We start from the raw sequence: 57,671 nt of genomic DNA, 5'->3' as shown, positions 1-57,671 counted from the left end.
GTGATCAACACAGGCACTCCTTCCGAAGTGATGACTTCTTCTCTATTGCGCAGTGTATTCGGTATTGAAGCAGATATTATAGTAGACCCTCGTAGTGGAAAGCCGCTTTGTCTTCCTTATGCATTATGCGATGCAAATGAAGTGCAACAAAATCATTTGCAAGTGGTCTAATGCAACGGTTAGATGGTATAGGCTAAATGAATTTTATATTTAAATATGGCGTGTCCTCGGCCGAAGTGACACGCTTTTTATGATATTAAGGAGAATAGTGGATGAGTAACGTTTGGATTCTTAGTTTAGTAAGTTTTTTTACAGATATGGGTAGTTATATGGTTGTACCATTAATTCCACTTTTTTTAGCTTCATCTGGTCCCGTCATTATCGGTGTCATTGAAGGTATTGCTGAGAGTATGACAAGCATATTGAAACTGTGGTCAGGTTATATGGGGGATCGCAGAAAAAATCATAAGAAAATGGCAGTAGTAGGGTATGGATTATCTGGAATAGGGAGAGTCATCCTCATCATTGCCTCTTCTTGGATTGGGGTATTCATATGGAAACTAGTAGATCGAATTGGTAAAGGTATACGATCAGCTCCACGTGATGCACTCATCGCTGAAGCAGGTGGGAAAAAACAAGGAAAGTCTTTTGGTATACATAAAATGATGGATATGTTGGGGGCTGCACTAGGTATCGGTATCGCTTATTTCATTCTAGTCTCCACAGATGAAGGTGCGTTTCAAACCGTATTTATCGCCTCCATGATTCCGATTGTGATTGGTTGGCTCATCTTATTGAAGGTGAAGAGACCAAATGGACAAGGAAATAAGGAAAAACAACAACAGAAGAAAAATAAAATGCATACACAACATCCACCAATAAGCATATGGAAAAGTTGGCGTCTATTCGATAGAAAATTAAAGCAACTATTATTAGTACTTATGTTCTTTACACTTGCGAATTCTTCGAATGCATTTCTATTATTACGCGCGAATGAATTGGAAGTACCACTGGAGAATACACTGCTTATGTTTCTAGTATTTCATATCATCGCATCGTTATTTTCGTACATTACCGGTTCCATCTCTGACGTTATTGGCAGTAGATTTATTTTAACTATCGGTTATATTACTTATGCGCTTATTTATCTGCTATTTGGATTTTCCGATAGCATAACCACTCTTTGGTTAGGCTTTGCCTTGCTAGGTGTGTACGTTGCATTAACAAAAGGAGTAGAGAAGGCCGTTGTAGCTAGGTTTGCTCCTGCAAACATGAAAGGAACAGCCTTAGGGTCATATGCCATGTTTACCGGGGTGGGCTTACTACCTGCATCATTAATGATGGGATTGGTGTGGCAGTGGTTTGGCGCTACGATTGCATTTAGTGTCTGTGCAGCAATTGCCTTCATTACGGCAATACTCATTTTTATTATTATTCCAACAAGATCTAGTGAGTTGCTGTAAAAATAATAATTGTCACACAATAGAAAATATGATACATTAAATTAAATCTTAGTTTTAAATTTAATTTTAAAAAGAAAGAATATTAGATGGAGAGAGGAGATACTTTTTTATGTCATCATATCAACAAGGTACGTACACTGAACAAATGGATCAAGTGGATCATGCACCGTTTCATCGCCTGATGCGCATGTTTACCATCTCGTTACTTATTTCTTTTATCGGCACGTTTGTAGGTTATGCTTTCTTGCCACCAGAGCTCATTGTACCACTTATTTTTGTAGAATTGGCAATGATTATAGCGTCTTTGCTCATTGCTCGTAAAGGAAAGGCAGTAGGATATACATTCGTATATACATTCTGTTTTATTAGTGGGATAACACTATACTTACCTTTAGCAGGATATATTGCATCTGGCGGGGCTGCGTTAGTACTCACAGCATTGACATTAACGATTTTAATTTATGCTTCGCTTACGATTTACGCTTATAATTCGGAGAGAGATTTCTCATTTCTTCGCGGATTTTTAATGACAGGATTGATCGCACTTATCGTATTAGGTATTATGGGGATATTCTTCCCATCATTGTATGGGGGAACGATTGGACTAGCTATCGCATTTGGTGGCGTGATGATTTTCTCAGGTTTTATTCTGTATGATGTTTCTCAATATAAACATGGCGTTCCAGATAAATTAATGCCGTTAGCCGTGTTAAGTTTGTATTTGAACTTTATTAACTTATTTTTATACTTACTTAGACTGCTTAACATCTTATCGTCAGATGATGAATAGCATCTAGGTAACATATGATATAATATATAAAAATTGTCATTGAGGTTGTGTTATGATGCATCCATCCGTTATTACGATGTGGAATCATTATTCACAAAATAAAAATGTAGCCCATGAATCTTATTCATCTTGGTATTTTTGTGATAATGAAAAAGATGCAAATCATTTAGCGGAGTTAGTGTTGAAAGGTAAAAAAACAGCGACTTCTTCATTAAAGCTGTTTTATGAGCTAGAACAAGAACAGCTTCCAAAAATCGGCGACCATAGTGTCATTACCGATTGGAATGGACTGTCTAAAGCAGTAATTAAAACGATAGATGTTAAGATCATCCCGTTTCAAGATGTAGTGGAAGCGTATGCTTACAAAGAAGGAGAAGGGGATCGTTCATTAGCATATTGGCGTATGGCTCACATTGATTTTTTCACTAGAGAACTTTCTGCAATACACAGGGAGTTTGATGAAGCCATGCTGATAGTTTGGGAAGAATTTGAAGTCGTCTTTCCAATTCTCAAATAATAACTTAGACAAAACCTAACTACATGTAGTTAGGTTTTTTTCGTTAAACGCAGTCATCTCCTCATAAAAGGAGCGATGTATATATGCAAAAAATGCGCATGACAAAAAAGCAAGCACGTCACTTTTTATTGGAACATCAAGGCATTAACTCGAAAGAAATTTTATTAGGGAAATCAGGCATTCTTGCATATATGGAACGTGTGCGATGCATACAATACGATCCGTTAAATATAGTGGGAACTAACCCTGATCTCGTGTTACAAGCAAGAATTGACGATTACAACGCTAAAATGCTGCAACAATTGCTTTACGAAGACCGCTTATTAATAGATGGTTGGGATAAAAACATGTCTATTTATTTGACGCAGGACTGGCCTTATTTTAAACGGTTTCGTGATCAAAATAAAACAAAATACACAGATCCTTCACGTGGAATGGAAGCTATATTTCCACAAATAAGAAAGAACATACAACAGCATGGTCCGATGTCATCGCTACAGATAAATATTGGGGATAAAGTAAGCTGGGGTTTTTCCTCTACTAAAACATCTTCTGCGGCCATGGAGATGATGTATTACTGGGGAGAGCTAGGTATTGATCATCGAGTACATACACGTCGTATGTATCAGTTTATGGAAAAACTACTCCCTCAACCTCTATACACAGCATCCGATCCCAATGAAACGGAGCAACAATATCATGATTGGTATGTCCATAGAAGACTAAGCAGTGTAGGCATGCTGTGGAGTAAGGGAAGCGATGCATGGCTTGGTATGGGTTTTAAGGCGAAAGAGCGTAAAGATGCGATGAACAGATTACATCAGCAGGACAAAGTAATGGAAGTAGAAGTAGAGGGTATAACATCGCCCTTTTATATTCCTCGCATGTATAAGGAAATAGTAATGGAAATGCAAGATGGAAAAGGTGAACAACAACACAAAAAGGCTTCTATTATAGCGCCACTAGATAACCTCATTTGGGATCGCAAACTTATCCGTGCATTATTCGATTTTGAATACGTGTGGGAAGTATACAAGCCAGTAAAAGATAGAAAATACGGTTACTACGTACTTCCTGTTCTATATGGTGATACTTTTATAGCTCGCTTTGAACCAGGATGGGATAAAGAGTCAGGAACACTCATAGTGAAAAACTGGTGGTGGGAAGACAACGTGTCTTTTTCCAAAGAACTGTTTGAACGTTTACAGCACTGCTTTCATCAATTTGCCCATCAACTTGGGGCTAATGACATGACATACAGTGGGGAAGAGATGACTTCTATGACCTGGTTGAACAACTTAGCGAAAAAAGTAGATTCCTAGGGACAAAGTTGGAAGAATATGATTAAATGATACATATACATAAATGACGTTAACCAGACAAAACACAACATGAATGGGTGATAGTATGAATGTAATGAAATCAGCAATAGCTATAACATGTATCACATTAGCACTTTCTGCTTGTGGTGGTGGGAATAGTGCAGATCCACTTGATCCACTGGAACAAGATGTAGAGCGTGAAGAGTTTGAGGAAAATGAAGAGGAAAACGAGCCAACTATGCAAGAAATTACATATCCTTTTCACGCTCCACTGACAGGTATCGGAATGGAGGAGTCGCTAGAAGAGGTTAGGCCGATCATGTTCATGGTGGAAAACTCTCCAGCAGCAAGACCACAATCCGGTCTCCATATGGCAGATATCGTATACGAGATATTAGCTGAAGGGGAAATTACAAGATTTGTCGCCGTATATCAGAGTGAACAGCCTGAGATAATCGGTCCCATTCGCAGCATTCGCTCTTATTTCGTTGAATTGGCCTACGAAATGGACACATTAGTTGTCCATGCCGGATGGAGTCAAAGTGCAATGAACATGCTTGTCCAACGTAATATACAACATTTTGATCAAGTGTATGGGGATGATAAATACTATTGGCGCTCAGAGGAAAGATATGCGCCGCATAATTTATACAGCAACATAGAGAAAATCATGGAAGGTGCGGAAGATAAAAATTATCGCACGTCTTGGGATGATCCCCTAGATATTTCTTTTACGGACTATAAAGAATTTCTATATACCGATGAAAATGGTACAGAAATACGATCTTCCATTCCGTTGGAAGAACATATAGAAGAAACATCTAATGCAGTAATGAACGAAGTAGATACAGATAACACCGAAGTCGAGGAAAACAAAGAAGACGTTGGCCTTACTGATACAAGCACAGCAAATAAGATTACGATCCCATACTTATTAGGCTATAATGTTTCCTACGAATATGACGCAGAAAGTAAATTATATCAGCGTTTTATGAACGGAGAAGCGCATGTAGATAAAGAATCTGAACAACCACTATTAACAAAAAATCTTATCGTAGTAGAAGCAGCCCATCAAATAGTAGATGATGTGGGAAGAAGAGATGTCGATGTGTATGGCCCAGGCAAAGGGTATATTTTTCAAGAAGGAAGTGAGATTCCACTATACCCGGGTAAAACGTGGATTCAATTTGTTCCTTTAGAAACAACACTGACTTTCGAATAACAACAAAACATTAAAACAAGAACACGTCAACATCACGCTAAACTGCAAAGCACTAGATAGGAACACACATCATAACAAACCAGTAAATAGCAGAGCACTAGATCGAAAACAAATACAACAGATAACAGCAAAAGAAGGAGCACAAAAGCTCCTTCTGCATGTATTAGCGGCGATTTTTTCCTCTTTTTTTCGTTCTTCTATTATTGTAATTGCTTCGATTTCTATTGCCATTTCGATTTCCGCTTCGATTTTGATTTTTCTTTGCGTATGTGCGATTTCGGTTAGAAGTGGTATTTCTTCTTCTCTTCCTCTTTCTTTTACGGCGCGTATTTTGGCTGGTGGCAGAAGTTTTTCCTAAAAAGGAACCGAGTAATAGCCTTAACATAGGACTCATTTTTTGCATACTCTGCATAAATGAACCTACTTTATTGAACGTGCCCATCATGCCTTCTACTCCACCCATGCGGGACATAATATTCTTTACATCATTAAAACTAAAGTTTGATCCTGAACCTGATCCTGATTTTGCAGGGGGAGAACCACCTCCTTGAGAGCTTCCACCCCCACCAGGATTTCCGCTAAAAGGAAACTGGTCACCAAATTGGGAGCCACCACCAAAAGGAGGTAAGCCTGGGTATCCATTACCGCCAGGATTATTAAAGGCGGATGTTTTAGATTTTGCTGCTTGGTGTGCATCTAAATGTTTTAGATGATGATGATGCTGATTCATCACATTCACAATCCTTTTTTTTATTATGCTATGTGTGTATTCATGTAATGGTATGGACGGTTGCCCTATTTTTGAAGTAATTTATAAAAAAACATAAGCAGAAAATGAAAATGATGAAAAAGTCAAAAAATATTGAAAGCGCTTTCTATTTTTGTGTTAAACTTATATTTAGTTGTTGTTTATGAATCAATATTGAAAAAGAAAAGCTTAAGGGTGAACATTATAATGTAAAATAACGCAGAAGTTAGCAATGATTATACACTTAACAAAGTTAAAGTTTGAAGGTATTAAAGAAATAAAGTATGATAGGTATAGTAATTATAGGTTATAGGGGGAAACGATGATGCAACTAAAAAAATTAAATGATAAATCCATAGATCAACTATTTGAGTCCATACTAACATTGAAATCTGTAGAAGAATGTTACGTTTTTTTTGATGATTTATGTACAGTAAACGAAATGGAGTCCCTTGCGCAACGACTAGAAGTCGCAAGGATGTTGAGAAAAGGTGCCACATACAACCAGATCGAAGCGGAGACAGGTGCAAGCACAGCGACGATTAGTCGTGTGAAACGTTGCTTAAATTATGGGAATGATGGTTATAAAATGGCACTCGAAAGAATAGGAAAATAAATAGACAAAAAGGGAAGGGAGATAAATCAGACATGGAACCGTCCAACAATACTGGTGTACTTATAATTTGTCATGGTTCAAAAAATAATAGATGGAATGACCTTGTTGACGAAGCTGTAGGAGACATCACATTACCGTATGACATTCCTGTCGTTTGTTCTTTTTTGGAGGAAGTGGTAGAAGGGCGATGTATACAAGATGGCATTGACGAGCTAGAGGGGAGAGGTATTACCCATATCATTGTTGTGCCTTTATTTGTTTCCTCAGGAAGTACGCATATGGATGAAATTCATTACGCCCTTGGTGCACAGAGTAATCCGACCATACCAACTGACTTACAACCTTTCCGCATGAAAGCACAAATGACATTGTGCGATCCATTGGATGATCATCCGATCGTAGCAGAAATGATTGCAGCTAAAATACAACCTGTAATCCATCAGCCTGAAAAGGAAATCATCATACTAGTCGGTCATGGAAGCAATGAATCTGGGTTTAAAGAAAAGTGGGAGCAAGGGATGAGAAGTGTTGCTTCACAAGTAAAAGAACGTTCTCACGTCAAAGCAGTGGACATTGCGTTACTGTTGCCTGACCAGCTACCTTCTACATTAAGTAAATGGAAAAAAGAAGAACCGAATTGCGACATTACGGTTGTTCCTTTATTTCTAAGCAAAGGGTATTTCATCAATCAAGTTATTCCATCTAGAATCTCCACTATATCTTGCCGATATATTGAACAAGCAATGTTGCCAGATCCTCTGATTACCGCATGGATGGAACAGCAGATAAAGGATGCAATACGTACACAAAGCTTGGTATGATTTGATCTAGACTAAAGGAGTATGAAACATGGGAAAAAGAGCCCGCTTGATTTATAATCCTACTTCAGGAAGAGAAGAAATGAAAAGAAAGCTTCCTGACATATTACAATATCTCGAAGAACATGATGTGGAGACTTCCACACACGCAACAACGAGTGAAGGAGATGCCAAACTTGCGGCAGAAAAAGCAGTGGAAAGAGAATACGACATCATCATTGCAGCAGGTGGAGATGGAACGATTAACGAAGTTGTTAATGGGATGGCCGAAAAATCTTTTCGACCGCAACTAGGCATTATTCCAGTAGGAACAACAAACGACTTTGCTCGCGCACTAGGAATACCTAAATATTGGAAAAAAGCATGTGAAATTATCGTGAATGAACATTGCTCTGCGTTAGATATCGGTAGAGTGAATGATAAATATTTTATTAATATTGCTGGTGGAGGATCGATGACGGAATTAACCTATGAAGTTCCGAGTCGGTTAAAAACGATGCTGGGTCAACTGGCTTATTACATGAAAGGTTTAGAGCTGTTGCCAAGAATAAAACCAACAGCATTAAAAGTTCATGCCAATGAGCACTTTTATGAAGGGGAGTTCATGCTCTTTCTGATCTCTAATAGTAATTCTGTCGGTGGATTTGAAAAGCTGGCACCTCAAGCAGACTTGCAAGACGGATTGTTTGATGTTATTTTGCTTAAAAAATGTAATTTAGCTGAGTTTATTCGTGTCGTAACGCTAGCGCTACGCGGGGAACATATTCATGATGATCTGGTGATACATTTTCAAGCAGATGAAGTAGACGTTCAGGCTTCTAAGCTCACCCAGTTAAATCTTGACGGAGAATATGGAGGTACATTACCTTGTCATTTTAAAAATCTTCGTGAACATATTGAGTTTTTTGTAGATCCATCTGGTAAAAGCAAATATTAATGGTGTTAATTTTAAATTAGCATGGAAAAATAATACATCTATGGCGGAGTGGAAGTTAGTTAACATGAAGACAAAGGATAGAAATATGACAACGTTACCTGTAAGTAAAAACGAGAGGTATATCATCACGATCAAAGGATTAACACATGAAGGTATGGGAGTAGGCCAGGTGGATGGGTTTACTCTTTTTGTTGATGGCGCACTTCCTGGAGATAAAGCAGAAGTGAAAGTGATTAAAGTAAAGAAAAAATACGGATATGCTAAGTTGATGGAAGTATTGGAATCTGGTGAATACAGAGTACAGCCTGATTGTGTACATTTTTCTAGCTGTGGAGGCTGTCAGTTGCAACACCTCCGTTACGAACAGCAGTTACAATATAAGCAGCAGCAAGTATTCGATAATTTACAACGAATTGGTAAATTAAATGTAACCATGGTGAACGAAGATGATACATTGGAGAGTGAAAAGGTTAAAAATGAAGCTTCACATCAGGTGCAGCATGAAACGATCGTTCATCCCACGTTAGGTATGGAACATCCATGGGCATACCGTAATAAAGCAATGGTTCCTTTTGGGCAAGAAGAAGGTGCAATGGTTGCTGGTTTTTACGCTCCTCGTACGCATCGTATCATTGATATGGAGTCATGTATGATTCAACATGAACAAAACGATAACGTTATTTTAGCGATAAAACAAATCGCGTCAGAGCTAGGTATCTCCACTTACGATGAAATGACGCATACTGGACTGCTGCGTCAGGTCATGGTCAGAACAGGTTTTCATACTGGAGAAGTGATGGTGGTGTTCATCACAAACGGGAGAAAAATCCCACATAAACAGCAATGGATAGATCGGATTACATCTCAGTTCCCTCAGGTAAAAAGTATTTGTCAAAACATCAATGAGAAAAGAACGAATACGTTATTAGGACATGAGACGATCGTACTTTGGGGTCAGAAAGAAATTTATGACCATATAGGAGACGTTCGTTTTGCCATTTCTGCAACATCATTTTATCAAGTGAATCCAGAACAAACGAAAATACTTTATGACAAAGCACTGCAATATGCAGATTTGTCAGGAGAAGAAATCGTCATCGATGCGTATTGTGGTATAGGCACCATCTCATTATTTTTAGCACAACATGCCAAAAAAGTGTATGGAGTAGAGATTGTAGAACAAGCCATAAAAGATGCAACTTACAATGCAACATTAAATCACATCGATAATGTTGTTTTCGAAACAGGAAAGGCAGAAGAAGTCATTCCTGCATGGAAACAGAACGGAGTTATGGCAGATGTTATCGTCGTTGATCCACCTCGCAAAGGGTGCGATAAGACATTGTTAGATACCATCATCGAAATGACGCCCAAACGCGTCGTCTATGTGTCTTGTAATCCATCTACGCTAGCTCGTGATGTGCATATACTCACAGAAGGTGGATACAAAGTAATGGAAGTACAGCCTGTAGATATGTTCCCTCACACTACCCATGTGGAAACTGTGGCGTTGTTAGTTAAGGTATAGAAGCGGTCATTGTGTTGATTTGTAAAAAAATCAAAATGGAAAACCATATAGCCATGCAATGTGGTATTTAAAAATAAGTAGATCTTTCAGGGTCTACTTATTTTTTTATTATGAAGCAATTACACTACTTAGTTCGTACAAGCAAAACATAAACAACCTCATACTATAAAGCAGGGGGTGACTATTTGTGTTAAGAAATAAATCTGTGAAAGTTACAAGAAAAACTGTGAACTTACGATCCATGCTAGGACAGTGTGCAGATGAGGGTGATTTTTGTTCTTTTTTCTTTCCTTGTCAAGATGATGCAAATTGCACATGCTTCGCATTTTGTACTTGTCCATTTTTCATTCAAATCTCCAATGCCAATGTTACAGTCAAGCAAAGAAATGGGCAAACGTTTCTGAACCTCTCTCCAAGTCAAACGATACAAACGACAACAATTAATATGCCATCAAGAAGAGTAATGAACTTAAAAGTTACTAAAGTCCCTAGACTTAAAAATAAAAATAAAAAAAGAGCTTTTGCACAATTTTTAGAGAATGGAGTATTAGTAAATAGAAAAGTAGTATTTAATAACAAAGGTAAAGTAATTAAAATAGGAAATAAGAGGGTGAAACTTTAAATGTAATCCTTCGGGAGGAAAGCAACCCCGAAGGTTTTTTAATGTATTTATTTTGTGACTTTAAATTGAATCATACTAGCTACGACAAACTTACGGCAATACATTACCAGCTGCACAGTAAATATCGTACCACTCTTTTCTAGTTAAGTAGATATCTGCTGCTTTAAAACAGTCCTTCAGACGTTGCATATTCGTTGTTCCCACTACAGGTTGCATCTGTGCAGGATGACGCAGAATCCATGCTAGCGCAATGGTTGTATTCGAGACTTCGTATTTTGCTGCGATGTCATTAATGGTTGCATTCAAAGCAGGAAATTTTTCATTACCCAAGAATATACCTTCGAAAAATCCGTATTGAAATGGAGACCATGGTTGAATCGTAATATCGTGCAATCTACAAAAATCTAGTACACTGCCATCACGATTTACAGCAGATTCATTGAGCATATTGACGTTCATTCCGTTAGAAATCATGTTCGCATTGGTAATGCTAAGTTGCAGTTGATTCGCGACAATAGGTTGTCTTACTGATTTTTTCAGTAGCTGTATTTGCATCGGATTTTGATTGGAAACACCAAAGTGACGAACTTTACCGCTACGTTCAAGTATATCAAAAGCTTCAGCAACTTCATCTGGTTCCATTAATGCATCAGGACGGTGCAAATGCAAGACATCAAGATAGTCCGTTTTCAATCGGTTTAGAATGTCGTCAACAGATGTTAAAATGTAGTCTTTAGAGAAATCGAATTGACCTTCCCTGATGCCGCATTTAGATTGAAGAATGAGTTTTTCGCGAACGGTACTATTCATGTTCACTGCATCCGCAAATATGACTTCACATTCTCCTCCTCCATAAATGTCTGCATGGTCAAAAAAGTTTGCACCCTCATCTAATGCTGTTTGAACAAACTTCTCTGCTTCTTGTTTATCTAATTGATTAATTCGCATACAACCTACTGCTACAGACGGAACTTGCAGCGTCGTTGTACCTAATGGTATCGTTTTCATTTATTTTGACTTCCTTTCTCTATATGTGTACGTTTTTATAAAATGTATCTCCTGATAAAATTTTATTATAAACGCTGGAGTATGTCATGTATCAACTTGCTCCAGCCATCGTAATCATTGTAACAAATCTTCCCTGTTCTGCTTATTGTAGATATAGATACCTTACGGTGTAATGAATAAAGTGACATTCATTTTCCTAGAAAACAATCATAAATTATACGGATATATATATGATGTTCAATCTATATGGTAAAATTGTTTAAATATATGGTTTTAATTTCCGTGTAATGAAAAGGGGAGAGGAACATGAGGAAAAATAGCATAATAGTCATTATATTAAGTCCACTGTTAGTTGTATTGATTTTTTTTAGTATGAGCCAGCATAAGGAAACAATAGAACTTAGAGAAATAAAAAATAATGCAGAGGAACAATTAACAAATAGCTTACAACGTACATTCTATGCATTAAATAACGTCAATGGGGTAGAAAAACAGAATGCATTAACAGGACAAGAAGAGGCGGAATTCATTGCAAAAATATTGAATAGTGATCTAGAGCTTACTCTATCTTTTCTTGGTATGTATATTGAGCAATGGGATTCAATGAAATCATCTTCGGAGCATGATGAAATCAAAACATGGTTGAGTGCGTTGTCAGCCGATCCTTATAACAAAGAAGCAAATGATTCCTTACTTGATTTGTTAGTTGATTTAACACTAAAAAATAAATGATAGATTTTCTGCTCTAACTGAATCTTTAAAATTTCAAAAAGATGACGTTGAATAAACGCTGTTTGAAAGCTTATAGTGGCCTCAAGCCATTGTATTGTCATATGGACAACTTCTAGTGCTTCATCTTTTTATTTTTCTAACTTTTTAAAAAAAACAGTAGCCATATCAGCTACTGTTATCCAAAATTTTTTGTTAATGGGAGTATGATATTCGTCCATCTTTACATGGCTGGAACATTAGCATCATTTTGTTTTGCACTATTCATTACTTGGATATTTTGAATAATCTCACTTTCAATCTTTTCATTTGCTTTACGAATAGCACCAGAGATCATGAAAGCATCAATTAGTGTCCAAAATCCTAAGAATCCAAGTGTAAGTGTCATAATTATTGCTTGAGGAATATTACCTAAATAGTAACGATGACCTCCTATACCTCCCAGGAAAAGCCACAATATCCATGTAGTTCCTGTTGATTTTTTTCTTTTTTCAAATTCACCAGAAAGCATCTGTAGTTGCTGTGTTGTTAAATCGTGTTTAGACAATAAATTATCCAACTTTAGTACCACCTTTTTAAATTATTTAATTTCTATATTCTATAAAAATACAAAAGATCCTTCTTTTCTACTATAAAATTAATATTTTTATGTATTTTATTCTACATAATATGTATAATAAAATAAAAAAATGTAAAATAATGATATATTATAAAATGTATAGAGTTTATTAATATTAGTTAATATCCGAATGTCGAATGCATGAAAAGGTCGTGAATACAGTATGGGCTACATTTCTGAAATGAGGAAAGTTGTAGGTTCCAAGCCAATAATCATGGCAGGAGCCTGCGTCATTGTCATAAATGAATCAAATCAAATACTGTTGCAGTTGCGAAAAGATAACGATTGTTGGGGCTTATGTGGTGGTGCGTTAGAAATGGGGGAAACATTAGAACAAGCTGCTAAAAGAGAATTAGAAGAGGAGACAGGTTTAATTGCGAAAGATTTAAACCTATTTGATGTATTTTCTGGTCCATCACTATATTACCAGTATCCAAATGGAGATGAAGTGTATATGGTTGTGTCAGCTTATATTTGCAGAAATTATTCCGGTAGCTTAGTGGAAGAGAAGAGCGAAGTAGCAGCATTACAATTTTTTTCTATAGATGAACTCCCTTCTAACATTAGTCCGCCAGATCTACCCGTTATAGAGAAATTTTTAGATTAAAAGTAAGAGAAAATACTATGCACCAGTTCCCCTTGCAAAAAAAATGGTTCTCTTTTACAATAATAGGGTGATCAAAATGAAGTGTAATGAAATTTGTACATGTTGAAAAGGAGGTGGATAAAGAGATGAAACGTTCTGTATTGACTCGCGGTAAAGTGTTGGAATTTTTATACATCCGTCGGGCGATGTTTTCTTATGCAGCAGCTAACGGGATAAGTCTATCCTTTTTTAGCAACTGCATAGTAACAGAACGGTGAGAAATCTCTTTAGCCCACTCAAATATAGTATGGACAAAGGGAGAGCTCATTAGAGCTCTCTTTTTTGATGCTTTTATTGTCGCTATTGCTTTGAAATGATGCGGCAAAATCTATGGCTATGGGAGAGGTTTATGCTTTCCTGTAGCTTTTTTTATATGTTTTTTGTGTTCATGATGTCCACAGATACATGGTGATGAACTAGATGTATAAAGTGGGCTAAAACCGTTCTCACTGTCATTTTTACTGCAACATGTAAAATATAAAAATGAAGGAGAATCACCATCATGTTATGTAGCGTAAACGAAATCAGCAAAAATTACGGAGGCAATCCAATCTTCACTGCGTTAACTTTACAAATCAATGAAAACGAAAGAATAGGACTAGTAGGACACAACGGCAGTGGCAAAACGACACTAATGAAGATATTAGCAGGACAAGAAACAGCAGATACAGGGCAAGTGCATTGGAAAAAAGGGACGTCCATTGGTTATTTAGCTCAAATTCCATCTTTTCCAAATACCATGACCGTTCATGAAGTGTTACGTACAGCATTTCAACCTCTATTGAAAATACAGCAGGAAATGAAAACATTAGAGCTAAAAATGGCGACTTCTTTGCCATCAGATGAAATAGAGCAAGTGACGGAGAAGTACGGTGTGATGCAAGAGACATTCACCATTCAAGGTGGATACGAAATAGAAGAAAATATAGAACGCATGGTCAATGGGTTACAAATTCATGCTCTTATACCACAGTTGTTCTCTCAGTTAAGTGGTGGAGAGAAGACGAAAGTGAGTCTCGCACTCATGCTATTGCAAGAGCCTGAATTACTGCTGCTCGATGAACCGACGAATCATCTCGATATTATTGCGATGGAGTGGCTGGGCAAGTTTATACAATCTTACAAAGGAACGGTAGTTATCATCTCTCATGATCGCTACTTTTTAGATGAGACGGTTCATAAAATTATAGATCTCGAACAAGGAGAGCTAAGCACGTATTTCACTAATTACAGTGATTATGTGAAGCAAAAGGAAGAGCGGATACTAAAACAGTTTGCGGACTATGAAAATCAGCAAAAGAAAATAAAAAAAATGAAAGAAGCGATAAAAAGGCTGCGGGAGTGGGCAAATCGATCTAATCCACCGAATGAAGGATTGCATAAAAGAGCCAAAAATATGGAGCGAGCACTGCAAAGAATGGAGAAAATAGAGCGTCCACCTGTGCACAAAAAAATGAAAATAGACTTCGATGTGAACAAACGTAGTGGTAAAGAAGTCATCAAGTTGCAACAAGTAAGTAAATCATTTGCCAACAAAGAAATATTCCGTGCTATCCAGATGAATGTGCAATATAAAGATAAAATCGCCATTGTAGGTGGAAACGGTACAGGAAAATCGACATTATTAAAAATGATACTAAACCAACTATCTCCAGATCAGGGAGAAGTTCTTGTGGGAAGTAATGTGAACATTGGTTACGTATCACAAGACTCCATAGATAAAAGCATCGTTAACGAGCGTGTCATTGATGCTTTTCGACGTGAAGTGATGGTGTCTGAAGCAGAAGCAAGACAAATATTAGCTGCCTTTATGTTTTATGGGCACGCCGTTTTTCGCAAAGTAGATCAGCTTAGTGGTGGAGAAAGAGTCCGCCTACGTCTTGCACAGCTGCTTCAGCAAAATACAAATTGTTTAATATTAGATGAACCTACGAACCATCTCGACATCGCATCGAGAGAAGTGCTGGAAGAGGCGCTGGAGAACTACGAGGGGACAGTCATTACGGTATCCCATGATCGTTATTTTTTAAACCGCTTATTTCACAACGTCTACTGGATAGAGGATCATACGATGTACTATTATCTTGGAAACTATGATGAAGCGAAAAAGAAGCATCACGAATTCAAATCTAACGTCCACCATCATGATGACACTGCAATGACTAGAAATCAAAGTAAAAAAGAGGTAACATGGAAAGAAGCGAAATCGTTAGCACAAGAGAACGTTGAACAACCTAAAGCGATACAACAGGAAAGTGATGAACAGCAATGGGAACTATTAGAGCGTAACATAGAGCAAATAGAAAAAGAGCTGCAAACGATATATGAGCAAATACAAAAACAAATAGAGTCTGTAGAAGATTCAGAGCAACTCAATCAGCTATACAGTGAATGTGAGGATTTAGAACAGAGGAGGAATCAGTTATATGAGCAACTTGAAACATTCCTATCATAAAAGCAGGGGAAATGGAAGATGACACAGCATAAGTTTGGTTTTATTCTTGGACGGTTTCAAAATGTACACATTGGACATGAATATTTGATCGAAACAGCACTTCATTCATGTGAGCATATTGTTGTTTTAATAGGTTCTGCACAAGTAGAAGGAACCGTTCGAAATCCGCTTCCTATGCAGCTTCGCTTAGATATGTTAAAAGAAATTTACGGGGATCATCCGCGTGTGCATATTGGTTTTTTAAATGATTTAACCAATGAAAATGATCATAGTACGATGTGGGGACAGTACGTGTTAGACCACGCGAGATCTTGGGGTAAATATTTTGGACTACCACATGCACTAGATACAATGATCATGGGTAATGATGAAGAAAGAAATTTATGGTTTGAAGAGGAACAGTTAAAGGGTATTGAGCAAATCGTCGTTCCAAGGGATAGGGTGGACATCAGCGCAACGAAAATGCGAGCATTCATACTAGATGGCGATATGAAGCAGTGGTCTTCCTTTACGAACAAAAAGCTTCACGCTTATTTTCCTATTTTAAAAGAGAAGCTGCTTTCTATACAAGACGGATCTATTGAAGTTGAATAAACTTGTTACACCAGCTTATATCGTTCATAAAAAAATATATACAACCATGTGAATGCATACATTGTGGTATAATAAATGATAATGGAAAATGATGTTATACAGTTTACCATTTGAGGAGCGATACGTCATGTTATGTCTGTATAGGCTGAATCAATATTGGGACAATGACATAGATCAAAAAAAGAATGAGGAGATTACGCCTCATTCTTTTTTTATGCTTTCTTTTATTAAAGGAGGAAAATATGGATGGATAATAAGGTTGTGTCTTTAAATGGAACATCGCTAACTATAGCTCAAGTTGCAGCTGTCGCTAGAGATGAAAATAAAATTACAATAGCCGAGGATGTACTACATCGTGTTGCTTCAGCTAGACAACAAATTGAACATATTGTGGAAAAAGGAGAGGTTGTTTACGGTATTACGACTGGATTCGGTAAGTTTTCGGATATCGTTATTTCAGAGGAAGATGTGACCGACCTGCAAGAAAATTTAATTATGAGTCATGCATGTGGAATGGGCACTCCTTTTTCCGTAGAAGTGGTAAGAGCAATGATGGCACTTCGAATAAATTCGCTTGTTCAAGGGCATTCTGGCATCAGATTAGAGACGTTACAGCAATTAGTGGACATGTGTAATCGCGGTGTACATCCTATCGTACCAGAGCAAGGTTCGCTGGGAGCAAGTGGTGATTTAGCACCGTTAGCTCACATCGTCTTAGTGATGATAGGGAAAGGGGAGGCAACTTACAAAGGAAAGGTTATGTCGGGACTACAGGCACTTTCAGCAGCGGGACTAAGTCCGATCACGCTAGAGGCAAAAGAAGGATTAGCGTTAATCAATGGCACCCAAGCGATGACAGCATTGCTCTGTTTAGCAATACATGATGCGAAAATAACGTTGGAAAATGCAGAAGTGATCGCAGCATTAACGGTGGAAGGGCTACAAGGAATTACCAGCGCTTTTGATCCGCGCTTGCACCAATTGCGTCCTCATCCTGGTCAGCAAACATCTGCTCAAGCATTAATGTCTCATTTGCAAGGCAGTGAACGAACCACGATGATGGGGCAGTTAAGAGTCCAAGATGCTTATAGTATTCGTTGTATTCCACAAGTACACGGAGCGACAAGGGATATATTGCATTTTGTATCACAGTGGGTGGAGCGGGAGTGTAACAGTGTGACAGACAATCCGATATTGTTTCCTGAAACAAACGATGTCATTTCTGGTGGTAACTTTCACGGACAACCGATGGCGTTAGCAGCGGACTTTTTATGTATTTCATTATCTGAATTAGCAAATATTTCAGAAAGAAGGATAGAGAGATTAGTTAATCCGCAACTGAGTGGTCTTCCTGGCTTTTTGACACAGTATGGTGGGCTTCATTCCGGGTTCATGATTGCCCAATATGCAGCTGCATCTATCGTTTCAGAAAATAAAGTGCTGTCTCATCCTGCTAGTGTAGATTCCATTCCTTCCTCTGCCAATCAAGAAGATCATGTTAGCATGGGAACTACGGGCGCGAGAAAATGTAGAACCGTCATTGCTAACGTACAAAAAGTCATCGCTATTGAATACATGACGGCATGTCAAGCCATTGATTTTGGCTCAGGGCAATTAGGGAAGGGAAGTAAACAGGCATATGACACCCTGAGAAGGGTCATACCTAAATTAAAGCATGATCGGGAGATGTACAAGGACTTAGAGATTGCGGAAAAGTTAGTAAAGGTGGAGTTAAATAAGACGGAGAAATAATGAGAATCAAGTTTACGCCTCAGGTGCCAGGCGTAAAAGCAAAAAAAGGATAGCCCTTTTTCTTCTATATGAAGGGACTATCCTCTTTTTTAGTATGGTAAATGGATTAGAATGTTTCTTTGATCACGAGTTGATCTAATGGCAGTCTGCCAGTCGGACGAGCTGGTTCTGCTTGCTTCCCGATGGTGATTAGCATAACGGGTATGTAACGGTCAGGAATGTTTAGTTCTTTGACGATAGCTTCTTTATCAAAGCCACCCATCGGACAAGTGTCATATCCTTTTGCCTTTGCAGCTAGCATAAGTTGCATACCGGATAAACTAGCATTTAAAACTGCTTCGCTTTTCGCTATTTCTGGATTGGAATAACTCCAATCAATTTGCTGCAACAAAGTATCATGTAATTCTTGTGTCAAAAATCCTTGTTTCAATGCTTCACCATAAAGTACTTTACCTGTTTTATTTGCTTCTAAATCCCCTAACAATACAACAGTAGCTGAAGATTCAACGACTTGTTGTTGATTGTAAGCAATCGGTAAAATCTTTTCTTTCATCTCTTGAGAAGTAATGACAAGATAACGCCAATGTTGTAAATTCCATGATGAAGGTGCTTTTGCTGCAAGTGTTAAAATTTCCTCTAACTCTTGCTCAGAAATTTGATGATCCTTCACGTATTTTTTAACACTTTGACGAGCGGTCATCACATCGTAAATATTTTCAGACATATTTTCCACATCCTATTTCTATTATTTTTTTAGTACTATCCTTACCTAATTAAACCTTAATTATCATTCAACACAAAGTGATAATAAAATGATGAATGTTAACGAAGACATGTTTAGATCATGAATCAAACGAAAAGGAACCATGACGCATGCAAAACATGATGTAGACAAGGTAGATACTAGTTCAAACTAAAATCATCATTATTATATCAAAAAAATTCAATGAAATAAATTAAATGTACTTTATATTTTAGACGGTACTTCAGATACAATCTAAGACGTAATTTTAAATCTAAAACTAAAAATATAAAATAAAAATCTAAATCTTAAAATCTACAATCTATGAAGAAACTTACTGTCATGCTGTCATAATAGAATCTCTATATTTTTCAATGTTTATTCCGTTGAACCAAGCCAGATAAAAAGGAGAGCATAGTATGACAAGCGGTTTTAACAGACATATTTGCTATGTCTCTAGTCGGATCTAATTCTACGATATCGACGGCTTTGACAATAGATTGTTGACCTAGAAAATACAAACATTCGAACAACTCCCACGATAACATGCTTCCTGGAGCAGCTCCAGGCGAACCAGGACAATGGGAAATATCCAGTACATCCATATCTACCGTCACATAGATGATATCTACTTTCTTTGCTAGTGATTCCACACTATGCTGTATGATATACTCTGCACCTTGCTTGCGAATGTCTCGCATCGTGAAGTAGGTTATGCCTTGTGCTTTGACATAATCTCGATATACAGCACTATTTGAAAAGCCATGAATGCCGATTTGAATAATGTTTTCTCCTTTTACCGTATGGTCTTGCTCTATTAAACCACGAAAAGGTGTACCGTTGCTCGGGCCGCCGTCTACTAAATTCCTTACGTCAAAGTGGGTATCAAACTGAATGATCCCTATCGATGCATCCTTATTTGCTTTAGCAAATGCATTAAATGCAGGACGAGTGATGGAATGATCTCCACCAATCACGATAGGAAGAAAAGGGCGATCAAGATAGTGTTGATATAAAGATATAAGGCCTTTCTCAATGTTGTCATGACATTGCTGAATGTCCGTTGTATGCATACGAATGTCCCCGATATCTCTTACTTGTAAGGGGGTAAGTTCCACATCAAAATCGGCATACCACGTGCTGAATCCTTTCCATGCAAGACGCATGGCATTGGGGGTTTCGCTAGCCCCAGAGACACTAATAGAAGAGCGCGAGAGCGGAGCTCCAATGATGCCCACGTCAAACACATCTTCTTTTGCTTTCCAAGGTGTAATCCATTGGTGCACTTTGGTGTCCATCTGGTCATTGCTACCCCCTGCATGAACGATAGCAGGAGGGGAGAGGGCTGAGGATGAATAGATCACAGCAGAACACCTCCTTGTACAATGATGTTTCCTTTTTTCATCACCGTATCGACATGGTTTACTCCATAGTGGTATTGCAAGTGATGATAAGTTGGAATATCCATCATAATCAGGTCGGCTTGTTTTCCTTCTTCTAAGCTGCCTACTTTATCTTGCATATGAATAGCGTGTGCAGCATTAATCGTTGTAGCGACTAGCACTTCCTCCGGTGTCATGTTCATGTGAAAGCAGGCTAAATTCATGATGAGTTGTATGTTTTCTGTTGGGGAAGAGCCTGGATTGCGATCCGTAGACAACGTGACAGCGACACCAGCATCAATCATCTCTCTCGCTTTTGCATAAGGCTCCATCAAATAAAAGGCTGTACCAGGTAATAAAGTAGCGATGACGTTTCCTTCCGCTAACGCTTGTATCCCATCTGATTTTGTTTGTAATAAATGTTCAGCAGAAATAGCACCCACTTCACTTGCTAAAAAAGTGCCGCCAATAGAAACGATTTCGTCTGCATGAATTTTTGGAGTAAGACCGTAAGTTTTAGCAGCTTCTAACATGCGTTTGGATTGGTCCACATTAAATACACCTTGTTCACAAAAGACATCACAAAATTGTGCAAGCTGATGTTCCTTTATGATAGGCAGCATGTCATCAATAATCAGATCCACGTAGGCATCTGGGTTTTCTTTGTACTCTGGTGGAATGGCATGAGCAGCCATAAAGGTAGGCACGATATCTAAAGCGTGCAAGTCATTTAACTTTTTTATGACGTGTAACATTTTACATTCATCTTTTGTCGTTAAGCCATATCCGCTTTTTGCTTCTATCGTCGTTACTCCGTGCAGTGCAAACTGATTTAATCGAAACGTCGTTTCGGCTATTAACTGTGTTTCATCTGCTTCTCTCGTCATGTTTGTCGTGGCGAGTATGCCGCCGCCTTGCTGTAAAATTTCTAAGTATGATGCTCCATTTAAGCGCATATTCAATTCATATTCACGAGAACCAGCAAACACAACATGGGTATGCGGATCGACAAAGCCTGGTAAAACCAACTTTCCTTGTGCATCGATAACTTCTATTTCATCTGATGTAATTTGTAGCGCATGAAATCGCTGCTGAACGGTTGTGGTATCACCTACTGCTAAAATGTTGCCGTCATAAATAGCAATCACCATTTTTTTATCTTCATTGTTGATCAGGCCAAGCTCACTCATACCTTCTTTTTTTCTTGGAGCAGTATTATTTCCTGCCATCGTAATGATTTGATTTGCATTTTTAATGATGCAAGCGCGTTTTGTACTCATTGTGTTTACTCCTTTAACAGTGGAATGTGGACTCCTTTTGTTTTGGCTGTGTGGATTGCAGTGTCATAGCCAGCATCAACATGACGAACAACGCCCATACCGGGATCGGAAGTTAAGACGCGTTGTAAACGCTCCGCTGCTTTTTCGGTTCCATCTGCAACAATGACCATACCTGCGTGAAGGGAATAACCCATGCCAACACCTCCACCGTGATGAACAGAAATCCAACTCGCTCCATTGACTGCATTAATTAATGCGTTGAGGATGGGCCAATCTGCAACAGCATCGCTGCCGTCCAGCATGGCTTCTGTTTCTCTGTTCGGCGAAGCAACGGAGCCACAATCTAGATGATCTCGGCCAATGACGATAGGAGCTTTCAGTTGCCCTGAGGCTACCATATCGTTGATGATTTTTCCTAACTTGGCACGTTCTCCGTAACCAAGCCAACAAATTCGTGCTGGAAGGCCTTGAAATTGCACTTTTTCTTTTGCCATACGTATCCATTGACAAAGATGGGTGTCATGAGCGAATGCTTTTAAAATAGCTTCATCAATAACATGAATATCTTCAGGGTCTCCGGAAAGTGCCGCCCAGCGAAATGGTCCTTTTCCTTCGCAAAACAATGGACGAATAAATGCAGGAACAAAACCTGGGAAGTCAAAAGCATGCTGCACACCTTCATCCAAAGCCACTTGACGAATATTGTTGCCGTAGTCAAATACGACGGCACCTTGCTTTTGCATCGCTAGCATCGCTTCGACATGTTGTACTATACTTTGTTTTGCAAGTTGAATGTACTTATCGGGGTCTTGTTGGCGTAGTTGTTTGGCTTCCTCTATCGTATGATCAAGGGGAATATATCCGTTTAACACATCGTGTGCAGAAGTTTGATCGGTGACTAAATCCGGTATGATTTGACGTTCTAACATTTGTGGTAATATGGCTGCTGCATTCCCGAGTAAGGCAATAGATAACGGCTTTTTGTCTTCTTTAGCCTTTGTAGCGAGTTGTAACGCTTCATCTAATGAGTTCGCTTGCACATCGCAATAACGAGTTTCTATGCGGCGCTGTATAGAAGTAGGATCGCATTCCACCGTAATAACGACACCACCATTCATCGTGACAGCTAACGGTTGAGCACCGCCCATACCACCTAAACCAGCCGTTACCGTTAAGGTGCCAGCAAGCGAACCGTTAAAATGTTGATTGGCTGCTTCTGCGAACGTTTCATACGTACCTTGTAAAATGCCTTGTGTGCCAATGTAAATCCAAGAGCCTGCTGTCATTTGACCGTACATCATTAATCCTCGCTCTTCTAAATCACGGAAGTGTTCCCAGTTGGCCCATGCTGGCACGAGGTTAGAATTGGCTAACAAAACACGCGGGGCATCAGCATGGGAGCGAAACACCGCAACAGGTTTTCCCGATTGGATTAAGAGTGTTTCATCTTCTTCTAATTGTTTTAAACTGTGGACGATAGCATCATAGCATTCCCAGTTTCTAGCCGCCTTACCTATTCCACCGTAAACGACTAATTCCTCTGGATTTTCCGCTACTTCTGCATCTAAATTATTCATGAGCATGCGTAGCGCAGCTTCTTGCACCCATCCTTTACAAGATAGGGTTGTACCTCTATCTGCAGAAATTTCTGACATTTGTCTTGTTGACATTGAAATGCTCCTCTCCATGTAAATGTGAATAGTGATGTTATCGCATTAGTGATAAGATATGATCTTTCATCATATGATGGAATTTAACAATTAGGACGGTTCATGATGTGGTGGTGAAGTAGAGTAGAATGTAGGAATGACTTCATCTGTGTTGACGATTTGTTTGACGAAAAAATTACATTTATATAAGATGAAATATAAGTTTACGCCTCAGTAGCCAGGTATAAAGGTTGAAATGTAGAGATTTCTTCATCTTATGCATAGTGGCAAGGTGAATGATGATTTGTTTATGATAAAAATGATAGCATACATAAGGGAAAGACAGAAAGTTAGTCTATTAGTAGAGTAATAATGTAATATATTAAAAGCATAATGTGTTCATCTCCTTAGTGAGATCATACAACCAAATACAAACCAAACCATGCAAGTGGCATCTCGTGATAGGGAGTGGAAATGTGGAACATAAAGAAGAAGATTTATATGCACCTGTTCGTCATTTTTTATTGGAACAAGGGTATGATGTAAAGGGAGAAGTCGCCAAATGTGATGTCATGGCCATGAAAGATGATGTGATGATCGTCGTGGAGTTAAAAAAGAATGTAAACTTAGAACTCATATTGCAAGCTGTGGATAGGCAACGTGCGGCAGATAAAGTGTATGTGGCAGCGTTTAAAAATAATAAACTAGTGTCATCAAAAAAATGGAAGCATATCGTGCAAATGCTACGTCGATTAGGAATAGGCATCATGTTAGTGACATTAAAGAAAAATGGATTTTCTTATGTAGATGTTCCCCTAGAAGCGGAGCGGTTGGAACAAAAGAGTAAGCCGCCTAGAAGGTCACAGCGTCATCGCAAAAAGTGGATAACCGAATTTCAAGGTAGAAGTGGCGATTTTAATACGGGTGGGACCGTAAGGAAAAAGCTGATTACAGCGTATAAAGAAAAGACGATACATATAGCTGCATTCTTGCTACAACATCATGTGCTGTCGATTAAGCAGTTGAAGCAGTACGGCACGGATGATCAGAAAACAGCAACTATCTTACAACAAGATCATTATGGATGGTTTGAACGAGTTTCGCGTGGTCATTATCAGCTGTCGAAAAAAGGGAAGCAAGAAATACAGCAATTTGAACATCTGGTACAACACTTTCATGATATACAGGCAAGCGAAGTAGATGGAAATGGAATAGAAGAACATGATGTTAAATGAAATAAGCTGGAGAAATGGTAGGATACAAATTTACACCTAAGTAACCAGGCGCTCATAATATGAAAAGACAAAGGCAACGCAAGTCTACATACCTGTTACCTTTGTCCTCTATTGTTATTGTATTTGGTTTAGAGCAAAACTAAGCAAAAAACTGTGTTATTTTCGTGATGACCTGTTCAAGATCATTATCTATAATGTCCATCTGCTGGGCTTTGTGCTCAAGCTGCGCTATTTCTTGTGGGAAAGACTGCTCAATATCACAGCGAGCGATGACATCATCGAATTTTGCAGGGTGTGCAGTGGCTAAAGAAACAATGGTCTTATCTTTTGTATCATCCTCTATAGCTGCTACTCCACAAGCCGTATGTGGATCAAGTAAATAGTCATATTCACGATAGTAATGCTTTATTGTGTCCATACAAGGGTTTTTGTGTATCGATGCTGATAGAAAATCTTTTTGGACAATATTTAGCTTATGTTCTTCTATTTTGATGTTACCGTGCTGCTGAAAATGCTGCATGTAGTCTGCGACGGTTTGTCCGTTTTCTTCACACAAATAATAAAGATACCGTTCAAAGTTACTTGCAATTTGTATATCCATAGCAGGAGAATATGTTTGTTTAAACGTAGTGGGTTCATAAAGTCCTGTTTGTACAAAACGGTGCAAAATATCATTTTCATTCGTAGCAAGAAGCATTGGCCCAACAGGAAGTCCCATTTTCTTTGCGAGATAGCCAGCAAATATATCACCAAAATTTCCAGATGGAACATGGAATTGAAGCTCTGCGTCTTTGTTTTGCTCGCACACTCTAAAATACGCATAAAAATAATAAATCATTTGAGCAAGAATACGCACGATGTTAATAGAATTAACAGCACGCAAATGATATTGCTCTTTCCAATCTGGATTGGAGAGAATTTGTTTGACCATTCGTTGGCAATCGTCGAAATTACCTCGTACACTTAAATTTAAAACATTTTCATCGGCAGTAGTCGTCATTTGCAACTCTTGCACTTTACTTACTTTTTCATGTGGATGCAAGATGCAGATTTTAATTCCTTCTTTACCACGGACGCCTTCAATCGCAGCAGCACCTGTATCTCCAGATGTCGCACCAATAATATGAATAATGTGCTCATGATCTTTGGAGACATGACGATACAAATTTCCGATCAATTGCAGCGCAATATCTTTAAAAGCAAAGGTAGGTCCATGAAACAACTCCAATATATATAATGTATCATTTATTTTTTTTATCGGTGTAATATGTTCATGACGAAACGTAGCGTAGCTTTCTTGAATTAATTTTTTCAAATCCTCGTCAGCAACTTCGTTGTTTGTATATAGTGATAAAATTTCAAATGCTAAATCTTGATACGATAACGTTCTCCACTTTTCCAATGTACTTTTTTCAACATAAGGAATAGTTTCTGGTACAAGTAACCCACCATCATCTGCTAATCCCATTAAAAAAGCATCAACAAACCCGCATGGCTCTAACGCTCCTCGTGTACTTACGTATTGCATCTCCATCACTCCAGTTGGTTTCCTTTAGCGCTATTATAGCACATCCTTACAGTAAAGTAGTGACGTATTTGCCACGCGAAATAATAAAAAAACGATAAAAAGAAGGGGTTTTTATACGTAATGTGAAATATAAATATATAAGTTGAAGAAATGCTGCAATAGAATTTACGCCTCAGTAGCCAGGCGTAAAGGTTATAATATTGTGATTTCTCCATCTTATGCATAGTGGTAATAAGTTGGTTGAACAAGTTCATTCAACTTATATAAGATGAAGAAATAATGAGAACCAAGTTTACGCCTCAGTAGCCAGGCGTAAAGGTTGTAATATTGTGATTTCTCCATCTTATGCATAGTGGTAATAAGTTGGTTGAACAAGTTCATTCAACTTATGAGATAATCAAGGGAGATGATGTCAGGTGACGTACGAAACATTGTTAACAGATGTGCATCAAGGTGTCTTGACGATTACATTAAATCGTCCACAAGTGATGAATGCGATGAATGATGTAATGTTTAGAGAACTGCACGATGTGATGCTAATGGCTGCGAAAAATGAAAGCGCAAACATTATAGTGTTAAAAGGTGCAGGAGGTAACTTCTCCGCAGGCGGGGACTTAATGACGTTGTCCAATCCTGCTACACATGAGCATGTGATTGAGGGCATGGCAGGCATTAACGAGATGATAGAGCAGTTGCATCATATGCCTAAACCTGTTATTGCTGTCATTCAAGGGGCAGCAGTCGGGGCAGGATTACATCTTGCATTGCAAGCCGATTTTGTCATTGCAGATGTGAGCGCAGTGATTCAGGCTCCATTCGTCCAAATTGGATTGACTAATGATTTTGGAGGCACGTATGTCCTTCCTCGTTTAGTAGGAATGGCACAAGCGAAGAGGCTCGCATTGCTATGTGATAAAATCAGTGGGAAAGAAGCAATGGAAATGGGGCTAATTTTTCAAGCGGTTGCTAGTGAAGCATTAGAAGGGGCAGCTGAAAAAGTCATTGCAAAGTTAAATAGATTACCAAAGCAAGCATTTTTGAAAACAAAGGAAGGGCTAAATCATAGTTTGTCTTGGACATTGCAGGACGCGTTAGAGTGGGAAAAAGAAAATCAATCGTATCTCATCAAGCAGCCTGAATTAAAACAAGCGATCGAAATGATGATGAGCAAAAAATAAATTTTTACTTCCCTCCAGAACTATAAAACTCAATTCGTATTACATTTAGAAGCAGAGATGCTTCTTTTTTTTGTAGTTTTGACTGGGGGTTGGTTAAGAGTTGGTAGGGAAAATTAGCTTAATCCTTCATCGTAAACACTTGCTTTTTATCATAAATAAAGTATATGATCTACACATGATAATGAAATAAAAGTAAATTTCGTTATCCTTACATATAGTTTAACAAATCTGAAAAGCCATGGTGAGGCATAAAAAAATGTGAACGGGACGATAAAAAAATGTGAACAAATGATGAATATTTAAAGTGATAATGAAGAAAAAATGATGTAAAATATAATTGTGCACACCATGATAGCGCTTTCATAATTCGCACATCATGCTTTGGCGAGCAAATAACGAATTGGAGGTTACATCGTGAAGATATTTGATTATTTAGAGAGTCATGATTATGAACAGTTAGTGTTATGCCAAGATAACGAATCCGGTTTAAAAGCCATTATTGCTATTCATGATACGACATTAGGACCAGCATTAGGTGGTACGAGAATGTGGACTTATGCTAATGAAGAAGATGCGATGATGGATGTCTTGCGTCTATCTAGGGGAATGACCTACAAAGCATCGGCAGCTGGGTTAGACTTAGGTGGTGGAAAGTCCGTTATCATAGGAAATTATAAAACAGATAAAAATCCAGAAATGTTCCGTGCCTTCGGTCGCTATATTGATAGATTAAACGGAAAATACATTGCCGCAGAAGATGTGGGAACGACGGAAACAGACATGGATTATATCAGAGAAGAGACAGAGCATGTGACAGGTATTACCGTATCTTCGTCACGTGGAAGTGGCAATCCTTCTCCATCAACTGGATACGGTGTATATAGAGGAATGAAAGCAGCAGCATTGGAGCGTTTCGGTACAGACGATTTAGCTGGCAAGACGATTGCGGTACAAGGTTTAGGAAACGTAGCCTATCATTTGAGTAAGTACCTGCACAAAGAAGGAGCACATTTAATTGTTACAGATATCGACAAAGAAAGAGTAAAGAGAGCAGTCGATGAGTTTAATGCGAAAGCAGTAGATCCTAAAGATATTTATAGTGTATCTTGTGATATTTTCTCCCCGAATGCATTAGGCGCAGTGATTAATGACGAAAGTATTCCTCAATTGAAGGCAAAAGTTATTGCAGGGGGAGCTAATAATCAGTTGCAGACAGAAAAACATGGAGACATTCTGCATGAGTCAGGTATTCTTTATGCTCCAGATTATATCATTAATGCTGGTGGATTAATGCATGTGATTGAGGAATTGCATGGTAAATTTGATTTGAACAGTGTATTAGATAATGTGAAAACCATTTATAATAACATGCAAAAAGTAGTAGAAATATCTAAACGTGATCACATTCCAACGTATTTAGCAGCAGACAGAATGGCAGAGGAAAGGATTTTATCGGTGAAAGAAAGTAAAAAAGCAGAAGATAAATTACTTATTGCGCAGAAAAATGGGATAGCAAAATAGTCATAGGTCATCAAAAGGATAATTATATATAAAAGTATAATTTTCAAATATAATGGAATAAAATTGAAACATTTTCTAAGTCTCTTCCGTCTATTTATCGAATGGTCATCATTTTAAATAAAAGGGGGAGACTTCATTGTTGTGGAAAAAAAATAAAAAATCCAGTCTCACAATGGTAGTCGTTTTAAGCTTTGCATTTTTGTTCTTAGGGTGTGGTGAAGCTGATGAGTATGCTACAGAAGGTAATGACAGTATGGAGTATGATACGCAGTCAGAAGAAGCAAAGGTAGAGCTTACATTTAATGAGCCTATGAGTAGCGAGAAAGAGAATGAAAGCACCGGAACGGAATATGCAGAAGGATTTAATCGTAAAATCATCTACAATGGTCAAGTGAATATGGAAGTAAAAGACTTTGCTGCAATTCAAACTAAGATCAGAGACTTAACGCATCTTTCTAACGCCTACATTCTTCATTTTTCCGAGGAGGAGACTTCGTACGAAGTGGGTGGAAATTACACCATCAAAGTGCCCGCACAAGGGTTCCACTCTTTTTTAGATAGTTTAGAAAAGATGGAGCCCATTTATATGCAAAAAAGTTTAACAGGGAAAGATGTGACAGAAGAATATGTAGATCTTGCATCTAGACTAAGTGCAAAACAAGTCGTAGAGTCCAGATTGCTTGCATTCATGGAATCAGCACAGGAAACAGATGCTTTAGTAGAGTTTTCCAATGAATTAGAGAGGGTTCAAGGGGAGATAGAGGTCATCAAAGGTAGATTACGCTATTTGGATAGTAACGTTTCATTTTCTACTATTGATCTACGAGTGTATGAGATGTTAGATGATCAAGCTACTAAGCGTACGGAAGATGAATCTTTGCTGGAGAGAGCATCCGATGCGATGAAAGATAGCTTTTCGTTTTTGTCACAATTATTCCAAGGCATTTTTGTTTTTATTGCGGGTGCCATACCGATTATCATTTTGTTAGCACTGGTTGCAGTACCCACTTGGATCATAAGCATGAGGACGATAAAAACGAGTAGACAGCAAAAAAAAACAAATAACAAATCATAGCGATGAAAAGGAAGATGAGATAAAATAATCATCATAATCAACGCGTTCAACGAACAAATAGGTGATGAATTTATATGTAATAGGAGTGGTGAAAAGATGAAGCAGATGATCGCAATGGGTGGCGGAGGATTTTCCATGGAACCAGATAATTTGTTACTGGATCAGTACATCCTAGATCAAGCAAATACAACGAAACCGAAAATTTGTTTTGTACCTACGGCAAGTGGGGATAGCGAAGGATACATTGAGAGATTTTACGATGCATTTACTTCTTTACACTGTGAACCATCCCACTTGTCTTTATTTTTACCGCCTACTACAGATTTAGAGCAATATGTAATGGAAAAAGACATCATTTACGTCGGTGGTGGAAACACGAAAAATTTACTTGCTCTCTGGAGGGAGTGGGAATTGGATCGTATTTTACAAAAAGCCTGGAACCATGGCATTATCATGGCGGGCATTAGTGCAGGTGCGAACTGCTGGTATGAGCAATGCGTTACTACCTCATTTGGTGAAACTGCTGCATCTATTCCTGCACTCGGGTTTTATAAAGGGAGTTACTGTCCCCATTTTGATGGAGAAGTGCAGCGAAGACCAAATTTCCATACCTTGCTGCAAAGTAACGACATTATACCTGGTTATGGTGTCGATGACGGCGTAGCATTGCATTATAAGGAGAATGAACTTCATCACATTGTAAGTTCTAGACCGGAAGCAAAAGCATATTTTTTGCATACAGATCAAGAAGGTACCGTGAAAGAGGAAATGCTAGCAGTGACGTACTTAGGAAAATAATGTAGCTTACTTAAACATAAAATGAAGCCATTGCACTGGGATTGGAATATTGTAATATTGTAATATTTTTAAAATAAAGTAGTATCTAATTTTGTTTCTTCAATCTTTGATGGGCATCAGCAAGTTCTTTTATATTACTGCAACCAATACCAAACATGGCAGCTTGTAACTCGAATTGCAGTGTTTCACACTGTTGAAAACATGCTTCTTCTGATTGTACTGCATTAGGCAGCAAAGTTCGTCCTAAGCCAACTACATTACTCCCTAAAGCGATGGCTTTTGCTGCTTCTACTCCGCTGCTCATTCCTCCACTTGCAATAAGAGGGATGGGTAGCGTTTTTCTAATTTCTTTAATACAAGTAGCCGTGGGGATTCCCCAATTGTGAAAAGCGGAAGTTGCTTGCTTTCGTATAGGGTCATCTGTTCTATATTTTTCAACTTGTATCCAAGACGTTCCACCTGCACCCGCTACATCAATAAAAGAAACACCTACAGCAGCAAATTGTTGTGCACTGTGTTGATCGATACCGAATCCTACTTCTTTTATACCGATGGGAACAGGGAGTGACTTCACAGCATGTTCGATATGATGTAAAAGGTTTTTAAAATTTGTATTTCCAGCAGGCTGAAATACTTCTTGTAAACTGTTGAAATGGAAGACGAGAGCGTCTGCTTCAATCATATCGATTGCTTGTTTGCATTCTTCTATACCAAAACCGTAGTTAAACTGCACCGCACCTAAATTGGCGATGAGAAAAGCATCAGGTGCAACTTTTCGTATATGTTGAACAGTGGAGGTTGTTTTGTTTTCTATTAGTGTTCTCATCGAACCTATTCCCATAGCCCATCCGAAATGTTGCGCGCATGCTGCAAGAATTTCATTGATATGACTGCCTTTTGTAGTTCCGCCAGTCATGGAGCTGATAAGGAATGGAGCCTTTAATGTTTTGCCTAAAAATGATGTATGTAGTTGGATATCATGAAAATCGATCTCAGGCATTGCATGATGAACAAATTGATATTGATCAAAACCATTTGTAATATGGCTGGTTACTTCTTTGTGTAAACAGATATCAATATGTTCATCTTTACGTTTCTCAGTCTCTGAAGTCATCATAATCATCCTCACAAGGTAATGAACAACAAATAAGTTAGCTGAACAAGTTCATTCAACTTATTTATAAGATGCAGAAATAATGAGATATAAGTTTACGCCTCAGTAGCCAGCCGTAAAGGTTGAATAAGGTAATTTCTTCATCTTATGTATAGTGGTAATAAGTTAGCTGAACAAGTTCATTCAACTTATTTATAAGATGCAGAAATAATGAGATACAAGTTTTACGCCTCAGTAGCCAGCCGTAAAGGTTGGAATAAGTTAATTTCTTCATCTTATGTATAGAGGTAATAAGTTAGCTGAACAAGTTCATTCAACTTATTTATAAGATGCAGAAATAATGAGATACAAGTTTTACGCCTCAGTAGCCAGCCGTAAAGGTTGAATAAGTTAATTTCTTCATCTTATGTTTAGCGGTAATAAGTTAGCTGAACAAGTTCATTCAACTTATTTTGTGTGAATAGGTATATTTTATTCGTATACACCTTCGGTTAAATATGTATGTTAAAATACTAAAATATGGGACGGAGGGATGTATGATGCAGGTTGTAAAACAGCCAATACAGAGATCTAAACTGAGGGTGTTCTTGGGAAAAACAATGTATACGTATCAACGATATTGGGAGTGGTATAAAAACAGAAGCCAGTATACAACGACAAAAAGTAGCAGTGCGTTAACGTATACCATTACCACACACCAAACCCCATTGTATCGAAAACTAAAAGATGTCGACATGGAGTTACAACATAATAAAGTGAAGAATTTAAGCATAGCCATTCCTTGTTTAAATGGGCTTGTACTGAGTCCGGGAGATACGATGTCTTATTGGCGTCACATTGGCAAAACGACAAAAGTGAAAGGTTATGTGGACGGTATGATTCTTCACTACGGAAAATATAAAACTGGAACTGGTGGAGGGTTGTGTCAACTGTCTAATCTTATTTACTGGTTGACGTTACACACACCGCTAACCGTAGTAGAGCGGCACCGGCACAGCTATGATGTATTTCCAGATGCAAGTAGGACGCAACCTTTTGGCAGTGGTGCAACATGCGCTTATAATTATATTGATTTGCAAATTAAAAATAACACAGCACAGACATATCGCCTTCAACTAGATATAACAGACAGTCACTTAGTTGGACAGTGGCAATGTAATCAACCTAGCTTGTACAGCTATGAAGTGTACGAAAAGGATCATAAAATAACGATGGAACCTTGGGGTGGCTATGTAAGACATAACCAAATCTATCGAAAAGTATATACGGTGCAAGGGGACTGCATAGATGATGAATTTGTAACAGAAAATCACGCGATGATGATGTATGAGCCTATGCTACAGCATGCAGAAGAAGTAACATAGGCTCTCTCGTTCGAAATAATACAAAGGAGTGATAAGAATATGACATAAGATGATTCTCCGTAACGTACCATATAACCTGTTAAACCTGTCAATTAATACGAGCAATGGACTGTATCCCTTTTCATGGAGCAATGATTAATTGTAGCTAAAGAAGGTTTTTTTCAATAAGTGGAGATTTCATCTTGTATATTTTATTCATATCAGGCTTAATGTTGCATAAAATTATAGCGAAAATACAATGTTGCATAGGCAACTTCATTCTATAGTTCACCTATGGTTAAAAGACCATAGGTGATTTATTATGCTTTCATATGTGCGCTATGTTTGTTTTTTTAGCGTTCCTAATGTAGAAACAATGGATTCAATTTCTGCAATACTAAATTGATCTCTACTGTTCACTAGTTCGTAAATATCTTGTATTTCTTCGAAATATTTCATATCGAAATGATCCGATTTGATCGCTGCGATGGAAACGACTTTTAATTTTGATTTAATACTTTCTATCATCAAGTGCATTTGCTGCTCTTTGTTCTCCACTTTTATTCATCCTTTCTATAGGCAAGATTCATGCTCAGTGGCATGCTTAAGTACTGACACTTTCATCATTGTACCATGATTTCCATTGTTTTTTATTTTCTTTTTTGTGTAAATCCATTACTATATAAGTTGGAGAAAGAAGTTCAACCAACTTATTACCGCTAACCATAAGATGAAGAAATCATCATATAACTTTTACGCCTGGCAACTGAGGCGTAAACTTTTATTCCATCATTTCTTATCTTATATATAAGTTGGAGAAAGAAGTTCAACCAACTTATTACCGCTAACCATAAGATGAAGAAATCATCATATAACTTTTACGCCTGGCAACTGAGGCGTAAACTTTTATTCCATCATTTCTTATCTTATATATAAGTTGGAGAAAGAAGTTCAACCAACTTATTACCGCTAACCATAAGATGAAGAAATCATCATATAACTTTTACGCCTGGCAACTGAGGCGTAAACTTTTATTCCATCATTTCTTAATCTTATATATAAGTTGGAGTTTGTACAGTTTGTATCATTCCATATATTTAGTAAACTTCGGAGGAAGCAGAATGAAACTTGGAGCAAGAATGGTCAAAACAGGACTAGCTGTTATGCTTTCTTTATATATTTGTCAATGGTTTGAGTTAGGTTCACCTTTAGTAATGGTAATTGCTGCTGTCTTGACGACTCAGCCATCCATATACCGATCATTTAAATATTTTATAGAGCAAGTGCAAGCTAACCTGATAGGAGCTTTAATAGGTATTTTTTCGTATTGGCTGTTGGGAAATGAACCAGTAGTCATTGGAACGGCGGTTATACTCGTCATTATCATTAATCTTTTGCTGAAATTTAATTCTAATATCAGTTTATCTATACTGACGGTGGTCGCTGTCATGGAACAGCCAGACGGTGCAGCATTAAATCGTTTCCTCATGATTATGGTCGGAATATTTATTTCGCTTCTTATTAATGCGCTTATTTTTCCACCAGATCATCGAAAAAATTTGTTTTCCAAAATGAAGAAATTAAACGAAGATATTTTTATATTGCTTCGAAACATGGTAGAAGGGTACTTGAGCGAGAAATCATTTCGTCAAGAAAGAGAAAAATTACATCAAGATTTTAATAATTTGAAGCAAGTATATGAACTATTTAATGAAGAGACGGTGCTGCGAAAAACATCGAGGAGAAAAAAATGTCGGCAATCCGTTATTTTCAAGCAGTTTCTCTCTATACTTGAGTTAGAATTAAAAACACTAGATACGTTTCGACATAAAGAGGGCGATGCATTTGAATCAGATATTAACGAGAACATATCGGATCTAATACAATATCACGAGCGGCTGTTTTTAAAGTTTGAAGGGAAGTTAGAGTTAAAATATCCTTCTCTCAAAAACGAAAAATTGGAAGTAGGATATACAAAGATGTTGCAAGATTTTATGGCAGACGGAAAAATGGACAGTTCTTGTTTGCATTATTTATCGATTGTGGCCTATCTGTCACAATGGAAAAAAGAATTGGAACACACAGATCATCTAATATCTAGTTATACGAAGTTCCATCATAAAAAATAACAGTTGTTAAATGGGTTGAATGCATTCAGGGCTATCAAAGGCTGCATTGCCCATTTTTTTTGTGACTGGAATAGCACGCATCTCATGAGCATGGTAAGGTTGCATGAGAGATTGTAATGTGGGAATAGACTGTTTGGGCATTAACCACGAGTCGATATGATTTCGCTTTAAAATGACGGGCATACGTTGATGGATGTGCTCCATAAACGTATTAGCTTTCGTTGTTAATATGGTGCATGTATGAATTTTCTTCTCATGTTCATCTTGCCAAGTATCGTAAAGTCCAGCCATTGCAAACAATGGTTGGTCTTTTAAAGTGATATATAACGGCTGCTTACCATCTTCGTTTTGCTTCCATTCAAAAAATCCGTCAGCAATAATAATACATCTTTTCCTCGCAAATGAGTTTTTGAAAGAAGGTTTTTGCATCACTGTTTCAGATCTAGCATTAATGAGCTTGCTTCCAATTTTACTGTCTTTAGCCCAATGTGGTATAAGGCCCCATTGTAACGTTCCAATTCTCATTGCATCTTGATGTTTGATACACGAGAGCACGCTTTGTGTTGGTGCAATATTGTATCGTGGCTTCCACGTCATAGGTTTGTGATCCAAGTTGAGATATGACAGTATTGTTTCTTCTTCCGCTGTTAACGTAAATCTACCACACATATGTATGTTCCTTTCATTTATGTTTTTTTGCTTCCATTATTTTTCCCAAAGATAAGTTATATCAAAACTACTGTGTAACAAATGTATGAACATGTCAACATGCCCAACAGCTATTTTTTGTGATTGTTATGCAAACACGCATAAAAAAGCAATATCTCTTTCAAAATGGAAAGAAAGAGGAGAAGTAGTGAAGTTTTTTTATTTTTTTTAATTTTGTTGCAACTTTTACCTCATTTATATCGTTGATGTAGTAAGGAGGCGAATAAAATGAGGAAAGGTATTACCTGGTTTCTACTAATAGCATTGATTTTATCCCCACTGACTTTACAGACCTATGCGCAAGCACAGTCTTATTTTGTAACAGTGGATGGAGAACCATTGGTGTTAAGTGACGGTGGCGTAATAGAAGAAAAAGGAAGTTCCTTATTCGTTCCTTTAGAAGATTTAACTAATCAAATAAATGCACATATAGAGCGGAAAGAAAATGGTACTGTAATAGTATCAAAAGATGGTTTTAACGTAACACTCACCCCATTGAAGGACAGCATGCTCATGAATGGGGAAGATGTAGCCCTTCCATATGGCCCTTATTGGAAAGAAGAGAAGCTGATGGTTCCATTGCGTAGTATAGTGGAAGGAATAGGAGCTAGCGTTTATTGGCAACAAGAAATGAATACTGCTAGTATTTTTACAGAGCCTACAGTAGGGGATGCAGTATTAACGCAAGTGGGATCGTATGAACAGTTGAAATTATTAGCGGAACAATATCAAAACAATATGAAAAATAACATCGTTGTGATGTTTAATGACACTCTTACTTTACAATCAGAAGAGCCATTTACAGTGAAGGACGAAGCATCTATAACTTCAAATGATACTGCTGCTGAAGAAAGTGTTTCTGAAACGAATGTCCAAGTTCAGGGTGTAGATGAAGCAGATGTTATCAAAACCGATGGGCAATATATGTATCAAATTTCCGAAAACAAATTACTTATTAGTGACGTCATGCCAGCAGAAAAAATGAAAGTGGTAAATGAAGTCACGTTTGAACATACATTTACTCCGACTGAACTGTATGTCGACGATCGCTATCTCGTTGTCATAGGAAACAGCTGGGAAGAGCGATACGATATGGATGGTATCCACAAAGATTCCACACCAGATGAGAGTGTAGAGGAAGATTTAGAAGTGCAATCACTCATATTGCCGGAAGAACCTTATTTCCCGAGAAATGAATATGTTGCTGCTTACGTATACGACTTACAAGATCGCACAAATTTACAGCTTATTCGAAGTCTTAAAATGGAAGGTTACTACATGACGTCTAGAAAAATTGACGATACGCTATATTTTGTAAGTAACTATTACCAAGATGTATATGATATTTTGAACACAAAAGATACTATCCCGTCTCCTGTTTATCAAGACTCTAATATTCATCAACAGCTAACGGAGATAGGTTATGACAGGATGTATTATTTTCCACAATTTGATAGATGGGATTACACATTAATTGGTAGTGTGAATTTAGCTATGCCAGAGGTAAAAATGGATGTGAATGCTTATGTTGGCGGAGCGGAAACGGTGTATGCCTCTAAAGACCATTTATATTTGGCTGTACCTGCAAGAGAAGGTGTCGAAGTACAACCGTTACAGGCCGACAATGTTGATAAAAACAGCGATGATGAATCTACTGGGCCTGATGAGATTGATATAAGTATGGAAACCGAAACGGATGTTACCGTTCAAATACAAAAAATTGATTTTGCACCAGCAGCAGTAGATACCATAACAAAAATTTATAAATTTTCGCTTGGAGAAAACAAAGTGAAATTTAAAGCAGAAGGGCAAGTTCCTGGTCATGTGCTTAACCAATTTTCTATGGATGAATATGAAGGTGATTTCCGTATTGCTACTACGAGTGGGCAACACTTTGGTTGGGGTGAAGAGCAAAAAAATAATGTATATGTTTTAGATGAACAGCTAAATCAACTAGGTAAAATTGAAGATATTGCACCTGGTGAAAAAATATACTCCGTTCGCTTTATGGGAGATAGGGGATATATGGTTACATTTAAAACAGTAGATCCGTTATTTGTTATCGATTTCAGTGAAAGTGACAATCCAAATATTCTTGGTCAGTTAAAAATACCAGGTTATAGTGATTACTTACATCCATATGATGAAAATCATTTAATAGGTTTTGGAAAAGATACAGTAGAAGTAGACGTTAAAGATAGAAATGGCAATACAGTTGGAACAACGGCGTATTATCAAGGAATGAAAATGGCATTATTTGACGTAAGCGATGTGAGTAATCCGATTGAAAAGCATAAAGTAATGATTGGAGACAGAGGTACACATTCTGAACTACTTCATAATCATAAGGCACTTACGTTTCATCGTGATATGAATTTGTTGGCATTTCCAGTAACAGTGATGGAAGTCAATGAAGCAGACAAAAATAATGTTACTGCATATGGGAGTTTTGCTTTCCAGGGTGCACACATTTATCACATTTCTGCAGAAGATGGCTTTCAACTAAGAGGAGAAATTACACATTTGACAGAAGATGATATTCAAAAGTCGGGACATTATTGGAGCGATAGGGAAAAAACTGTCCAACGTATTATGTATATAGGTGATACACTGTATACTATCTCTCCTTCTAAAATAGAAGCACATGATTTCACCACGCTAGAAACGATACAAGAACTGCAATTAAAAAAATAAATATAAAATATTTAAGTATAAAGTACAAACCGACTAGGGCCACCTCTTTGTAAAAGAGATATTACCTATGTTGGTTTATTTTTTGTCAGTGTTAAAGATAAATAGCATATGCTCATACATTTTGTTAGTAACGTCAAAGTAATATGATAAAATGGAAAAAATATAAAGAAAAGAGAAAATGATATGGATGTACTGAAACAATGGATTGAATTTGCACTAGAATGGGTAACACAGTTAGGTTATTGGGGAATAATGCTCGGATTAATGATTGAAATTATACCGAGTGAGGTTGTACTTGCATATGGGGGTTATCTAGTTTCCATGAATGAAATTACATTTTGGCAAGCTATCCTGTTCGCAACCATCGGTGGAACGATTGCCCAACTCTTTTTGTATTGGATTGGACTATATGGCGGAAGGCCATTTATACAAAAGTATGGAAAATATATTTTTATTTCTAAACATCACATGGAAGTTTCGGAAAAGTGGTTTAAGCGCTATGGCAGTGGTGTTGTTTTTTCGGCACGATTTATTCCTGTTGTACGCCACGCTATCTCTATTCCAGCTGGCATAACAAGGATGTCATTTCTTAAATTTACAATGTATACCGCATTAGCAGTTATTCCTTGGTCTATTTTCTTTGTATATGTGGGTATGGAATTAGGGTCTAATTGGGAACAAATAGAAGAGAGGGCAACTTCATATGTTGTTCCATCTATCATCGTATCTGGTTTACTTCTTGTAGTATACTTTTTGATAAAAGCAAAAATAAAAAAAATTAACGTTAAAAAAGCGGGTAATGCTGGAGAGCGTATCATTGCAAACCAACTATCTTCTTTACCTAAAGATTATCGCGTACTGCACAATGTAATCATCAAACCAAAGTATGGAAGCAGACAAGAGTTTGATCATATTGTCATTGGTCCAAATGGTCTTTTTCATATCGAGACTAAAAATTGGTCAGGGGATCTTATTTTTACAAAGCATGGATTTGAGAGAAGCAAAGGTAAGGCGAAAACACAAGACCCAACAGGACAGTTGTACCGACATGATGTCGTGATTAAACAATTCCTCCGTGAGTATGGGTATAAGTGTGATGTTGAGGGGCTTTTATGTTTTACACATCCCAGAGGCAATGTCATCGGAAGCTCGCCATCATTTAAAACACTAAAGGCAAATCAACTATTACAACAAATTCATACTAAAAAAACAAAATCAAATCTCAGTAAAAATAAAATTGACAATATTTTTAAATTAATAAAAGAAAAAAGTGTAAAGTAGCCTAAAGCAATGAGTTTAAAACCATTAGTTTGAACAAAATGTGGACATACCATAAGTAAAATGATTTATATGGCTTGATAGTTTTTGATTGTTTTCTTCTATATTGTGCGTTAAAATTTGGAATATAGGCTGATTTCTATACTGTCATTGTCCAATAGCGATAATAATTCTCATATACCTGCAAAAAATATAGCGGGAGGAGGGAGGTATATGTTGAAGATAGAAAAATTTACACTTGGACCATTAGCTACAAACGCTTATTTACTTTTACACGAAGCAAAACGCAAAGCAGTTGTCATTGATCCAGGTTTGAACCCAGCGCCTTTAATAAAGCGCTTGCAAAATTATGAAGTCGAAGCTATTCTTTTGACACATGCACACTGTGATCACATTGGGGGAGTAGACGAGATAAGAAAAAGTAAGAAATGTAACGTTTTTCTTCACCCAGATGAAAGTGATTGGCTCACTAACCCCATGTTGAATGGATCCATACTTTTTCCTCAAATGGGAGGAGAAATAAAAACAGATAAAGCCGAGCAAGCATTGTTAGATGGTCAACAATTGAACCTCCTTGATGAAGTCATCAAAGTATATCACACTCCAGGCCATTCACCAGGAAGCGTTAGTTTTTTGTGGAATGATCATTTATTTAGTGGAGACGTCTTATTTCAGCAATCCGTTGGGAGAACGGATTTGCCCTATGGTGATATGGAACAATTGCTACGCTCTATTCATGATTGTTTATTTCAACTAGATGATAATACGGTTGTTTATCCAGGTCATGGAGAAATAACATCAATCGGAATGGAACGTTTAAATAATCCTTTTGTGTAACGTTATGTAACATGGAGACAATGAGAAGTTGACAATAAGTTTACATTTTTACCATGATGCGATATGATGAGTATGATGTAATTAAATCTGATTTGAATACTTGTAAATAGATGAAACTTTTTGTTTAAATGATTAACGTGATGGAGAGATGGTCATGACAGTAAAAGAACAAAATATGAAAACAAGAATATTGTATGCAGCCAAAAAATTGTTTTCTGAACAAGGTTTTGATAAAACTTCCGTAAGAGAAATCTGTGAAGTAGCAGGGGCAAATATTGCCTTAGTCTCTTATTACTACGGTGGTAAAGAAAAATTGCTCAAAGCTTTATTTGAACACTTTGTTCCAATAAATGAAATAAGGGATTTGTTAAAAGATGTAGAAGAACCAGTAGAATGGTTAAACATACTAATCCAACAAATCGTTAAATTTAAGTTAAATGATGTTGAGATGGCAAGACTTATTAGTCATGAGAATGCGTTATCAACAGAGCGTGTAGAAACATACAAACTTCGAACCTCGTCATTGTGGGCTGATTTAAAAGAAAAATTAATTTTAGGAAAAGAGCAAGGTGTTTTTCAATACAGAGACATCAACATTACCATTGTAATGATAATCGGCATTTTACTACATAATAGTGTGGCCATGTACAATGAATTAATTGATGATAAAAATTTATCTTTGAATGAACATGTTAAATCTGTAAAGTTGTTTGTGTACCAAGCTTTGGGCATGGAAATAGAAATGGAAGCGATTTAGTTTTTTTGTTTTTGGGGACAAGTAGTTGCTTAAATGTGGCAAATACGTTATAAGTACAAGTAAAAGTAAAGGTATGGGGCGATGAATATGGTGATGCAACATTTAAATATGAAAACAAAGTTAATGTATTCCGCAAAGAAATTATTTGCAAGTCAAGGATTTGATAAAATTTCTGTAAGAGAAATATGTGAAGAAGCTGGGGCAAACATTGCGCTAGTTTCCTATTATTTTGGTGGCAAAGAAAAATTATTCAATGAACTTTTTCATACGTTTGTTCCTTTAAGTGAGATTAAAGAACTAATAGAAAAAGAGGATATATCTCCAGTTGATTGGATAAAAGAATTAATTTATACCAACGAAAAATTTAGAATTTCTGATCCTGAAATGGCTATCATCATAGATAGAGAAACAGACATGAACACAGAACGTACTAAATTTGTTGTCGAAGAAGTCTTTCCGCTTTGGAGAAAGTTACGTGAAGTCTTAGTGGAAGGACAACAGCAAGGAGTATTTAAGTTTGAAAGTGCAGATCAAACGATGATGTATGTGATTAGTTGCTTAGTTTCTGTACGTTTTTCATTATATAAAGACTTATTGGATCAAGACGAGTACCCATTAGATGTCATGGTGAAGCATAAAGAATCCTTTATATTTAATGGATTAGGAGTTAAATATACCGCATAAAAGATAGACTCAAAAGTATGGACGTATATGACATTTCATATCATAGTCTATGCTTTTGAGTTTATACAAAAAAACTGTACCTACGCGATGCTACATTCATATGAAATGCAAACTGAAAAAAGTATTTTTGAAACATATAGAATGGAGGATGAGGAAATGGTTCAACACATGGATGCTTACAATATGAAAGCTAAAATTCTTTTTTCTGCTAAAAAGCTATTTTCAGAACAAGGTTTTGATGGAACTTCTGTCCGAGAAGTGTGTGAGGAAGCTGGTGCAAATATTGCGCTTGTGTCATATTATTTTGGTGGAAAAGAAAACTTATATTACAGCTTAATGGATACCTTTCTGCAGTTTGAAGCAGTACAGAAGGAAACGGAAGAATACAATGAGCCAATTACTTATATCAAGCAGTTATTTCATTCATTTATCACTTACATGATGTCGGATAAGCAATTATTGAATATTGTCATTCAGCAATCTGTCATTCAATCTAACCGTTCCCAGTACATTCAACAAAAAATGGAACCGATTGTTACAAAGTTAAAATCTATGTTGTACTTAGGTAAAGAAGAAGGAACGTTTCACTTTACATCGTTAAATGAAACGCTAATAAGAGTGATGAGTGTATTATTATCTGATTATAATTTCTTGCTTGATACACAATTTGCTGGTGATGAAAATGATAGTCATCTGTTAAAAGAGCAAATAGAAGAAAAAGTTAGTTTTGTTCTCGGTGGATTAGGAGTAATTTTAAATTCTTAATTTAAAATTACTTTTATTTTTACTTCATATTAAATAAATGTAAAATAAAATAGTATACCATTCTCTTAAAACAAAAATAAATGGTTTACAATTCACCTTGCATAATCAATGTGATGCAAACATAATGTTTATTGAATCTAGTTAAATAATTATTTTTTTACATTTTAGTTACTTTAAGTGATTATAGTGATATTTTGCAATACTATATAATACTATATTTTTCGTATAATCATAGTTATACTAACTAAAATAACGCTTTCAAAAAAAATAAAACAAAAAATACCGAACATTAAATTTTATAAAAATAAAATTGTTCGGTTTTTTTGTTGACAAAAATATAAATCCTGCATAGAATAGTAACGGGATATGAATAGGATACAGGATGTTCTTCATTAACATGATCGTTCATATCCATACCGAAAATTTCAAAACAAAAGGAGTACGTACATTTATGGGGAAATTCGATACAATCGTTGTTGGTGCTGGACCTGCAGGAATATTTGCTGCTTATGAGCTTCATCTTAAAACCCCTCATAAAAAAATATTGCTTATTGATAAAGGTTTAGACATTAACAAAAGAAGATGTCCTATTTTAGAAAAGAGAATAAAACTATGCCCTCCAGCAACAAAGAAAAAAGAATATGCAGGTTGTTTGCCGGCATGCTCCATAACAAATGGATTTGGTGGAGCTGGAGCGTACTCAGATGGGAAGTTTAACATTACAACAGAATTTGGAGGCTGGATGACAGATTACTTACCTCCTTCTGAAGTCATGAATTTAATACAATATGTAGATGATATAAATTTAAAACACGGTGCAACTACATCCATTACGGATCCTACTACTTCAAAGATAAAAGAGATAGAAAAAAGAGGCTATGGTGTAGGGTTGAAACTGCTTCGTGCGCAAGTTAGACATCTTGGAACAGAGCAGAATCTAGAAATTTTACGCTCTATTTTTGATTACTTACAAGACAAGATTGAAATGCGTTTCAAAACAGAAGTGCTAGATATTACAGTTAATGATAATAGAATCAATGGATTAATATTGGCTAATGATGAAAAAGTAGAGGCAGATCATGTTGTTATTGTTCCTGGTCGCGACGGTTCTGTTTGGTTATCTAACATACTCAAGAAAAATGGCATTCGCATGATGAATAACCAAGTAGACATTGGCGTTCGTGTAGAAACATCAGATGTCGTGATGCAAGAAATAAACCAACATTTATATGAAGGTAAATTCATTTATAATACCAGTGTGGGAACGAGGGTAAGAACGTTTTGTTCCAATCCAAGTGGACACGTTGTAGTAGAAAATCATAGTGGAATTATGTGTGCTAATGGTCATTCTTATAAAGATAGTGCATTAGGAAGTGCCAATACGAATTTTGCTTTACTCGTTTCTCACAAGTTTACGGATCCGTTCGACAGCCCAAATGAATATGCACAGGAAATATGCAAAAGAGCGAATGAATTATCCAATGGCGGTGTGTTGGTTCAGAAATATGGAGATATTTTAAGAGGTAGAAGATCAACTCCTTCACGTATTCAAGAAGGATTTTTGGAGCCAACACTAAGAGAAGCTGTTCCAGGTGATTTAGGTTTAGCATTACCTTACGTTACACTGAAGTCCATTATGGAAATGATTCAAGCATTGGATCATGTCACACCAGGTATTGCTTCTGAACACACATTACTGTATGGTGTGGAAGCTAAATTCTATTCTGCTAGACCAAATTTGAGCGACTGCTTTGAGACAGAAATAGAAGGGTTATATGTTGGTGGTGACGGTGCTGGAATCACTAGAGGGTTGGCCCAGGCATCTGCATGTGGCGTTCGCATTGCAAGAAGTATCGCTGGACAGTAAGAGTAATCTTTATATATAAGTTGAATTAACTTGTAAAAGCAACTTATTACCGCTATCTATAAGATGGAGAAATTTCAACATGATAACCTTTACGCCTGGCAACTGAGGCGTAAACTTGGTTCTCATTATTTCTTCATCTTATATAGAAATGATAAAAACAAAGTATAAAAAAATACTATAAATAATATATAAAATGAGAGAAAGACAAGCATATAAGCCATATTAAGATATAAAAGAGAGGAATAGTGGCGTCATTGCCTGCATTTTCTCTTTTTTTATTTCATGTTGATAGAGTCAGAACTTTTAGAATTTTTGACTACGTTGTAAAATGAAGTATGGTAAAGTATAGAAGAGGTATGATTAGCTAGTAATACCAATAGTCTCCCAATTAACTTTTACTATAAATAAGGTGGTGTATACATCGTGGACGTTTACGCAACTAGAATTCAAAAGTTACAAAAGAAGATGAAACGACAGCAATTAAATGCCTTTATTATCACACAAAACGTAGATCTTTATTATCTGACTGGGTCTATGCAGATGGGATGCTTAGTGGTACCTGATGAAGGTGATGCAGTATATTATGTAAAGAAAAGTGTAGTACGAGCAAAAGAGGAAGCCAATGTTAAGGTAGAAGAGCTCGGTTCCTATCGTGCGTTGGCCCAGCGTATACAGCAAACATTTCCACACGTTTTCTCGGATAAGGAATACACTTTGGCTATGGAATTTGATGTTCTGCCAGTGCAATGGTTTCAACGTTATCAAAACATGTTCCCAGAAGCACATTGGGTAGATGGTTCTAACCTCATTCGTCAAGTACGCATGATAAAAGACGAGACTGAAATAAAAGCAATAAAAAAGGCAGCAGCTGCAGTGGACGTTGCTCTCCAAACTGCTGTTTCAAAAATCAAAGAGGGAACAACAGAAATACAGCTTTTAACTTGGATAGAAACGGCCCTTCGTGAACATGGCCATACAGGGTATATGCGTATGCGAGCATATAATCAGGAATTAGTCATTGGCATGGTTGGAGCAGGTAGCGGTAGTGCAACACCAAGTTACTTTGATGGGCCTGCGGGAGGAAAGGGCATTACCCCTGCATTTCCACTGAATGCATCAACTAAAACCATAAAAAAGAATGAACCTATATTACTTGATTTAGGTTGTAATGTTGACGGATATGTCATTGATCAGACCAGAATGGCAGTCATCGGTGAGCTTTCAGATCCGCTTCAACATGCTTATCAAACTGCTGTACATATATTGCGTGAAGTGGAGAAACAATTGCGACCAGGGACCATATGTGAACATCTTTATACACAATCATTACAAATGGCCGAAGAGGCAGGATTGTCTCATCATTTTATGGGTTATGGACAAGATCAAGCTAAATTTTTAGGTCATGGTATTGGACTGGAAATGGATGAGCTACCTGTGTTAGCGAAAGGATTTGAAGTAGCACTAGAACCAGGGATGGTGATTGCAATCGAACCTAAATTTACATTCCCTGAGCAAGGGGTGGTAGGTATTGAAAATACATATTTGATCACAGAAACTGGGTTTGAAGTATTGTCCATATCGGATGAACCATTAATCCAGATTTAATGCATCATGCAAATAGACGTAGCAATGTAGAGTGTAATGTAACCTCACTCTTTTAGTGTACTGGAATGTGTGCTCACTCTCATGAATGGTAGGAATGAAGAACCGTTACATGAAAGTGAGTTTTTCAATGTATTCACTATTTTCCGAAAAGTCCTTTAATAACGAATGACACATTTGCAGGTCGCTCTGCTAAACGTCGCATAAAATAAGCATACCAGTCGTCACCATATGGAACATAAACGCGCATGCGATATCCTTCTTCTACTAATTTTAATTGGGCTTGATAGCGAATCCCATATAGCATTTGGAACTCAAATTGATCACGCTTGAGGTTGTGCTCTTGTTCTAATTGCTTAACGAAATCAATAATTTGAGCATCATGTGAAGCAATAGCCGTATAATGTCCGTTCAAAACATGTTTTTTTATGATAGATTTATAATTTTCATCTACATCTTTTTTATCTTCATAAGCTACTTCTGGCGATTCCTTATAAGCACCTTTGACTAATCTTAAGTTGACATTATGTTCTCCTAATTGATCCATATCTTCTTGTGTTTTAAATAAATAGGCTTGTATTACGGTGCCGACATTGTCGTAATCTTTCATTAATTCTCTTAATAACTGAAGCGTCATTTCGTTGTGAGCGTAGTCTTCCATATCAATACGTACAAAGTTGTTACCATAGGTTTTTGCTGCATCTAAAATCATAGACATATGCTTTAAACACAAGTCATAATCGATATCCAAACCAAGTTGGGTTAATTTTAAAGATAAATTACAATCTACTTTTGCTTCGTGGATTGCTTTTAACGTTTGAATGCAGTAGGATGTCGAATCTTCTGCTTCTTCTAACGTATAAACAAACTCTCCTAAGTGATCTACTGTGCACAATAATCCTTTTTCATTTAACTTCCTAACGGTATAAATGGCATCGGCTATCGTGGCCCCAGCTACGACTTTTTTAGCGCCAAAACGTAGTCCCCATTTCTTTGCAGCGGTGTTGAGTGTTTTGTTTTTAGACAAAAAAAGAAAAAAGTTTTTCATGAGTTGTTCCATATGCTCACCTCTAATTTTGAAATGAATGCTCCTAAAGGAAAAGGGATGAAAGCATTTTCATTTTAACACATTTTTCTTGCAAGTAGGTGGAACAAAATCATGCTATCAATCTAGTACGACGTTTGTTTATCATTGTTTATTAAAAATCTCCACCTAACAATGAGATGGAGATGAAATACATAAATAAAGTTTAGTTTGAGCGTATTGGAAAGATAGAGAAGTCGTGCAGCACATCATTATGTACGATTTAAATCATCGTATTCGTCCTCTGGCAGTCGAATCCAACGCTGAAGATAACCTTGATCATATAATGCTTTCAGTAAAATAATGAGAATTGGAGAAAGAATTAATCCAACGATCCCAAATATAGACACGGAAACAATCATAAATACAAATGTCGTAAAAGCACTAACTCCAAGAGATTCACCTGTTATTTTTGGCTCTAAAATTTGTCTCGTTAACAGAATGATCGAAAGCAACCCTGTTAACCATATGGCAAGAATCATATCACCCGTAAAAAACAAATATAATATCCAAGGGATGAATAAGGTGGATACACCAAGCAATGGTAGTACGTCAAATATTCCTCCGACAACTGCAATCGTTAATGCATTATCCACTTGTAAAATGAGCAAAGCAACTAAAATAACAACAAAAGTAACAGAAATCAATTTTAATTGCGCTTTTACATAGAGCACTAACCCTTTGATTACATTTTCACTTAGAAATGAGAAAGCATTTTTAAATGTATTTGGTGTTTTTTCTTTCATGATTCTCTTCCAATAGTCTGCTTCTATACTTAAAAAATAAGTAATGATAACCGCTATAACGATATTAATCACAAATCCAGAAAAAGATGTGATGTACGTAACTATCGTATTTAATACCGTGGTACCGATTGTTGCTATACTTTCACTCGCTGTGGATAAGTAATCCGTAATTTGTTTTACCACATCAGGAGGTAATTCTCCAAACCGTGCTTGTATCCATTGGAGTGATTGTTGTAATTGAACTTGAAGTTGAAAAGATTGTAATTTACTAATCAAGGCACTCAATTGCGTGTAAATAATAGCACCGATACCAAGGATGATGGTCGTGAGAACGAGTATAAATACTAAAAGCGATATTGCCGTAGCTATGGATTTTTTCATACCTTTGCGATTTAAAAATTTAGCAAATGGTTCAATAATCATAAAAATAACAAACGCATAAAAGACAGGTTTTGCAATGCTAAACATAAGGCTGAAAATCCACATCGTCAAAAAGACAGTTAGCACAATCAGTCCAATATCAAATGCGGTTTTATAATATTTTTTGTAAAAAGATAGCATAAATCACCTCGCTAATTTAGAGTAGTAGATTGTCTTTGTATATTTGGCCGTTCATGCCACATGATCTAGCATGTTTAGTAAGAGTATACAATATCATCATTGTATATTAAACCATATCGATCATTATTATTGCCTTTTTTTACGACATTAAGTCCAGAAAAACACACCATGTTGGACATATCTATTATTTTTTAGTAACATAAATATACTAACGAGGTTAGGAGGGTTGGCGATGTATAAACTGGGACAAAAAGTATGTGTAGTTCAAGATTCCTTAGAACAGAACCTTCCTATTGGAAAACAGGCCTATATCATAGCTTATGAGCGAAATGCTGATAATATATTTGATTATGTAATACGTGTTCCGAAAGTAGGTAAACATTTTTATGTACCTGCTAGTGATGTAGAAGCTGTGGAAGCAGTGATGCAGCAAGTCGTAGATAATATAGAGAGAGAAGCGCTGATTGATTTTGCGTTAGCTACAAAAAACGAGCAGCTTTTTTACAATGTATTAAATGGTGAGCAGATGGAAGCCGAATCACATCATGACAAGGATGCTAGCAATATGGACGCTAAAGAATTCATCAAACAGGTGAATTTAAGAGCTTGGATTTAATGCGTATGTAAATATTTAAAAGGATGTATCTATGAACAATCTCGTAGATGCATGCTTTTTTTTGATTTTCCTTATATATACCTTGTTCAACCAACTTATTACTACTAATCATAAGATGAAGAAATTTCAACATCATAACCTTTACGCCTGGCTACTGAGTCGTAAACTTGTATTCCATTATTTCTTCATCTTATATATTTCATATGTCAATTAGTTTGAGCCTACAGGACTTGTCATGTATAATGTAAAGAATGAAAAAATGATGAAAAGAGGTGTGGAGATGAGCATTTCTGTTAAGGACGTTGAGCATGTAGCAAACCTTGCTCGTCTGGATTTAAAAGAGGATGAGAAAGTGATGTTTACAGAGCAACTCAATCACATCTTACAATATGCAGATGCGTTGACTCAATTAGACACAAAAGATATTGAACCAACGAGTCATGTGATGAAAATGATTAATGTGATGAGAGAAGATCAAGTTAAGCCATCATTACCGATTGAAAAAGTACTACTTAATGCTCCGGATGAAGAAGAAGGCCAGTTTAAAGTGCCATCTGTTTTGGAGTAATAAAGTAATAAAATAATGGACTAACTTGTGAGGCATTGAAATGTAATGAAAAGTGGTAAAAAAGTAGTTTGAGTAATTAGAAGTTATTTTGAAATATACAAGCGAAAGTTTTTTCTTTTGTTAAAAGGAATTTTAGCATAAGGTTCGAAAGATCGAAGGGAGGCTATTGTTTTGTCGTTATTTGACATGCGATTACAGCAAATACATAACTTATTGACAAACAAAGAATTATCAGTCACAGAACTTGTGGAACATTCTCTAAAGCGGATTAAGGAAACAGATGGGGATATTAAGGCGTTTTTGCGTGTCGATGAAGAAAATGCAAAAAAGCAAGCCATACAAATGGACGAGCAGTTAATGAATCAATCAGAAAGAGGGCTGCTTTTTGGTCTACCAGCTGGGATCAAAGATAACATGGTAACGGAAGGTTTGACCACTACAGCGGGTAGTAAATTCCTCGAAAACTACAATCCGATTTACGATGGAACTGTAGTGAAAAAATTAAAAGAAGCACAGTCTGTGACAATGGGTAAGCTTAACTTAGACGAGTTCGCCATGGGATCATCATGCGAAAATTCAGCATTTTTCCCAACTAAAAATCCATGGAATTTAGACTGCGTACCAGGAGGATCTAGTGGTGGATCTGCTGCCACTGTAGCTGCTGGACAAGTGTATTTCTCACTTGGATCAGATACTGGTGGTTCTATTCGTCAGCCAGCGGCATACTGTGGTGTTGTCGGTATGAAACCTACTTATGGACGCGTATCCCGCTACGGATTAATTGCGTTTGCTTCATCACTAGATCAGATTGGTCCTTTAACGAAAAATGTAGAAGACTGTGCTTATGTGCTACAAGCGATAAGTGGACATGATCACATGGATTCGACTTCCGCTAAAGTAGATATTCCTGACTATACGAGTAGTTTGACAGGGGATATCAAAGGACTACGTATTGGTGTGCCAAAAGAATTTTTAGCAGAAGGTATTGACCCAGGTGTAAAGGAAGCAACGTTAAAAGCATTAAAAGATTTAGAAGCACTTGGCGCTGTTTGGGAAGAAGTATCCCTTCCGCATTCTCAATATTCTCTTGCTGCATATTATTTGATTGCACCATCAGAAGCTTCTTCTAACTTAGCTCGCTTTGATGGAGTACGATACGGAGTTCGTAGTGACAATGCGGATAACTTATTAGAACTGTATCATCAATCACGCAGTGAAGGATTTGGTCCAGAAGTAAAGCGCCGTATCATGTTAGGGACGTACGCATTAAGCTCTGGATACTATGATGCATACTATAAAAAAGCACAGCAAGCAAGAACGCTAATCAAGCAAGATTTCGATCAAGTTTTTGAAAAATATGATTGTATTATTGGTCCATCTGCGCCAACAACAGCGTTTCCTTTTGGTTCAAAAACCGATGATCCGTTGCAAATGTACTTAAACGATATTTACACGATACCAATCAGTCTTGCTGGATTACCAGCAATCAGTGTACCGTGTGGATTTACCAATGGCCTTCCTGTCGGCTTGCAAATTGTAGGAAAAGCTTTTGACGAGTCTACGGTACTACGCGTTGCTCATGCGTATGAGCAACATACAGATCATCATAAACAACGTCCAAATCTTTAATGAGTAATAGAGTATTCTTTAGGAGGATAAAGTATGTGTGCACAAACTAAATATGAAACCGTTGTTGGTTTAGAGGTTCACGTCGAATTGCATACGAAATCAAAAATTTTCTGCGGATGTTCTACTTCTTTTGGTGCTCCCCCAAACACACATACATGTCCTATATGTTTAGGACACCCTGGTGTGCTGCCCGTACTAAATAAACAAGCAGTAGAATATGCAATGAAAGCGGCGTTAGCGCTTAATTGCACTGTCGCTACAGAAACGAAATTCGACCGTAAAAACTACTTCTACCCTGACTCACCAAAAGCGTATCAAATTTCTCAATTTGATAAACCGATTGGTGAACATGGATGGATTGAGATAGAAATAGAAGGTAAGAAAAAAAGAATCGGTATTACACGCCTTCATTTAGAAGAAGATGCGGGTAAATTAACTCACATGGAAAGCGGATTCGGATCATTAGTTGATTTTAACCGAGTGGGAACACCGTTAATTGAAATTGTATCAGAGCCTGATATTCGTACTCCAGAAGAAGCTAAACTTTATTTGGAGAAATTGAAGTCCATTCTGCAATATTGTGATGTATCCGATGTGAAAATGGAGGAAGGTTCACTGCGCTGTGATGCCAACATCAGTATACGTCCTTTTGGTCAAGAAAAATTCGGTACTCGTGCGGAATTGAAAAACATGAACTCTTTCAGAGGTGTACAAAAAGGACTAGAGTACGAAGAAATTAGACAGGCAGAAGTGTTGAATAGTGGCAACAACGTTGTTCAAGAAACAAGAAGATGGGACGATGCCCAAAATATTACGATATCCATGCGTGGAAAAGAAGAATCGCATGATTATCGTTATTTTCCAGACCCTGATCTCGTTACCGTGATTATTGAAGATGAATGGAAACAAGCGGTGTTGGGTTCCATTCCAGAATTACCGGATGCACGTAAAGAAAGATATAGTAGCGAATATAATTTACCTTCTTATGATGCAGAAGTGATAACGGCTTCTAAATGGCTAGCAGATTTCTTTGAAGAAAGCTTAAAATATACCAAAGATGCAAAAGCAGTATCAAACTGGATGATGGGTGAATTATTAGGGTATGTGAATGCTAATAATTTAGAGCTCTCCAAGCTGATCATTACAGGTAAAGGTTTAGGGGAAATGATTAACCTGATTGAAAAAGGGACAATCAGTTCTAAAATTGCGAAGCAAGTGTTCAAAGATATGCTGGAAACTGGTAAACAACCGCAGCAAATCGTTGAAGAAAAAGGGCTTGTTCAAATTAGTGATGAAGGTGCGATTAAATCTATCGTTGAACAAGTAGTTGCTGCTAACCCTAAATCTGTAGAAGATTTCAAAAATGGTAAAGATAGAGCCGTAGGCTTCCTTGTGGGTCAAGTGATGAAAGAGACAAAAGGAAAAGCTAATCCTGGTCTCGTAAACAAAATCATTAAACAGTGCCTACAAGAGCAGTAAAAAGAAAGGCCGTCCATTTTTGGGCGGTTTTTTATCATGCACTCATATGATGAAAGGTGGAACTAAGTTGATTCGTCTCATTGATCGAACCTCAAACGATGAACTGGAACAGTTGTGGTTAATGCAGCACGCTGCATATCGTGTTGAGGCTAACCTGATTGGTTTTAAAGCATTACCTCCATTAATGGAAACTAAAAAGCAGCTGCGTGAGGTTCCTGAAATATTTTATGGATACTTTAACGAAAGTGAGTTGCAAGGTGCGCTTTCTTTGGAAAAAAACATGGATAATATCACCATTTGCAGAGTGATGGTTGATCCTGACCATTTTGGAAAAAGCATTGCAAGTCAACTTTTACAACATATCATGAATATATTCCATTCGTATCTCATTAAAGTTTCCACATCCGAATTGAACGAACCAGCGATTAAATTATACACAAAACATGGTTTTGTATTAGATTCAAAAACAGTACTTTCTGCCAAAATAAGTTTAGTTCATTTAAAAAAAATATCTCAACATACAAAATCATAACCTTAATGTATAATAACAAGCTGACCATCATTGCTTGGATGAAGGTATATAAGTAAATGTTTGGTCAGTTTCTTTTTGTTTGTTTTGCATGATAACTAAAAAATAAGGAAATCATAGTACTCACCTATGTGTAATTTACATACAATACATTGACAATATTCAATCGAAAGCTATAAAATGAATTATATATTGTTTTGAAAGGTGTGAGGAGAATGGCATCCGATCTTGAACATGCGTTAGATCAATTGAAAAAAATCGGTGTACGTATGACACCACAGCGTCATGCTATTCTTACCTATTTATTAAACACAAGAGTTCATCCCAGCGTGGATGAAATTTATAAATCAATGGAACCTAAGTTCCCAAGTATGAGCATCGCCACGATTTATAATAATTTAAAGTTATTTATAGATGCAGATTTAGTTAGAGAGTTAACGTATGGAGATGGTGCGAGCAGATATGATGCCGTAATGTCTGATCATTATCATGCTATTTGTACAGAATGCGGAAAAATATCGGATTTTGAAATGCCTCCACAACTCGATGCAGAACATAAAGCGCACAAGGAGACAGGTTATCAAATCCACTCTCATCGTTTAGAAGTTTATGGCGTTTGCCCTCATTGTAGCGAAATGAAAGCAGCAAAACATTAACATCATTGTCATGCAATAAACAGTTTAAATAGGTAAGATAGTGCGACTTCATTATGGAGTCGCTTTTTTTGTTTAAAGCTTGATTTTTTATATAAAAAAACAATGAGAGAGTGCATGTCGTCGGTTAGGTACTTTTTGCTTATTGACGATAAAATATAGTGTACATACAATAGTGATAGATAGTTATAGCATAAAAAAGTAATTCTACACCTATATATTTCTTTTTAAGACAACGATTTGGAGGGTCTAAAACATTGAACCAACAAACTTCATCCTATTCCCAGCAGCATAGAAGAATAATGAAACACAACAGAAAAAGTAAATGGCCTTTATTTTTTATTATGCTTTTCGTGATAGCTATTATTGCTACTGTCTTTATCTATGTTCAAAACACAGGAAATAAAAATTATGAACAAGTTCCATTTAAAAATCAAAACCCTATTTTTTATCAACATGAAGAATTAGAAAAGGGTGCTATAGGTAAGCAGGAATCTTTAAAGCTGCCATTTTCAGTCATACAAAATGTTATAGATCCGAATATTTTTTATGATGATGCAACACAATCGGTCATTATTACAACCAATGATAAAGTCATGAGAATGCAGACAGAACAATTGACTGCCATGATCAATGAACAGCCTATATCCCTAAGTTTTTCAGTCGAGATCGTAGATGGAGAAGCATATGTACCCATCCAACCGTTAGTAGATATTTATGATATTGCTATACTTCAATATGAACAATCTGATGCGGTGTTTATTTTTAAAGATGGGGAGAGCATACAATGGGGAGAGATTGGAGTTCATTTTAAAGATGCCACTCAACTCACGCCTGTTAGAAAAGAACCTTCAAATGAATCTCCTATCATTGTGGATGGAGAAAAAGGACAGCAGGTGATGATATTAGGGGAACAAAAAGGATGGTATCAAGTTCAGTTGAAAAGCGGGAGCATCGGATTTATAGATAAAGATGATGTTAGTTTATATGATGTGGAAGTCATTCAACGTAATGCAGATACATTGCCTAGTTATGTTCCGTGGAAACCGATAGATGGGAAAATAAATGTAACGTGGGAATACGTGAACCGTGTTAATCCAAATGTCAAAGATATTCCACCTATGATCGGTGTCAATGTCATCAGTCCAACTTGGTTTGAAGTACAAGATGAACAAGGTAATATTTTAAATAAAGCGGATGCTTCCTATGTACAGTGGGCTCACGAAAATCAAATGCAAGTGTGGGCATTATTTAAAAACAATTTTCGAGATCCAGATATGACGTCAGCTTTACTAGCAAACTATGATGCAAGAATCAATATGATTAAGCAGCTCCTTACTTATGTGGAAATGTATGATCTGCAAGGAATCAATATCGATTTCGAAAATGTATATTTGAAGGACAAAGATAACTTAACTCAATTTGTACGAGAGCTCACCCCTTTTATGCACGAACAAGGCGCAGTAGTGTCTATTGATGTTACCATTCGGGGCGGAAGTGAAATGTGGTCATTATTTTATGATCGTGAACGACTTGGAGAAGTAGTAGATTATATGATGGTGATGACATACGATGAGCACTGGGCTAGCAGTCCAAAAGCAGGATCCGTTGCTTCTTTACCTTGGGTAGAGAAAGGCATTACGGATATTATAAAAGAGGACAGGGTCCCACCTTCAAAATTATTAGTTGGTGTTCCATACTATACTAGACTTTGGATGGAGGAGACGATTGATGGAGTGACTAGTGTGTCGTCCAAAACATTTTCCATGACAGCAGCACAAAATTATATAAAAGAAAAAAATCTTGAGCCCATTTACGATGAACAAACAAAACAAAATTATGTTGAACATACAGAAGGCAATATCGTGTACAAAATGTGGATAGAAGATGCGGTCTCTATGAAGGCAAGAGCAGAGTTAGTGAACAAACTTGATATTGCTGGAATTGCTTCATGGAGAAGAGGGCTTGAGACACAAGATGTTTGGGAAATCATTCACACTGAAATTCAATAATTTATACCGAAATTCAATAAACAATAAAAAACAACTCTTCTCATGGAGAGTTGTTTTTGTTGTACTACATATTTTTTATTACATATCTTTTTGTTTTTCGTCACCGTTGGTAGCCATGCTTGGATCTAATGTCAGCATCGTTTTACAATACATGCAGCGATCTGAAGTACCTAATATCTGAGTTTTTTTACCGCATTCAGGGCAATGTAATGTTACAGCAGAAGTAGATAAAACACCCGCAAAGGCATAAATAGCCGTACTACCTAATGATAAAATAATACCTAAAATCAAAAATATAAAAAGAAAAATTCTTCCGTTTTCACCCATCCATAAAACACCGGCAGTTCCTAAAATCATGGTGAACATACCACCTAACATTAGAAACAACCCCCACGTTCTAAATTGTGATGCTTTACTTGTTTTAAACTTCGTCATGAGTTTACTCCTTCTATTACATATATTATGTAACATGTTTTCAGTTTGAGTGTTACAGTTTTTAAAAAAAATGTGTTGAAACCATGTGCCAAATGATACATTCATGAATACAATAATGAGGCGATCACATGCTAATTGAATAAATCAAAACATCATAAATATTATATAAGAGATTAGTTTGGTATACAAGAAAGATGAATGAATCAAAAGCACTTCATATAATGTAATGAAAAAACTTAAATATATTTTAAAAAAAGTTTAAAAAGGTATTGCATAGAAGTAAGAACCTGTGATATATTAGATCTCGCCGCTTCACCAGAAGCTTTTACGAAAGACTCACGAAGCGGGAGAGAACATCATCGCAAATCTACTTCATATCGATATAGAGTGAAATGGAAACAGCAACATGATCTCGCAAAAAACTTTTAAAAAAAGTGCTTGTCAAAGTAAACACGATATGATATATTGATTAGGCCGCTGTTGAGGCGGGCAACACAATCAAGCAAATAGCAACACACAACATTTGCACTTTGAAAACTGAATCGCAAGCGAGTCCAACAAGATTCTTCTTATGAAGAATCAAACCGGAAATTTAAAGTAACAAATACATGAGCAATCAAGCTCAAACCTTTATAACCTTTCAATGAAAGATCTTTTGCCTTTGGCAAAAATCACTTTTGATTCAAGCCAAGCTAACTGGTCTTTTATAAGGTTAAAAGTTTTTGCCTTTGGCAAGAAACTTTTTTGGAGAGTTTGATCCTGGCTCAGGACGAACGCTGGCGGCGTGCCTAATACATGCAAGTCGAG

General features: G+C 36.9%; 53 protein-coding genes and 1 rRNA gene (1 of these 54 running past the window's edge). 40 read left to right on the top strand and 14 right to left on the bottom strand.

What is annotated here, in order from left to right:
* The 6 genes from D1Z92_RS11580 to D1Z92_RS11555 form a co-directional block, all read left to right on the top strand.
* Positions 1-171, top strand: the 3' portion of a protein-coding gene (locus D1Z92_RS11580) for an ABC transporter ATP-binding protein (protein WP_164931590.1). 645 nt of this gene lie to the left of the window's left edge; the window shows 171 of its 816 coding nt (coding positions 646-816); its start codon lies off the left edge, out of view; the stop codon is at positions 169-171.
* A gap of 101 nt (positions 172-272) precedes the next feature.
* On the top strand, positions 273-1,463 hold the full coding sequence (locus D1Z92_RS11575; RefSeq protein WP_128895833.1) for an MFS transporter: 1,191 nt from the start codon (positions 273-275) through the stop codon (positions 1,461-1,463).
* A gap of 109 nt (positions 1,464-1,572) precedes the next feature.
* Entirely contained in the window at positions 1,573-2,253 is a 681-nt protein-coding gene (locus D1Z92_RS11570; RefSeq protein WP_128895832.1) for a Bax inhibitor-1/YccA family protein, read from the top strand.
* Positions 2,254-2,305: 52 nt separating this feature from the next.
* The gene (locus D1Z92_RS11565) at positions 2,306-2,770 is read left to right on the top strand and encodes an ASCH domain-containing protein (protein ID WP_128895831.1); all 465 of its coding nucleotides are present in this window, start codon (positions 2,306-2,308) and stop codon (positions 2,768-2,770) included.
* Positions 2,771-2,853: 83 nt separating this feature from the next.
* A complete protein-coding gene (locus tag D1Z92_RS11560; RefSeq protein WP_128895830.1) occupies positions 2,854-4,092 on the top strand; it encodes a DNA glycosylase AlkZ-like family protein in 1,239 nt (412 codons plus the stop codon).
* A gap of 85 nt (positions 4,093-4,177) precedes the next feature.
* Positions 4,178-5,314, top strand: coding sequence for a DUF3048 domain-containing protein (locus D1Z92_RS11555; protein WP_164931589.1), 1,137 nt, complete (start codon positions 4,178-4,180; stop codon positions 5,312-5,314).
* A gap of 163 nt (positions 5,315-5,477) precedes the next feature.
* On the opposite strand, the gene D1Z92_RS11550 is transcribed toward D1Z92_RS11555, so the two are convergent.
* On the bottom strand, positions 5,478-6,044 hold the full coding sequence (locus tag D1Z92_RS11550; protein ID WP_128895828.1) for a hypothetical protein: 567 nt from the start codon (positions 6,042-6,044) through the stop codon (positions 5,478-5,480).
* A gap of 343 nt (positions 6,045-6,387) precedes the next feature.
* Between D1Z92_RS11550 and D1Z92_RS11545 the strand changes: the two genes are divergently transcribed.
* The 5 genes from D1Z92_RS11545 to D1Z92_RS11525 all read left to right on the top strand — a co-directional run bounded on the left by D1Z92_RS11545 (position 6,388) and on the right by D1Z92_RS11525 (position 10,583).
* Complete coding sequence (locus D1Z92_RS11545; protein ID WP_128895870.1) at positions 6,388-6,678, top strand: YerC/YecD family TrpR-related protein; 291 nt, start codon at positions 6,388-6,390, stop codon at positions 6,676-6,678.
* A 32-nt stretch (positions 6,679-6,710) separates the two neighbouring features.
* Positions 6,711-7,499, top strand: coding sequence for a sirohydrochlorin chelatase (locus tag D1Z92_RS11540; RefSeq protein ID WP_128895827.1), 789 nt, complete (start codon positions 6,711-6,713; stop codon positions 7,497-7,499).
* Positions 7,500-7,527: 28 nt separating this feature from the next.
* The gene (locus D1Z92_RS11535) at positions 7,528-8,433 is read left to right on the top strand and encodes a diacylglycerol kinase (protein ID WP_128895826.1); all 906 of its coding nucleotides are present in this window, start codon (positions 7,528-7,530) and stop codon (positions 8,431-8,433) included.
* A gap of 64 nt (positions 8,434-8,497) precedes the next feature.
* Complete coding sequence (gene rlmD / locus D1Z92_RS11530; RefSeq protein ID WP_240666703.1) at positions 8,498-9,961, top strand: 23S rRNA (uracil(1939)-C(5))-methyltransferase RlmD; 1,464 nt, start codon at positions 8,498-8,500, stop codon at positions 9,959-9,961.
* Positions 9,962-10,148: 187 nt separating this feature from the next.
* Positions 10,149-10,583, top strand: coding sequence for a hypothetical protein (locus D1Z92_RS11525; RefSeq protein WP_128895824.1), 435 nt, complete (start codon positions 10,149-10,151; stop codon positions 10,581-10,583).
* 90 nt (positions 10,584-10,673) lie between these two features.
* Here the strand turns inward: D1Z92_RS11525 and D1Z92_RS11520 are convergent, their stop codons facing one another.
* The gene (locus D1Z92_RS11520; RefSeq protein WP_128895823.1) at positions 10,674-11,591 is read right to left on the bottom strand and encodes an aldo/keto reductase; all 918 of its coding nucleotides are present in this window, start codon (positions 11,589-11,591) and stop codon (positions 10,674-10,676) included.
* 306 nt (positions 11,592-11,897) lie between these two features.
* Between D1Z92_RS11520 and D1Z92_RS11515 the strand changes: the two genes are divergently transcribed.
* Complete coding sequence (locus D1Z92_RS11515) at positions 11,898-12,323, top strand: hypothetical protein (protein ID WP_128895822.1); 426 nt, start codon at positions 11,898-11,900, stop codon at positions 12,321-12,323.
* A 220-nt stretch (positions 12,324-12,543) separates the two neighbouring features.
* On the opposite strand, the gene D1Z92_RS11510 is transcribed toward D1Z92_RS11515, so the two are convergent.
* Positions 12,544-12,879 carry a TM2 domain-containing protein gene (locus D1Z92_RS11510; RefSeq protein WP_128895821.1) on the bottom strand — a complete coding sequence of 112 codons (336 nt, stop codon included), beginning with the start codon at positions 12,877-12,879 and terminating at the stop codon, positions 12,544-12,546.
* A 223-nt stretch (positions 12,880-13,102) separates the two neighbouring features.
* On the opposite strand from D1Z92_RS11510, the gene D1Z92_RS11505 reads away from it, so the two are divergent.
* From D1Z92_RS11505 to hutH, 5 genes are all read left to right on the top strand, one after another.
* A complete protein-coding gene (locus D1Z92_RS11505; RefSeq protein ID WP_128895820.1) occupies positions 13,103-13,546 on the top strand; it encodes an NUDIX hydrolase in 444 nt (147 codons plus the stop codon).
* Positions 13,547-13,632: 86 nt separating this feature from the next.
* On the top strand, positions 13,633-13,803 hold the full coding sequence (locus D1Z92_RS17745) for an RAxF-45 family protein (protein ID WP_306438818.1): 171 nt from the start codon (positions 13,633-13,635) through the stop codon (positions 13,801-13,803).
* 284 nt (positions 13,804-14,087) lie between these two features.
* Positions 14,088-16,040 carry a ribosomal protection-like ABC-F family protein gene (abc-f, locus tag D1Z92_RS11500; protein WP_240666702.1) on the top strand — a complete coding sequence of 651 codons (1,953 nt, stop codon included), beginning with the start codon at positions 14,088-14,090 and terminating at the stop codon, positions 16,038-16,040.
* Between the two features lie 18 nt (positions 16,041-16,058).
* Positions 16,059-16,634, top strand: coding sequence for an adenylyltransferase/cytidyltransferase family protein (locus D1Z92_RS11495; protein ID WP_128895818.1), 576 nt, complete (start codon positions 16,059-16,061; stop codon positions 16,632-16,634).
* 246 nt (positions 16,635-16,880) lie between these two features.
* Positions 16,881-18,386: a histidine ammonia-lyase gene (gene hutH / locus D1Z92_RS11490; protein ID WP_128895817.1), complete on the top strand. Its 1,506-nt coding sequence runs from the start codon at positions 16,881-16,883 to the stop codon at positions 18,384-18,386.
* Positions 18,387-18,492: 106 nt separating this feature from the next.
* Here the strand turns inward: hutH and D1Z92_RS11485 are convergent, their stop codons facing one another.
* The 4 genes from D1Z92_RS11485 to hutU all read right to left on the bottom strand — a co-directional run bounded on the left by D1Z92_RS11485 (position 18,493) and on the right by hutU (position 23,445).
* Positions 18,493-19,110, bottom strand: a complete 618-nt coding sequence (locus D1Z92_RS11485) for a nitroreductase family protein (RefSeq protein ID WP_128895816.1) — start codon at positions 19,108-19,110, stop codon at positions 18,493-18,495.
* A 389-nt stretch (positions 19,111-19,499) separates the two neighbouring features.
* A complete protein-coding gene (locus D1Z92_RS11480; RefSeq protein ID WP_240666700.1) occupies positions 19,500-20,492 on the bottom strand; it encodes an agmatinase family protein in 993 nt (330 codons plus the stop codon).
* Positions 20,489-21,790, bottom strand: coding sequence for an imidazolonepropionase (gene hutI / locus D1Z92_RS11475; RefSeq protein WP_128895815.1), 1,302 nt, complete (start codon positions 21,788-21,790; stop codon positions 20,489-20,491). The genes D1Z92_RS11480 and hutI overlap by 4 nt, the downstream gene beginning before the upstream one ends.
* 5 nt (positions 21,791-21,795) lie before the next feature.
* Positions 21,796-23,445: a urocanate hydratase gene (gene hutU / locus D1Z92_RS11470; RefSeq protein ID WP_240666708.1), complete on the bottom strand. Its 1,650-nt coding sequence runs from the start codon at positions 23,443-23,445 to the stop codon at positions 21,796-21,798.
* Positions 23,446-23,915: 470 nt separating this feature from the next.
* Between hutU and D1Z92_RS11465 the strand changes: the two genes are divergently transcribed.
* Entirely contained in the window at positions 23,916-24,674 is a 759-nt protein-coding gene (locus D1Z92_RS11465) for a DUF2161 family putative PD-(D/E)XK-type phosphodiesterase (protein WP_206099750.1), read from the top strand.
* 139 nt (positions 24,675-24,813) lie between these two features.
* Here D1Z92_RS11465 and thrC read toward each other — a convergent pair whose 3' ends face one another.
* Complete coding sequence (gene thrC / locus D1Z92_RS11460) at positions 24,814-26,202, bottom strand: threonine synthase (protein WP_128895813.1); 1,389 nt, start codon at positions 26,200-26,202, stop codon at positions 24,814-24,816.
* A 416-nt stretch (positions 26,203-26,618) separates the two neighbouring features.
* Between thrC and D1Z92_RS11455 the strand changes: the two genes are divergently transcribed.
* From D1Z92_RS11455 to D1Z92_RS11440, 4 genes are all read left to right on the top strand, one after another.
* Entirely contained in the window at positions 26,619-27,380 is a 762-nt protein-coding gene (locus D1Z92_RS11455; RefSeq protein ID WP_240666698.1) for an enoyl-CoA hydratase/isomerase family protein, read from the top strand.
* Positions 27,381-27,794: 414 nt separating this feature from the next.
* Positions 27,795-28,901, top strand: coding sequence for a Glu/Leu/Phe/Val family dehydrogenase (locus D1Z92_RS11450; protein WP_128895812.1), 1,107 nt, complete (start codon positions 27,795-27,797; stop codon positions 28,899-28,901).
* Positions 28,902-29,037: 136 nt separating this feature from the next.
* Positions 29,038-29,976, top strand: a complete 939-nt coding sequence (locus D1Z92_RS11445; protein WP_128895811.1) for a DUF4349 domain-containing protein — start codon at positions 29,038-29,040, stop codon at positions 29,974-29,976.
* Between the two features lie 96 nt (positions 29,977-30,072).
* Positions 30,073-30,774 carry a Type 1 glutamine amidotransferase-like domain-containing protein gene (locus tag D1Z92_RS11440; protein ID WP_128895810.1) on the top strand — a complete coding sequence of 234 codons (702 nt, stop codon included), beginning with the start codon at positions 30,073-30,075 and terminating at the stop codon, positions 30,772-30,774.
* Between the two features lie 85 nt (positions 30,775-30,859).
* Here D1Z92_RS11440 and fni read toward each other — a convergent pair whose 3' ends face one another.
* Positions 30,860-31,891, bottom strand: coding sequence for a type 2 isopentenyl-diphosphate Delta-isomerase (gene fni / locus D1Z92_RS11435; protein ID WP_306438817.1), 1,032 nt, complete (start codon positions 31,889-31,891; stop codon positions 30,860-30,862).
* Between the two features lie 533 nt (positions 31,892-32,424).
* Here fni and D1Z92_RS11430 point away from each other — a divergent pair.
* The gene (locus D1Z92_RS11430; protein ID WP_128895809.1) at positions 32,425-33,252 is read left to right on the top strand and encodes a VanW family protein; all 828 of its coding nucleotides are present in this window, start codon (positions 32,425-32,427) and stop codon (positions 33,250-33,252) included.
* 318 nt (positions 33,253-33,570) lie between these two features.
* Here D1Z92_RS11430 and D1Z92_RS11425 read toward each other — a convergent pair whose 3' ends face one another.
* On the bottom strand, positions 33,571-33,789 hold the full coding sequence (locus D1Z92_RS11425) for a DUF1128 family protein (protein WP_128895808.1): 219 nt from the start codon (positions 33,787-33,789) through the stop codon (positions 33,571-33,573).
* Positions 33,790-34,352: 563 nt separating this feature from the next.
* On the opposite strand from D1Z92_RS11425, the gene D1Z92_RS11420 reads away from it, so the two are divergent.
* Positions 34,353-35,360 (top strand): FUSC family protein, encoded by a 1,008-nt coding sequence (locus D1Z92_RS11420; RefSeq protein ID WP_164931588.1) that lies wholly within the window; start codon positions 34,353-34,355, stop codon positions 35,358-35,360.
* Positions 35,361-35,366: 6 nt separating this feature from the next.
* On the opposite strand, the gene D1Z92_RS11415 is transcribed toward D1Z92_RS11420, so the two are convergent.
* A complete protein-coding gene (locus D1Z92_RS11415) occupies positions 35,367-36,029 on the bottom strand; it encodes an SOS response-associated peptidase (protein ID WP_128895806.1) in 663 nt (220 codons plus the stop codon).
* A gap of 267 nt (positions 36,030-36,296) precedes the next feature.
* On the opposite strand from D1Z92_RS11415, the gene D1Z92_RS11410 reads away from it, so the two are divergent.
* The 8 genes from D1Z92_RS11410 (at position 36,297) to D1Z92_RS11375 (ending at position 46,555) form a co-directional block, all read left to right on the top strand.
* Positions 36,297-38,762: a beta-propeller domain-containing protein gene (locus tag D1Z92_RS11410; RefSeq protein ID WP_128895805.1), complete on the top strand. Its 2,466-nt coding sequence runs from the start codon at positions 36,297-36,299 to the stop codon at positions 38,760-38,762.
* 183 nt (positions 38,763-38,945) lie between these two features.
* Entirely contained in the window at positions 38,946-40,043 is a 1,098-nt protein-coding gene (gene uptA, locus D1Z92_RS17965; protein ID WP_128895804.1) for an undecaprenyl phosphate transporter UptA, read from the top strand.
* A 210-nt stretch (positions 40,044-40,253) separates the two neighbouring features.
* Entirely contained in the window at positions 40,254-40,877 is a 624-nt protein-coding gene (locus D1Z92_RS11400; protein ID WP_128895803.1) for an MBL fold metallo-hydrolase, read from the top strand.
* Positions 40,878-41,031: 154 nt separating this feature from the next.
* Positions 41,032-41,634 carry a TetR family transcriptional regulator gene (locus D1Z92_RS11395; protein ID WP_164931587.1) on the top strand — a complete coding sequence of 201 codons (603 nt, stop codon included), beginning with the start codon at positions 41,032-41,034 and terminating at the stop codon, positions 41,632-41,634.
* Between the two features lie 87 nt (positions 41,635-41,721).
* Positions 41,722-42,318: a TetR/AcrR family transcriptional regulator gene (locus D1Z92_RS11390; RefSeq protein WP_164931586.1), complete on the top strand. Its 597-nt coding sequence runs from the start codon at positions 41,722-41,724 to the stop codon at positions 42,316-42,318.
* Between the two features lie 156 nt (positions 42,319-42,474).
* Positions 42,475-43,083, top strand: coding sequence for a TetR/AcrR family transcriptional regulator (locus D1Z92_RS11385; protein WP_164931585.1), 609 nt, complete (start codon positions 42,475-42,477; stop codon positions 43,081-43,083).
* A gap of 451 nt (positions 43,084-43,534) precedes the next feature.
* Complete coding sequence (locus D1Z92_RS11380) at positions 43,535-44,950, top strand: NAD(P)/FAD-dependent oxidoreductase (protein WP_128895799.1); 1,416 nt, start codon at positions 43,535-43,537, stop codon at positions 44,948-44,950.
* 423 nt (positions 44,951-45,373) lie between these two features.
* Positions 45,374-46,555 carry a M24 family metallopeptidase gene (locus tag D1Z92_RS11375; protein ID WP_128895798.1) on the top strand — a complete coding sequence of 394 codons (1,182 nt, stop codon included), beginning with the start codon at positions 45,374-45,376 and terminating at the stop codon, positions 46,553-46,555.
* A 136-nt stretch (positions 46,556-46,691) separates the two neighbouring features.
* On the opposite strand, the gene D1Z92_RS11370 is transcribed toward D1Z92_RS11375, so the two are convergent.
* Positions 46,692-47,612, bottom strand: a complete 921-nt coding sequence (locus tag D1Z92_RS11370) for a proline dehydrogenase family protein (RefSeq protein ID WP_128895797.1) — start codon at positions 47,610-47,612, stop codon at positions 46,692-46,694.
* Between the two features lie 236 nt (positions 47,613-47,848).
* On the bottom strand, positions 47,849-48,943 hold the full coding sequence (gene ytvI, locus D1Z92_RS11365) for a sporulation integral membrane protein YtvI (RefSeq protein WP_128895796.1): 1,095 nt from the start codon (positions 48,941-48,943) through the stop codon (positions 47,849-47,851).
* 232 nt (positions 48,944-49,175) lie between these two features.
* On the opposite strand from ytvI, the gene D1Z92_RS11360 reads away from it, so the two are divergent.
* The 7 genes from D1Z92_RS11360 (at position 49,176) to D1Z92_RS11330 (ending at position 56,429) form a co-directional block, all read left to right on the top strand.
* Positions 49,176-49,559 carry an ATPase gene (locus D1Z92_RS11360; protein WP_128895795.1) on the top strand — a complete coding sequence of 128 codons (384 nt, stop codon included), beginning with the start codon at positions 49,176-49,178 and terminating at the stop codon, positions 49,557-49,559.
* Positions 49,560-49,839: 280 nt separating this feature from the next.
* Positions 49,840-50,127: an Asp-tRNA(Asn)/Glu-tRNA(Gln) amidotransferase subunit GatC gene (gene gatC / locus D1Z92_RS11355; RefSeq protein WP_128895794.1), complete on the top strand. Its 288-nt coding sequence runs from the start codon at positions 49,840-49,842 to the stop codon at positions 50,125-50,127.
* Positions 50,128-50,298: 171 nt separating this feature from the next.
* Positions 50,299-51,756, top strand: a complete 1,458-nt coding sequence (gatA, locus tag D1Z92_RS11350) for an Asp-tRNA(Asn)/Glu-tRNA(Gln) amidotransferase subunit GatA (protein ID WP_128895793.1) — start codon at positions 50,299-50,301, stop codon at positions 51,754-51,756.
* 33 nt (positions 51,757-51,789) lie between these two features.
* Positions 51,790-53,235 (top strand): Asp-tRNA(Asn)/Glu-tRNA(Gln) amidotransferase subunit GatB, encoded by a 1,446-nt coding sequence (gene gatB, locus D1Z92_RS11345; protein WP_128895792.1) that lies wholly within the window; start codon positions 51,790-51,792, stop codon positions 53,233-53,235.
* Positions 53,236-53,302: 67 nt separating this feature from the next.
* Positions 53,303-53,767: a GNAT family N-acetyltransferase gene (locus D1Z92_RS11340; protein WP_164931584.1), complete on the top strand. Its 465-nt coding sequence runs from the start codon at positions 53,303-53,305 to the stop codon at positions 53,765-53,767.
* Positions 53,768-53,979: 212 nt separating this feature from the next.
* Positions 53,980-54,420, top strand: a complete 441-nt coding sequence (locus D1Z92_RS11335; protein WP_128895790.1) for a Fur family transcriptional regulator — start codon at positions 53,980-53,982, stop codon at positions 54,418-54,420.
* Positions 54,421-54,674: 254 nt separating this feature from the next.
* Positions 54,675-56,429 carry a glycosyl hydrolase family 18 protein gene (locus D1Z92_RS11330; RefSeq protein WP_128895789.1) on the top strand — a complete coding sequence of 585 codons (1,755 nt, stop codon included), beginning with the start codon at positions 54,675-54,677 and terminating at the stop codon, positions 56,427-56,429.
* Between the two features lie 78 nt (positions 56,430-56,507).
* Here the strand turns inward: D1Z92_RS11330 and D1Z92_RS11325 are convergent, their stop codons facing one another.
* Positions 56,508-56,864 carry a DUF2614 family zinc ribbon-containing protein gene (locus tag D1Z92_RS11325; protein ID WP_128895788.1) on the bottom strand — a complete coding sequence of 119 codons (357 nt, stop codon included), beginning with the start codon at positions 56,862-56,864 and terminating at the stop codon, positions 56,508-56,510.
* 741 nt (positions 56,865-57,605) lie between these two features.
* Between D1Z92_RS11325 and D1Z92_RS11320 the strand changes: the two genes are divergently transcribed.
* Positions 57,606-57,671: ribosomal RNA gene (locus D1Z92_RS11320) — 16S ribosomal RNA — on the top strand; the annotation flags it as partial.

Origin of the sequence: Longirhabdus pacifica, assembly GCF_004115085.1 — a bacterium.
GTDB lineage: Bacteria > Bacillota > Bacilli > Paenibacillales > DSM-105158 > Longirhabdus > Longirhabdus pacifica.
The sequence above is the reverse complement of the archived record's forward strand: the minus strand, read 5'-3'. Positions and strand labels throughout refer to the sequence as shown.

Coding starts and splice junctions, on each gene's coding strand:
- gatB (WP_128895792.1), top strand. CDS start 51,790: ATGTGTGCACAAACTAAATATGAAACCGTTGTTGGTTTAGAGGTTCAC.
- D1Z92_RS11550 (WP_128895828.1), bottom strand. CDS start 6,044: ATGAATCAGCATCATCATCATCTAAAACATTTAGATGCACACCAAGCA.
- hutI (WP_128895815.1), bottom strand. CDS start 21,790: ATGAGTACAAAACGCGCTTGCATCATTAAAAATGCAAATCAAATCATT.
- D1Z92_RS11575 (WP_128895833.1), top strand. CDS start 273: ATGAGTAACGTTTGGATTCTTAGTTTAGTAAGTTTTTTTACAGATATG.
- D1Z92_RS11325 (WP_128895788.1), bottom strand. CDS start 56,864: ATGACGAAGTTTAAAACAAGTAAAGCATCACAATTTAGAACGTGGGGG.
- D1Z92_RS17745 (WP_306438818.1), top strand. CDS start 13,633: ATGAAATTTGTACATGTTGAAAAGGAGGTGGATAAAGAGATGAAACGT.
- D1Z92_RS11400 (WP_128895803.1), top strand. CDS start 40,254: ATGTTGAAGATAGAAAAATTTACACTTGGACCATTAGCTACAAACGCT.
- D1Z92_RS11390 (WP_164931586.1), top strand. CDS start 41,722: ATGGTGATGCAACATTTAAATATGAAAACAAAGTTAATGTATTCCGCA.
- hutU (WP_240666708.1), bottom strand. CDS start 23,445: ATGTCAGAAATTTCTGCAGATAGAGGTACAACCCTATCTTGTAAAGGA.
- D1Z92_RS11370 (WP_128895797.1), bottom strand. CDS start 47,612: ATGGAACAACTCATGAAAAACTTTTTTCTTTTTTTGTCTAAAAACAAA.
- rlmD (WP_240666703.1), top strand. CDS start 8,498: ATGAAGACAAAGGATAGAAATATGACAACGTTACCTGTAAGTAAAAAC.
- D1Z92_RS11415 (WP_128895806.1), bottom strand. CDS start 36,029: ATGTGTGGTAGATTTACGTTAACAGCGGAAGAAGAAACAATACTGTCA.
- gatC (WP_128895794.1), top strand. CDS start 49,840: ATGAGCATTTCTGTTAAGGACGTTGAGCATGTAGCAAACCTTGCTCGT.
- D1Z92_RS11535 (WP_128895826.1), top strand. CDS start 7,528: ATGGGAAAAAGAGCCCGCTTGATTTATAATCCTACTTCAGGAAGAGAA.
- D1Z92_RS11570 (WP_128895832.1), top strand. CDS start 1,573: ATGTCATCATATCAACAAGGTACGTACACTGAACAAATGGATCAAGTG.
- D1Z92_RS11555 (WP_164931589.1), top strand. CDS start 4,178: ATGAATGTAATGAAATCAGCAATAGCTATAACATGTATCACATTAGCA.
- D1Z92_RS11420 (WP_164931588.1), top strand. CDS start 34,353: ATGAAACTTGGAGCAAGAATGGTCAAAACAGGACTAGCTGTTATGCTT.
- D1Z92_RS11515 (WP_128895822.1), top strand. CDS start 11,898: ATGAGGAAAAATAGCATAATAGTCATTATATTAAGTCCACTGTTAGTT.
- D1Z92_RS11385 (WP_164931585.1), top strand. CDS start 42,475: ATGGTTCAACACATGGATGCTTACAATATGAAAGCTAAAATTCTTTTT.
- D1Z92_RS11410 (WP_128895805.1), top strand. CDS start 36,297: ATGAGGAAAGGTATTACCTGGTTTCTACTAATAGCATTGATTTTATCC.
- D1Z92_RS11505 (WP_128895820.1), top strand. CDS start 13,103: ATGGGCTACATTTCTGAAATGAGGAAAGTTGTAGGTTCCAAGCCAATA.
- D1Z92_RS11395 (WP_164931587.1), top strand. CDS start 41,032: ATGACAGTAAAAGAACAAAATATGAAAACAAGAATATTGTATGCAGCC.
- D1Z92_RS11540 (WP_128895827.1), top strand. CDS start 6,711: ATGGAACCGTCCAACAATACTGGTGTACTTATAATTTGTCATGGTTCA.
- D1Z92_RS11360 (WP_128895795.1), top strand. CDS start 49,176: ATGTATAAACTGGGACAAAAAGTATGTGTAGTTCAAGATTCCTTAGAA.
- uptA (WP_128895804.1), top strand. CDS start 38,946: ATGGATGTACTGAAACAATGGATTGAATTTGCACTAGAATGGGTAACA.
- thrC (WP_128895813.1), bottom strand. CDS start 26,202: ATGCAATACGTAAGTACACGAGGAGCGTTAGAGCCATGCGGGTTTGTT.
- D1Z92_RS11485 (WP_128895816.1), bottom strand. CDS start 19,110: ATGTCTGAAAATATTTACGATGTGATGACCGCTCGTCAAAGTGTTAAA.
- D1Z92_RS11335 (WP_128895790.1), top strand. CDS start 53,980: ATGGCATCCGATCTTGAACATGCGTTAGATCAATTGAAAAAAATCGGT.
- hutH (WP_128895817.1), top strand. CDS start 16,881: ATGGATAATAAGGTTGTGTCTTTAAATGGAACATCGCTAACTATAGCT.
- fni (WP_306438817.1), bottom strand. CDS start 31,891: ATGATGACTTCAGAGACTGAGAAACGTAAAGATGAACATATTGATATC.
- D1Z92_RS11430 (WP_128895809.1), top strand. CDS start 32,425: ATGATGCAGGTTGTAAAACAGCCAATACAGAGATCTAAACTGAGGGTG.
- D1Z92_RS11520 (WP_128895823.1), bottom strand. CDS start 11,591: ATGAAAACGATACCATTAGGTACAACGACGCTGCAAGTTCCGTCTGTA.
- D1Z92_RS11565 (WP_128895831.1), top strand. CDS start 2,306: ATGATGCATCCATCCGTTATTACGATGTGGAATCATTATTCACAAAAT.
- D1Z92_RS11560 (WP_128895830.1), top strand. CDS start 2,854: ATGCAAAAAATGCGCATGACAAAAAAGCAAGCACGTCACTTTTTATTG.
- abc-f (WP_240666702.1), top strand. CDS start 14,088: ATGTTATGTAGCGTAAACGAAATCAGCAAAAATTACGGAGGCAATCCA.
- D1Z92_RS11380 (WP_128895799.1), top strand. CDS start 43,535: ATGGGGAAATTCGATACAATCGTTGTTGGTGCTGGACCTGCAGGAATA.
- D1Z92_RS11495 (WP_128895818.1), top strand. CDS start 16,059: ATGACACAGCATAAGTTTGGTTTTATTCTTGGACGGTTTCAAAATGTA.
- D1Z92_RS11545 (WP_128895870.1), top strand. CDS start 6,388: ATGCAACTAAAAAAATTAAATGATAAATCCATAGATCAACTATTTGAG.
- ytvI (WP_128895796.1), bottom strand. CDS start 48,943: ATGCTATCTTTTTACAAAAAATATTATAAAACCGCATTTGATATTGGA.
- D1Z92_RS11440 (WP_128895810.1), top strand. CDS start 30,073: ATGAAGCAGATGATCGCAATGGGTGGCGGAGGATTTTCCATGGAACCA.